Below are 56,259 nucleotides of genomic sequence, written 5' to 3'. Positions count from 1 at the left end.
TCCCAACGCGCTGAGCGCCAGCCCTCGCCCGTTCCAGGCCCACGCGTATTCCGGCGAGAGTTCCACGGCGCGGCTGTAGTTGGCGAGCGCTTCTTCATAGCGGCCCATGCGGCGCATGGCCTGCCCCTGCTTGGCCCAGGCGCGCACGTAGCGCGGATCGACTTCCAGGGCGCGGCGCAGCGCTTCGAGCGCCTCGTCGTGACGCTTGAGGAATACGAGCGTATCGCCCTTGTTGTACCAGTAGAGCGGATTTTGCGGCTCGGCCATCGCGCCGCGCGTATAGGCTTCGACGGCCTCGTTATAACGTCCCAACAGTTCCAGCGCGACGCCGCGCTCGTTCCACGCCCACGCATAACCGGGATCGAGCTTCACCGCCCGCGCCAGATACGAGAGCGCCTTTTGCGGCTCGTCCATGTGGCGGTAGGTGTTGCCCAGCCGCGCCCAACTGCGCGCGTGGTCCGGGTTGACCTGGATCGCGCGTTCCAGCAAGGGGATCGCCTCGGCGTAACGTTCTTGCAGGACCAGGAGGTTGCCCTGGTTGTACCAGTGCCACACGTCGTCGGGGGCGATTTCGGCGGCGCGGTGGTACATCTCCAGCGCCTCCTCATAGCGGGCCAGCCGTTCCAGCACGATGCCGCGCCCGTTGACCGCCCAGGCGTAATCGGGCTTGAGCGCCAGCGCGTGATCGTAGGCTTCGAGCGCAGGCTCGTAGCGTTCCAGGTAGCGGAAGACCTGCCCCAGCTTGGCCCACGAATAGGCGTGCTGCGGCGCGACGCGCGTCGCCTGCTGGGCGGGGGCGAGCGCCTGCCGGTAGCGGCTCAGCTCGACCAGCATCTCGGCCTGATTGTACCAGTGCCACACCTCGCCGGGCTGGTGGCGCGCGGCCTGCTCGAAGGCTTCCAGCGCTTCGTCCAGGCGCAGCATGGCTTTGAGCGTCAGGCCCTTGCCGTTCCACGCCCAGGCATAGGGCGGGTTGAGTTCCAAGGCGCGGTTATAGGCGTTGAGCGCTTCGGGGAAGCGCTCCGTGGCGCGCAGGACCTGCCCGCGCTTGGCCCAGCTTTCGGCGTGATTCGGGTCGATTTCCAGTGCGCGATCGAGCGCAGCCATCGCCGCGTCGTACTCGCGTAGGGCGTGCAGCGCTTCGGCCTGGTTGTACCACGCCCACACGTTGCCGGGCTGAAGTTCGGTCGCGGTTTGATGCGCGGCCAGCGCCCGCTCGATCTGGTTCAGCCGTTCGAGCACCTGCCCCTTGCCGGTCCACGCCCACGCGAAGCGCGGATTGAGTTCCAGCGCGCGGTCGTAGCTGCCCAATGCCTCGTCGTAGCGCCCCAGCAGGCGCAGCGTGCGGCCTTTGCGCGCCCACGCCCATGCGGACTTCGGCTCCAGGTCGAGCACGCGGTCATAGGCGACCAGTGCTTCTTCGGCGTAGCCCAGTTCGGTCAAGCTGTAGCCCTTGTCCATCAATTCGCGCAGTTCCAGCGCGGGGCCGCTGAGTTCCATATCGGGCGGCGCGCCGGTAATGGCTTCGTACTGCGCGGCGAGCACATCCACCAGCTCGCCCCAGGTCTGCGGGCGGTCGGCGGGATCTTTTTCCAGGCACTTGAGCGTCAGCGCGCGCACGTCGTCGGGAATGTCGAGGCGCGTGTCGGGGAAGTCCGGCTGCTGGTTCAGGTGCGCATCGACCCAATCGGGGAAGCGCTTCACGTCGAAGATCGTCTGGCGCGTGAGCATCTCGAACAGCACGCAGCCGAACGCGTAAATGTCCGAGCGCAGATCGACCACTTCGGAGCGGCACTGTTCCGGCGAGAGATAGGGGGCCGTGCCCACGATCGCGCCGTCGCGCGTCAGGCGGCTCGAATCGCCGTTGAATTCCTCGGCAGGCGGGATGTCTTCCAGATCCAGCGAGCGCACCAGCCCGAAGTCGGTGACTTTGGCGATGCCGTCGTGTCGCACCAGGATATTGGCGGGCTTCAGGTCGCGGTGGACCAGTCCCGGCACCAGCCGGACGGCGTGCTGCATGCCCAGCGCGATATGCAGCCCGAATTCCAGCGCGGTGGGCAGGTCGATGCGGTTGTGCCGGATCCAGCTTCGCAGATCGGGCCCCAGCCCTTCCGGGCCGGAGATGTGCTCCAGAATGATATGCGGGCGCCCGGCGAACTTCTGCACGCGCCGCGCCTGCACGATGTGGCGGTGCTTTTCGAGCCGGATCCACGTCAGCGCTTCCTGCGTGAAGCGCGCGACGGCGTTTTCGTTGGTCAGGAAGCGGCCCTGGAACGTCTTGATGGCGACCGCTTTGCGATCGTCGTGGTCATAGCACAGGTACACGATGCCCATGCCGCCGCGCAGCACCTGCGCGACTTCGTAGCGGTCATCGATCTTGTCCCCGTAATCGAAGTCGCCTTCGTCCGTGTGACGCATCGGCAGCGGCGCGGCAACCGGCATTGGCCCGCGCGCGCCCTGCGTTTCTTCCACCTCGACGTGGAACACCTCGGAACGGTCGGAGCGGGTTTCGCTGAGCGCGGCGTGATCGCCGGTCGAGAGCACTTCCGAGTCGATCTCGCGCGGCTCTTCGCTGCGGGTGGCGATCATGTCCGGGTACATCTCGGTCGCCATTTCGGGATCGGGGGCGGGCGTGCGATCGGGCGTGGGCGTCACCTCGTCGGTTTGCGGCGGCGCGACGTACCATAGCGCCAGAAGCTGCGCCTCGTCGCTCAGGTTCTCGACCGGGCTGCCCTGTTCCATTTCGGCCACGGCCCACAGCGCCACGGAGATGTTGCGGCGCGAAGGTGCGGCGCGCGCCATGCGGACCGTCCACTGCACGTAGGCTTCAAACGCCTTTTGCGCGCGCTCACGGTCCGTCGATCCGTTTGCCAGCTCCGCCGCGCGCCGGTAGGCCTGGATCGCCTTGCCCACGTAATATACGCGCATGCGCCGGTCCGCTTCGGCCAGCGACAACTGCGCGCACAGATCCCCGATCGCCAGATAGTCGTAGGCGTGCAGCACGTCCCGGCGCAGCGCCAGCCGCCCCAGGCGGCGCACGTCGTCGTTCGGATCGCTGGCGAAAGGATCGGTCTGGTCGGCTTTACGCCGCCGCGACAGCAGTTTATGTTCCTGCTCGACGGGCAGGGCCAGAGGCGGAATACCGGACTGTGGAACGGGTGGAAGGTTGTTCGTAGACATAAATGAGTGTGTGTGCTGTCACTGTTGCGGTCGCCCCAGTGCAAGGTCCAGCCTGTGCAGGGGACAGGACCGCCGAATTGTAAAGGTACAGCCTGGTAGGGCGGGTTTGCAGCCCGTCCTCTGCCTTTTTACGGTTCCGAAGTCAAACGTTAAAGGGCGATCAATCCACCCTACGATCTCGTTCTTATTCCGCCCGCGCAGGCTCGCTGCCGTCCACGTCCTCGCGGACCGGGTGGCTTTCGGGCGTGCTGTAGTGGGCGGTGGCTTCCTCGCGTTCCAGCACCAGCCGGTCGCTGATCGACACCGCGCGGATCGTATCGCCCGGCACAAACGTTTCGCTCAGGATCGCCGTGCTCAGCGGGCGGGTCAGCAGCCGCTCGATCGCGCGGCGCAGCGGACGCGCCCCGTTGGCCGGGTCGTAGCCTTCGTGCAGCAGCAGCGTGCGGGCGCTGTCGTCCAGTATCAGCGTCAGGTTTTGCGCCTGGAGCCGCTCCACCACCTCAAGCATTTGCAGATCGAGGATCTGGTTCAGCGCCGCTTCGGTCAGCGGGTGGAAGACGACCACTTCGTCCAGCCGGTTTAAAAATTCGGGCCGGAAGTGCTTCTTCAGGTGGAAATCGTAGTCGGGCAGGTCTTCCGGCGAGGCCATGAAGCCCAGCCCCTTGCCGACGTCGCCCGTGCCGATGTTGCTGGTCATGATCCAGACTGCGTGCCGGGCGTCCATTGTCGCGCCCTGCGAATCGGTCAGGCGGCCCTCGTCGAACACCTGCAAGAAGATGTCGAACACTTCCGGCGCGGCCTTTTCGACCTCGTCCAGCAGCACGACGCTGTACGGCTTGCGCCGCAGCGCTTCGGTAAGCTGGCCGCCCTGTTCCATGCCCTTATAGCCGGGCGGCGCGCCGATCAGCCGCGCGACGGTGTGCTCGCCGTGAAACTCGGACATGTCCAGCCGGATCATGGCGTTTTCGTCGTTGAACAGGAACTCGGCCAGGGCTTTCGCCAGCTCCGTTTTGCCCACGCCGCTGGGTCCCAGGAACAGGAACACGCCCACCGGACGGTGCGGATCGCCCAGCCCGGCGCGGTTGGTCTTCACGGCGTCGGAAATGACCTCGATCGCGTGGTCCTGGCCCACGACGCGCAGCCGCAGGGCATCGTTCATCGTGGCGAAGCGCTGGCGCTCGTTGGCGGTCAGCTCGCTGACCGGGATGCCGGTCCACTCGCTGAGCACTTCGGTGATCGTCTGGGCCGTGATCTCCGGCTTGATGTCGAGCATCGTCTGGTCGGGGCTGTTGGACTGGATCACCAGCCGCGCGCAGGCCTCGTCGAGCAGGTCGAGCGCTTTATCGGGCAGACGCCGGTCGCGCATGTAGCGGTCGGAAAGCCGCACCGCCGCGCTGCGCGCCTCCGGCGTGATGGTCACGCCGTGGTGCTGCTCGTAGCGCTGGTAGACGTGCTCGATCACTTCCAGCGCCTCGCTGGCGTTTTGTTCCCCGATGTCGATCGTGCGGAAGCGCCGGTCCAGGGCCGGGTCTTTGGCGATGGCCTTGCGGTATTCCTCGAACGTCGTCGCGCCGATGCAGGTGATCTCGCCGCGCGCCAGGGCCGGTTTGAGGATGTTGGCCGCGTCCAGGTTGCTGTCGATGGTGTCGCCCGCACCGACGATGGTATGGATCTCGTCGATGAACAGGATCACTTCCGGCGCGTTTTTGACCTCGTCCACGATGCCGACGATGCGCTCCTCGAACTGTCCGCGGAGGCTCGTCCCGGCGACCAGCGTGCCGATCTCAAGCTGCACGATGCGCTTGCCATGCAGGAAGCGCGGCGCGGTGCCGTCCGAGATGTTGAACGCCAGCCCTTCGATGACGGCGGTTTTGCCCACGCCCGAATCGCCCAGCAGCAGCGGGTTGTTCTTTTTGCTGCGGGTCAGCGTGCGCGCCACCATGCGGATCTCGCGCTCGCGCCCGATGGCCGGGCCGATCTTGCCCGCACGGGCCTGCGCCGTCAGGTCGCGCCCGTACTTGTCGAGCAGCGGCGTCGGCATGCGGTGCCCGCTGATGGCGGGATCATCGGCGGCCTGTTCGAGCGCGGAATCCAGCTCTTCGAACAGGAACTCGTCAAACTCACCGTCGTTGTCTTCGATCTTATCCAGCAGGCGCTCGATCCAGTCGGTCAGATCGACGTTGAGCTTGTGCAGCTCGCGCGCGGGCAGGCTTTCGCCTTCCTGCAGCAGCGCCAGCAAAAGCTGCTCCTCCGTCACGAACCGGTCCCCGGAATCGTCGGCCAGATAGACGGCCATAGCCAGAACCCGGTGCGCGCGTGGCGTGAGGGGCGGCGTCTCGGAGACGACATCATCCCCGGCCCCTACTTCGCGGCGGATCAGGTTGCGGATCTCGCGCGGTTCCAGTCCCATTTCGAGCAGAAGGCGGGCCACGGTGCTGCCGGGAATACGGGTCAGGGCGTTGAACAGGTGCTCGACCCCAATATAGTTGTGCCGCAGCCGGGTCGCTTCTTCAATCGCGCCTTCCAGCAAGGGACCGCAGCGCTTGCGTATCTCTTGTTCGCTGATGTCGAGTGGCGACGATGGCATAACGTTCTCTTTTCCCCGCTTCTTTGGCGATTGGCTTCCAAGTATACCAGGAGCGCCAGAGCGCGCATGTTTTCTTAATACGGGACGTTAATCCCTGTGATCCTGTGCCGCACTGTTCGGGGTGCGCCAGACACCTCGTGCGCGCGCCGCTCACAGGACGATTTTTACAACATCACCTTGCCGCCGTCCACGTTGATGGCCTGCCCGGTCAGGTAGGCTGCGCCGTCCGAGCACAGGAACAGGACCAGCCCCGCGACGTCGTCCGGCGTGCCGAGCCGCTTCTGCGGGATGTCTTCCAGCCACTTCGCCATTTGCGCGGTGTTGCTGCGCAGCTCGGCGGTCATCTCGGTTTCGATCACGCCGGGACAGACGGCATTCACCCGGATGTTATACGCGGCAAACTCGCGCGCGCATTCGCGCGTCAGGCCGATCAGCCCGGCCTTGCTGGCGACGTAGGGCGCGCGGTTGGCGATCGGGATGTTGTGCCCGGCGATGGACGCGATGTTGACGATCACGCCGCCACCCGCGTCGCGCATGATGGGCCCAGCGCTCTGCGCGGTGTAAAACGCGGCGCTCAGGTTGACGTCGAGTGTGTGCTGCCACTGCGCGACGGTCATCTCGAAGAACGGCGCTTTGTATTCGATCCCGGCGTTGTTGACGATGATGTCCAGCCGTCCCATGTCGCGCACGATGGCCGCGATCATGTCCTGCACCGCCTGCGGATCGCCCACGTCCGCAACGTAGGCCCGCGCGCCGTCCAGCGATCCCGCGACGGCTCCGGCGCGCTCCGCATCGATGTCGTTGATCGCCACTGCCGCACCCGACCGGGCCAGCGTGCCCGCGATGACCTTGCCGATGCCGCGCCCCGCGCCGGTCACCAGCGCGACCTTGCCTGTGAGATCAACCGTAAATGCGCTCATGTCATGACCTTCTTCGTGATAAGGAATCAGGGAACAGGGAATGGGGAACAGCGGTGTTTCCAGCTTGGCTCCGTATGCCTTCCCAGGCAAACGCTGCTGCTTTTCGTAGGGGTAGGGCTTGCCCTACCCGGTTCTGCGTTCACTCCCCGTTTCCTAACGTTGCCCCTTGCTCGATACGGTACAACGCCATCGTTTGCAGGCCACCGGGCCGCTCGACCGACAATACCACCGACTTCGGCTCCGGGAGCTGCGACGGGTCGATGTACGACAGATCGTCCGCCGCGACGTAGAGCGGTCCCTCTGCCGCGCGCGCCTCGATCATCTGCATCAGCGCGTCGGCGTTCGTGCCGTCCCAATAGACTGCCGGGCATTCCACCACGCGCGGATCGGCGGCAAGGCGCAGGGTCTGGCAGTTGCCCACCAGCCCGATCGCAGGCAGCGGGTCATCCGTCGTGCTCAGCCAATGCCCGATTTCCGTCCCGCCGTACCCGGACGTTTCAGCCTGCACGTATTCCAGCAGATCGTTGCCGTGCAGCGGCAGCGCGGGCGGATCGTTCCAGGCGTCGAGCATAAACGGCGCGGCGAAGACGGCGATCCAGGCCGCGACGCCCGCATAAATGAGCCACTGCGCGCGCGGCCAGCGCCGCATGACCAGTCCCAGCCCGACCGCCAGCGGCAGCAGCACCCAGGGTACTTGATTCAAGGCATAGCGCGAATTGATGTTATAGCCAAACAGGATCGCGCCGCCGCCACTCATGCCGAGCGCCATCAGCGCCAGCAGCGCCGGACGCGGTTTGCGCGCCAGCCAATACAGGCCGCCCGCGGCTGCTCCGGCGAGCACCGGCCAGCCCAGGTACGCCGCGTCGATTGCCAGCACGTCGCTTAGATTCGTGCGCGTGCGCTTGAACAGGCTTTGATCCACGCCGCCGGTGAAGGTGCTCGCCAGCCCGAAATAGTTGTAGTCCTTGAGCCACAGCAGCAGTTCCAACGGCGCCCAGATCACGGCAAAGGCCGCGAGCACCACCGCGCCCAACACGATCCGGCGGCGGGGCGTCAGGCCCGGCGCGAGGATCAGCGCGACGACCGGCAGCGGCATCCAGACCACGCCCGGCGCTTTCGCCAGCAGCACCAGCGCCAGCGCAATACCAAGCGCCGCCGCGATCCAGATCGATCCGGTGCGCATCAAGCGCCACGCCAGCCATACGGCGGCGGCGCTGAACGCGATCAGCACCGGATCGGCCAGGGCCATGCGATCGTAAAACAGCAGGTAGGGGGCCGCGATCCACAGTGTCAGCCCGACCATGCCCGCACGGTGCGACGACGTGAAGGCACGCACCAGGGCGTAAAATGCCGCCGCGCCCAGCAGCCCGACGACGACCGTGCCTGCGCGCGTGGTCCACGCCGCGACCGGGGCATCCACGCCGACGAAGGCATTGAACCATACGCGGAAGAAGCGCCCGTGCGCCGCAGAGCCGAGCACCTGACCTTCCAGCGCGCGCTGGGCCGTTTCGATGTGGAAGCTCTCGTCTACGAACAGCGGCAGGGCGGTCAGGTTGTGGAGCCGCGTGAAGGCATACACCAGCAGCCCGATGCACACCTGGAGCAGACGAGCGGCAGAAGGAGCAGGGGATGAAGAGAACAGGCGCCGTATCATCACAGCCTCAGTTACGGCGTGCCGCCTGGGCGGGGTTAATCTTCGGGAAGCGCGACAAAGCACTCTCCTGCGGCGATGTCACAGGTCGCTAACGGCGTGTCGTCGCCCGCGTAGTGGACAATAAAGGAGGCATTCGGCTGTTCCGCGATCCAGAAATACCGCAATTCCATGCCGGGCTGGTACCATCCCAGAAAACGCGGGCAGAGCGACGAATCAGGCTCGGCGCGCGTGACTTCGGCGCGCACCACCTGATAGCACGACCCGTTAGGCATCGAAATGAGGTTCGCGCTGCTGGCCCGCCACAGGTTCGCCTGGAAATTGTAGACGGTCCCGTCGTTCACCGTTTGCGTAAACACGAGCTGGCTGATGTCCTGCGGCTGGCCGGAGATGTTGACCAGCAGCAACTCGTCTTCGTCGTAGACCAGTTGCAACGCCGGATCGGATACCGTGCCTGCGGGCAGGGCGCGCGTCGGGGTGAGCGACGGCGACGCGGTATCGCTGGGCGCTGTCGTGGGCGTGGATGATTTTGTCGGCTCCGTCGTATCGGACGGCGCGGGGGACGTCGTGGCGCGCGGCTGTGTTTCGGTCTGCGTCGGGACCGGCGACTCCGACGGCTCGACGGTGACGACCGCTGCCCCGGTGGTCGTGCTGGTTGCCGCGACCGTCCCGGTGGACTGCGCGCTCGTACGGGTCACGCTGGGCCGCATGGTCGGTTCGGCTTCATCCGTGAGATCCGCCGTGGACAGGATGGCGACCGCCGCCGGGCTTCCGCCCTCGACGGTATCATCTTTGCCCGGCCCGCCCATGTACCACGCGGTGATCAAGGCCCCTGCCAGCAGCAGGATCGACAGCAGCAGCACGCCGATCCGCAGCCGCCGCCGGGCGCGGGGAGCCGTCGCAATGCTGGCGCGCAGATCGTCTTCTTCGGCGTGTGCCGGGTGGAACGGTTCTGCGCCGGGGCCCACAAGCCCCAGCTCGCGCGGGTCGGCATAGCTGTCCAGGATCGAGTTCAACGTGCCGTCATCGAGCGCAAGCTGATCCTCGCTCAGATTTCCGACCGTCTCTTCTTCTTTGCGCGCTTTGTACCGCGCGAAGCGCTGCGCCAGCGCACCGGGTTCCGGCGTGGGATTCGTCTCGGACGGATCGGGCGTCAGGTTCGGACGCTGGCCGAACCACGGGGTCGGCTCCGTATCGGTGGACGGCATGAACGGCGGCACGGCGCTGAGCGGCGCGTTGTTGCCGTAGCCGGACCGGTGGAGCGCCCGTTCCAGCGCATCGACCAGCTCGCGCCCGGTCGGGTAGCGGTGCTCGGGCTTCTTTTCCAGCGCCCGCATGATCACCGCTTCGACTTCGGGCGGGAGCTTCGGGTTATAGAGCGACATGGGCGGCGGCGCTTCGTTGAGGTGTTTCAGCGCCACGCTCATCGCGGACGGATCGTCAAAGGGCACTTTGCCCGCCAGCATCTCGTACAGCACGATGCCCAACGAGTACAGGTCACTCTGCGCGACCGCCTGCGCGGACGACACGGCCTGTTCCGGCGCGATGTAATGGGCGCTGCCGAACGTGTCGCCGGTCGTACCTTCGTGCACGCTCAAGGCGAGGCCGAAATCCATCAGGATCGCGCGCCCGGTGTGCTTTTCGAGCATGATATTCGACGGCTTGATGTCGCGGTGAATGACACCCTGCTCGTGCGCATAGTCCAACGCGCCCGCGATGTCGCGGGCGATGCGTAGAATCTCGGGTACCGGGAGCAGTACCCGGCGTTCGACGAAACCATTGAGGTAGCTGCGCAGATCCTGGCCTTCGAGGAAGACCATCGCCATGTAATAAATGCCCTCGCTGCGCCCGAACTGGTACACACCTACGATATTCGGGTGGCGCAGGCGAGCGATGGCGCGCGCTTCGATCTGAAAGCGCCGCGTATATTCTTCTTCGGTCGTGGTGGCGAAATCGCTGCTAATAACTTTTACGGCGGCGTAACGATCAAGGTTTTCATCGTAGCCCTGGTATACGCGCGACATCCCACCCCGCCCTAACAGGCCCAGAATGGTATAGTCGCCAAGCTGTTTCCCGACCAGGGGATCCGCAGACATAGAAATTTCTCACGGTTGGGCGACAAGCGGAGATCAAAGTATTCACACACGCCCGCGTATGCCCTTCTTAGTATAGCGTAGGTGTGCGCCGCCGACGAAATGCCCTCGGTACTAAATCTGCTATTGAGGGCATATTTCCTACTTTGCGTCACATTATACGCTGTGCTCCGCACCGGTACACATTGCGCGGAGCACAGCGAAACAGCGTCGGGTTAACTTTTAGCGCTCGTTTGCCTGAACCATGCGGATCAGACCGCGCAGCGCCCCGGTGGTGGCGTCCGGTTGTTCGACCATCGGCATGTGGCCCGCATTTTCGACTTCGACCAACTGCACGCCGGGGATCAGCGCCGCCATTGCGCGGGCTTTGTCCAGCCCGATGATCTTGTCGTCCACGCCCGCGACGATCACCGCCGGGACGGACAGCTCGCGGAGCGTATTGGACGAATCGGGGCGCAGGGCCATGCCGCGCTGCGCGCCTGCGATGCCCGCAGGCGCTGTGTTGACCATGATATCGTACATCGACTGTGCCAGCGGCGACGTGCCGTCTACATCGGGCGCGAAGATCTGGCTCATCATGCTGAAGGCGGTATCCCCGCTGCCGTTTTCCATCGCCAGATCGGCGCTTTCGCGGCGCTGGAAGCGCTTTTCTTCGGCATCCGCCAGCGGATGCGTGGCGACCAGCCCCACCCCCGCGATACGATCCGGGGCCTGCCGCAGCGCCGCCATGAGGATGTAGCCGCCCATGCTGTGCCCCACCCACACCGCGCGCGATACGTTCAGCCGGTCCAGCAGGGCCAGCACGTCGCTCGCCAATAGGTCCATGGTGTAGTCGCCTTCCGGCGCGGGGCTTTTGCCGTGCCCGCGCAGATCCGGCGTGATGATGCGCGCGGCATCGCTCAGCGCGGCCTGCTGCGCCTGCCAGATGGCGTGACTGAAGGGAAAGCCGTGCAGCAGCACGACGGGCAACCCCTGCCCGCGTTCTTCGTAGTACAGCTCAACCATATTGACTTGCTCGCTCATATTTCATCGCTCCTTCACGTTGCCAGTTGTGTCCGGTCGGTGGCATCCAATAAACCTCGTGCCCGGAAATCATAGAGAGATCATACTAAAAACGGCTCGTCACTGAGGCGCGATCGCACAAATGTACGGTTTAGTCCGGTTATGAGGTAAAATAACAGACGCTCCGCCCGCTGCCAAACGGGCCGAGCCACCGTTCACCCGTCAACCAGACTCCTATGACCAGCACCGATACTCTCAAAGGCTCCGTCGAGCGCATCACCTACTACAGCGAAGAAACCGGCTACTGCGTGCTGCGCCTGCTGCCCGAACAGTCGCGCCACGCCAGCGATCTGGTGACGGTCGTTGGCTCGATGCCGGAACTCCAGCCGGGTGAAACCGTGCGCCTGGAAGGGGAATGGACCACGCACCCGCGCCACGGGCGGCAGTTCCGCGCGGAAATGGTGGTGCAGATTCGCCCGGCGAGCGTGGACGCGATCAGCCGCTACCTGGGCAGTGGGCTGATCAAGGGCGTGGGTCCGGTGACGGCCAAACGTATCGTGGACTATTTCGGTCCGGCGACGCTAGACGTCCTCGACAGCGATCCCGGCCAGTTGATCAACGTGCCCGGCGTGGGCAAACACCGCGCGGCGCTGATCGCGCAGGCGTGGATCGAGCAGCAGCAGATCAAGGAAGTGATGCTGTTTTTGCAAGGGCACGGCGTTTCGTCGGGGCTGGCGGTCAAAATTTATAAGACGTACGGCGACCAGTCGATCGGCATCGTGCAGCGCGACCCGTACCGCCTCGCGCGCGACATCTTTGGCATCGGCTTCCGCACCGCCGACAAGATCGCGCAGAATCTCGGCCTGCCCGCCGATTCGCCGGGACGGATCGGCGCGGGCATCGTCTTCAGCCTGCAAGAAGCGACCAACGACGGCCACGTTTACATGCCGCGCGATGCCCTGGTCGAAGCGGCGGCGGTTATGCTGGAAGTCCAGCCGGAGCTGGTGGAAAACGCGATCCAGGGGTTGATCCAGCGGGGCGAAATTTATACCGAGACGATCCCCGATGGCCTGTCGCGCATCGAGGGGCTGTATCTGCCGCCGATGTTCTACAGCGAGAAGGGCGCGACGGCCCGGCTGAAGCTCATGGTCGAAACGCCGCAGTCCCGGCTGGCGGATCTGGCCGCGCTCGATCTGCCTTCGCTGATCGCGTCGCTTTCGGCCCGGCGCGAGATCTCGCTGACCGCGCAGCAGCGCGAAGCGGTCCGGCTGGCGCTGACGAATAAGATCAGCGTGCTGACGGGCGGCCCCGGCACAGGCAAGACCACCACGCTGCACGCGGTGATCGCCGTGTTGGAGCGTACCAACCACCGCTTTTTGCTCGCCTCGCCGACCGGGCGCGCTGCCAAGCGCCTGGGCGAAGCGACGGGACATTCCGCGCGCACCATTCACCGTATGCTCGGTTTTTCGCCCGCCGATATGTCATTCCTGCACAACGAAGACAACCCGCTCGACGCGGACGTGCTGGTGGTGGACGAGGCCAGCATGATCGACCTTGTGCTGTTCTATAACCTGTTGAAGGCGATCAAGCCCGATACGCACCTGCTGCTGGTGGGCGACGTGGACCAACTTCCCAGCGTGGGCGCGGGCGACGTGCTGCGCGATGTGATCCGCAGCGGGATCGGCCCGGTGACGCACCTGGACGTGATTTTCCGGCAGGCGGGCAACAGCCAGATCATCCCCAACGCGCACCGTATCAACCGGGGCGAGATGCCGGATCTGTCCAACCAGAGCGACGACTTTTTCGTGTTCACCGAGGACGATCCCGAAGCGGCATCGTCGCTGCTGGTGGATGTGGTGCGCAACCGCATCCCGGCGCGTTTCGGCCTCGATCCGCTGCGCGATATCCAGGTGCTCGCGCCGATGTATCGCGGGGCGGTGGGCGTGTCGGCGCTGAACAACGTGCTGCAAGATACGCTCAATGCCTCGAACGGGCGCACCGCCGAGCGGCGGCTGGCCGGGCGGCTGTTCCGCGTGGGTGACAAGATCATCCAGACGCGCAACAACTACGAAAAAGACGTGTTCAACGGCGACATCGGGCGCGTGCACAGCTTCGACATGACCAACCAGATCATGGTCATCGCGTTCGAGGATCGCTTCGTGAAGTACGACTGGTACGACGCCGACGAGCTGACGCACGCCTACTGCATCAGCGTGCACCGCTCGCAGGGCAGCGAATACCCGTGCGTGGTGATGCCCATCGTCACGCAGCATTACATGATGCTGCAACGCAATCTGCTGTACACTGCCGTGACGCGCGCCAAAAAGCTGGTCGTGCTGGTCGGCACGCGCAAGGCGGTTGGCATTGCGGTCAACAACGATCAGGTGGCGCGGCGGTGGAGCGCGCTCGATTGGCGGCTGAAACAATAACCGCTCGTGTACGATTTTGTCCCCCGAGCGCGTATAACCGGATACACCGTTCGATGACGTGATGAAGGGGGCGGCGCTGCCCCGGCGAGGTGCGCCATGCGACGATTGTTCGGGTTTTCCCTCCTCGTAACCGTTTTCCTTTTGAGCGCCCTCCTACCTGTTTCCGCGCAGGAAACCCAGAACAGCCTCACCGTGAACGGCGTCGAGCGCACCTATGCGCTTTACGTGCCGCCCGCGTATGACGGGTCGGAGCCGTGGCCGTTGGTCGTGGCGCTGCATGGCCGGGGCGGCGACGGCAGCACGTTTGCCGACCAGCTCGATCTCAACCGCGTCGCGCAGGAAAACGACTTCATCGCCGCGTATCCCGACGGCATCAACCACGAGTGGAATTACGCCCAGGGCACGCCCGAATGGATCGGGCCGGAGACGGACGACATGGAGTTTCTGTCGGCGCTGGTCGATGCGGTGGCGGACGAGTACGCCATCGACCGGGGGCGCGTGTATGCCGCCGGATTCTCGAACGGCGGCTTCATGACACAGCGGCTAGCGTGCGAGGTCCCGGACGAGTATGCGGCCTTCGCGGTGGTCAGCGCCGGTTTTTATCCCAGCCTGCACCAGTGGTGCGAGACGTCTGCGCCCACGCCGATCCTGTTCATTCACGGCACGGCGGATGTAGTGGTCCCGTGGACGGGCACGGTGCAGGGGCAGGTCGTGCTGTCGATGCCGGTCGAGGATACGGTCGCGTATTGGGCCGAGCATGACGGCTGCTCGCCGGACGAGGTGACGCACGAAACGCTGCCCAGCGCCGAGGAGGGGGAAGAAGCGGCCACATCGGTCATTTATTTCCACATCGGCGGCTGCGACGACGACACCGAGGTAGTCCTCTATGCAGTAGAGGGCGGCGGGCACAACCTGCCGGGCGTGCCGGGGCGTCTAAACGCGACCGTGGCGGGGAACGTGACGATGGATCTGCACGCAGGCGAGGCGATCTGGGCCTTTTTTGAACCGCACACACTGCCCACACCCTGACCCGATCTGGCACATCGACCCTGAAAAATGAGGCGTCGTTGTGCAATCGGCCTGTTGCATCGAGCCGTGTTGGCGAGTATGATGTTTAAGCAGGCTTTTCCAGGTGATAACCTGTTCTTTACCTGTATTTACCGGGCGTTTCACCCTGGTGCAGTAGCTTCTTGTTGCAACCCGAGCATCGCTTCTCAAACAGTCCCTTAAGGAGGAACTCACATGCGTAAACTCGGTGTGTTCGTAGCATTGGTACTGGTCGTTGCTTTGGCCGTACCGGTTCTGGGCGTCAGCGCTCAGGGCGATGAAGGCTTCGTCCACACGTTTGATCTTCCGACTGAGCCGGCAGCCGATGGCCCTCTGGCTGGGGTTGACCCGTCTGGCCAGACGATCACGTGGTGGCACCAGCACAGCGGCCAGCGCGAAGAATTTATCAACAGCATGATTGAAGAGTTTAATGCCGGTAATCCGTGGGGCATTACGGTTGAAGGCTCGCTCCAGGGCAGCTACGGCGATATCTACCAGAAAATGATCGCGGCGATCCCGACCGGCGACGTCCCCAACCTCGTTGTGGCCTACCAGAACAACGCCCAGGCCTACTATCAGGCGGGCGGCCTCGTGGACAACATGGATGTCTACGTGACCGATTCCCAGTGGGGCTTCAATGACGCCGAAGTCGCGGACTTCATCCCCGGCTTCTACACGCAGGACTACACCGCCGACGGTTCAGCGCGCATCGGCTTCCCGCCCAACCGCTCGACCGAATCGCTGTACTTCAACGCGACCGCCCTGGCCGAGCTGGGTTACGATGCCCCGCCCGCGAGCTGGCAAGAATTCCACGATATGGCCTGCACGTTCACCGAGCAGGGGTGGAGCGGCTACGAAGGCGATGACACCATCGGCTACACCATCCGCACCGACGCGTCGTTCATCGCGGCGGCGACCTTTGCCGCTGGCGGCAAAATCTACAACGACGGTGAATTCGACTTCTCCAGCCCCGCGACCGTGGACTTCATCCAGTTCATGGTTGACCTGTACAACGACGGCTGCGCCGAACTGGTAGCCGAGCAGTACGGTGACCAGAACAACTTCATCGCCGGTCGCGCCCTGTTCTACACCGGCTCGTCCTCCGGCCTGCCCTACATCAAGTCGGGCATCGAAGACGCGTTCGCCGAGCCGTTCGAATGGCACGTGGCCTACATCCCCTACGCCGATATGCCCGTCCAGAACATCTACGGCGCGAGCGTGAGCATCCCCAAGACCACGCCCGAAGGCGAACTGGCCGCGTGGCTGTTCGTGCGTTGGTTCACCGAGCCCGAACAGCAGGCGCGTTGGGCCGAGATCAGCAACTACTTCCCGGTCCGCTACTCGACCGCCGCAGATATGGGTTCGCTGTTCGAAGACTTCCCGCAGTACGAAGATGCGTGGAATCTGATCCAGGGCGAAACCGCGGTTGAGCCGCAGGTTGCCAGCTACGACGTGGTGCGCGACGAAATGGCCGCCACGTTTGACGAGCTGCTGTCCGGTGGTGGCGACGTTCAGACGGCGCTGGCCGACCTGACCGCCCAGGCCAACGACATCCAGGCGTCTTTCAGCGCCGAGTAGTACGCGCTGCTGGTTAACGAGCACCAAAAAGGCCGTCCTTCGGGGCGGCCTTTTTTTGTCGTGTAATTGCCTCGTGTGATGTGCGGCGCGGCGTTTAGTGCGCGGCGTGTTTCTCGGCCTGTTGTTCTTCCTGGCAGGCGGCATCAGCGCACGCGGGCAGCATGACGGAAAATGTCGTGCCTGTGCCCACCCGGCTTTCGACCCAGATCCGGCCTCCGTGCTGCTCGACGATGCTTTTGACGATGGACAGCCCCAGCCCGGTCCCGGCGAAGTTATCGATGGCCTGATCGGTGCGGTAGAACTTGTCGAAGATGTACGGCTGGTCTTTCTTGGGGATGCCAATGCCGGTATCTTCCACGCGCAGGACCAGGAAATTGTCGTTGGTCTCGACCTGGATGTGAATCTCGCCTTCATCGGGCGTGTATTTTACGGCGTTCTCAACCAGATTGTTGGTGAGCTGCTTGAGGCGCTGGGGATAGCCGAGGACCGGGGGCAGGCCGTCAGGCAGCCTGACATCGACCTTGTGGCGCTTGGTTTCCCATTGGTGGCGCTGGCCTTCGACCGCGCCGCGCACGATCTCGTCGATGTGGACCGGCTCGCGGTCTTTGTCGAAGCCCGCCTCGATCTTGCCCAGCTCCAGCAGGTCCGAGATCAGCGCGGTGATCGACTGCACGCTTTCGTTGATGCGCCGCACGAATTCCAGCTGGTTGTCGTTCAGCGGTCCCATGCGCGACAGCAGCTCGACATACCCCAGGATCGCCGTCAGCGGCGAGCGCAGGTCGTGCGACACTGCCGTGACGAAATCGCTCTTGATGCGGTCCAGTTCCTTCAGATGCGTGATGTCCTGCATCACGGCGACCTTGCCGACCAGTTCCACCGTGCTGAGCTGGGCGTTCAGATAGCGCCCGTCTTCTTCCAGGTGGATCTCGCTGCTGGGGTTGCGCCGCGACGAGGCGTCCTTCGTGAACAGGGTCTGCACTTCGCTGTTGCGGATCACGTCGTCGAGCGGTTTGCCGATGAAGTCGTCGCGCTCGATGTTGAAGGCGCGTTGGGCTGCCGGGTTGCAGAACAGGATGTTGTCTTGCGTATCGGCCACCACGATCACGTCTTCCGTGTCGCGCAGGATGGCGTCGAGCGTGTCGCGCTCGTTCTGCATGGCGGCGTAAAGCTGCGCGTTGCCGATTGCGATCGCGGAAAAGTCGGCCAGCACGCGCAGCAGCGGCAGTGCGTGCGGCTCGAATTCGCGGCTGATGTCGTGGTTGGAGACTTCCAGCACGCCGATCACCTGCCCTTGCAGGGCCAGCGGGATGTACATCACGTCGCGCACGAGGTAGTGCGTCTTGATCTTGTGCAGCGCGTCCCCGGTGATCACCACCGGCTCGCCGGTTTTGACCACCTGGCCCGCGAGGCTGTCTGACACGGGCAGGCGGAACGAGTCACCGTCGCTGCGCATCTTTTCGGACGAGGCGTACAGGTACAGCTCGCCCGAGTCCTCGTCCACCAGCAGCAGATTACCGCGCTCGGCTTTTGCCAGCCGCACGGCAGCCTGCACGATCTGGTTCAGCACTTCGTGAAGTTCCAGCAGCGAGGTCACGCGCTTGCCGATCTGCACCAGCGTGTCCAGCTCGTGCAGACGCTGCTCTAACTGCAGGTTGGCCTCCATGAGCTGCGCCGGGATCTGCTGGGTGATTTGCCGCGTCCAGTGCTCTTTGAGCACGCGCTGCATCGCGCTGAGCAGATCGTCGGGATCGAACGGCTTGATCAGATAGTCGTTCACGCCCAGCCGCAGCGCCTGCACGGCCATCTCTTCGGAGCCTTCCGCCGTAATAAGGATGAACGGCAGATCGATTTTGTCCTTGTGCAGAGCGGCCAGCATTTCCAACCCGGTCCATTGGGGCATCAGGTAGTCCGCGATGATCAGGTCGGGTCGCAGATCGCGCGCCAGGGTATACCCCTCGACGCCGTTCGCCGCCGTCAGTACGTCGTAGCCTGCCGTTCGCAGCACTGAGTCTGCCAGAAACAGACGGACCTCGGCTGCATCGTCTACCAGGAGTATGCGCTCACCTGCCAAAGTCAGTAGATCTCCATCATCCTAAATGTCGCCGTGAAGCCGCGTAACTCAACTGTCCGTTTTTTGGGGAGGCCGTGACGTTCGCGCTATCAGAGCGAGCATCTGTCTGGCCTGCTTGTTGAGTTCGAGCAGGCGTTCTCCTACGCGGGGCGGGACATGTCCCTCTTTACCGTGAGCCAGCCGCAACAACTCGGCCTCGATTACCGTCAGGGAAGAATTAACCGCCTGGATCTGGCGCTCACGTTCGGCAAAACGTGTCTGCCAATCCCGATTGACCGATTCCAGGGTACGGGCGCGCTGTTTGACCATGTCGAACAGGCGCACGTTGATTACGCCCACCGCCGCGTAATCGCTCAGGAGGCGCAGCAGGCGGACGCGGTGCTCGTTGAAGGTCGATTCGCTGCTGCGGCTGCCCATGGCCAGCACGCCGATGCTCGTGGTCTGCACGACCAGGGGCAGGTACGCCACGGCGCTAACGTCTTTGGGGATCTGGAAGCGGCGCAGGCTGTCGCCCGTCATCGTCAGAATTTCACGCGAGGTCATCACGAGGTCGGCCAGCGCATCCTGCGCCGGTTCACCGACACGATCGGCCAGTGACATCGGCATGTTGTGCCCGGTGCGCAGCACCAGCTTGCCCGACGTGTCGTCGCGCAGCAGCAACAGCGCATAATCCGCCCCGCTAAGCTGGACGGCGGCATGTAGAATCAGGTTGAACAGCTCGCGCTGGTCGCGCAGGGCGGTGATCGCGTGGCCGATCTGGTACAGGCGATCGAGTTCGTGCTCGCGCGCTTCGAGCTGGACTTCCGCATTGCCCACGCGCGCAGTGAGCGACTCGTGCTGGCGGCGGAGATGCGTATCGGCCAGCCCGCGCTCGACCATCGCCAGAACTTCGGCTTCGCGCAGGGGGCGGTTCAGGTAATCGGTCGCGCCCATGCGGAATGCTTCGATGATTCCCTTTTCGCTGCCCTTGTCCGACATGACGATCAGCGGGCCGCGAAAGCCCTGTGACTTCAGCCCGATCAACATGTCGCGCCCGGACAGCCCCGCAAGCTGTAGATCGAGCATGATCAGATCGGGATGGTGCTGGCGCAGCTTCAATAGGCCGTCTGGCCCGTCGGCTGCCTCGACCACCTCGTACAGATCGGGATCGAAGACTTGCTCACGCAACAGGGAGCGGGCATCGGGATCATCATCAATGAGTAAAATGACGTCACGTTGAGGCGTCATAACCGCTAAATGCTCCTCTACGGGATCTCAAAATGGCTTGCTCCCCGCCCAGCGTTTCTATTATATCTTAATCCTTGAACAAGGATGAATGTGGCGCAGGTACTACGCGGCACGCAAGTCCTTAACGGTTATTTGGCCGTTTTCCATGCATTGAGCAGCGCCGTTTTGAGCGCAGATAGGGCGTCGAACGGTCCCTCGCTGCTTAAGAGCTGGCCTATTTTTACCTGGAGGCGATCCTCGACTGGGAGATCCCCGTTTTCATCGGCAAGCTGGAACGGGTAAAAGAGCTGGATGGATTGGGTCAGCCGCTCTTCAACACGCTGGCGCAGGGCGGTCAGATGATCCGGGTCTGTGAGGGCGAAAAAGTCGTAGGCGCTGAGCTGCCCGGCAGCTTCTTCGCTGCCGCCGGTTTCGCGTTGGGCGTTGTGCAGAATCAATCCCGCGCTGCGCAGCACATCGTCGGCAGCCAGGAAACCGAACTGCTCGCGGAAGCGCTCGATGCCGGTCAGCGAGACGACTAGCGCGCCCCACGGCTTGCTGCCGCGAACCGCGCCGTTCAACATCTCATCGACGAGCGCGCCATCGGCCAGCCCGGTGACCAGATTGGTGTTTCCCGGCTGGTGCGTGCGGCGGAGCGCGTTGCGGACGCGCAGGCGCAGCTCGTGGATATCGAACGGCTTCGTGATGTAGTCGATCCCGCCATATTCCAGCCCGGTGAGCTTGTCGATGCGGTCGCGGCGCTCGGTGAGGAAGATGATCGGGATGAACTTGGTCCGGTGACCAAGCCGCAGGCGGCGGCATACTTCGTAGCCGTCGATATCGGGTAGGCGCACATCGAGCAGGATCAGATCGGGGGGATCTTCGCTCGTCAGGGCGACGGCGTCCTCACCCCAGGCTGCCGTAAACGACTCGTACCCCAGCGCCCGAAAGTATGCATTCAGCATCTCAGACAGGTCGAGATCATCCTCAACAATGAGGATGTACGGGTGCTCGCGTTCGGCTGTGTCGTCGTCGCTCATTACGGAGCGCCTCACGCTGATTCTTAAAACCGGAGTTGTGATCCGGGCCGGGAAATAGTCCCGGCGCAGAAATAAACCGAGGGTCCCTCAGAAGTGGCCTGAAGCCCATAGGGAATGAATCGATATTCCCCCCGGTATGGCTCTCATCCCCAGGTCTGTTCTTCAACAGAAACGGGGAAACCGGCGATCAAGGCCGATCCCCGCCCCAGGGTGAGATCGGGTATCGCAAACGGGGCGGGTCGTGCCCCCAGGTCGCGCGCGGCGCGGCTGGAGCACTGCTTTACAGCAGCTTTTCCAGTTCTTTGACGGCCCGCGACATGTCCAAAAAGATCAGGCCCAACTTGGCCTGCTCGCGGGCCAGCACGGTCAGCACCGCGTCTTCCCCAATGGAGCTGAGGATCACATAGCCGTGCTCGCCTTTGACGTAGACCTGTTCCAGGCCGCCGCGCCGCAGCTCGGTTGAAATGCGCTCACCCAGGGAGAGCATCGCCGCCGACATGGCAGAGACACGATCTTCTTCGATGTTGCCCGGTAGGGACGATGCGATGCTCAAGCCATCAACACTGACGATTGCCGCGGCTTCGACATCGGGCGAACTTACCTGCAAATCCCGCAGTCGCTCGACTAACTGCTCATTACGTGATTTCGCCACGCCACTTCTCCTGACGCATTGAAAGAGGTCTAACAATACTCCCGCACCTGCCGGGGAGTGAAGAGGTTTCCTATCCACGAGGGCGGTTGTAGGCTCACTTATGTCGCGTACTGTAGCACAGGCGATATTTTGCGTCAAGCGAGGCAAAAGGACTATTGTCGCGTAGGCAAAGGGGAAAAAAACAAAAAATCCGCTTTGACGCGGATGATAGGCTGGGGAGGCAGGATTCGAACCTGCGAATGGCGGCTCCAAAGGCCGCTGCCTTAAACCCCTTGGCGACTCCCCAATGATGGGGGCCATTATAGCATAGCGGCACGAACACGGGCAAGACTCCGTTCGGCGCTCCCAAATGCCGCCCGGGGCCTCGCCGTTAATGGCGAAATTTAAGGTGTGGGGCTAGCAGACTTGCTTTGCGTAGAGTACACTCAACGCATACCACAAATCCCACTTGAGCTGATACAGAGGATACGACGCATGGGCGAAAAAGGCCGCGACAAGGCGTTGGAAGCGGCATTGGCCGATCTCACCAAGCGGTTCGGAGACGGCGCAATTGTCCGCCTGGGAGATGCCGTGCATATGCACGTCGAGGCGATCCCCACCGGCTCCCTGGCGGTGGATATCGCGCTGGGCGTCGGCGGCTTCCCGCGCGGACGTGTAATCGAGATTTACGGGCCGGAAAGCGCCGGTAAGACGACCTTGTGCTTGCATACCGTCGCCGAAGCGCAGAAGCGCGGCGGCATTTGCGCCTTCATCGACATGGAGCACGCGCTCGATCCGCGTTATGCGGGCCGTATCGGCGTGGACATCGACAACCTGTACATTTCCCAGCCTGATACGGCGGAGCAGGCGCTCGAAATTGCCGAGGCGCTGGTGCGCAGTGGCGCGATCGACGTGATCGTGCTGGACAGCGTGGCCGCGCTGGTGCCGCGCGCCGAACTCGAAGGCGAGATGGGCGACAGCCACGTCGGGCTGCAGGCGCGCCTGATGAGCCAGGCGCTGCGCAAGCTCTCCGGCGTGATCAAGCAGTCGAACACGGTCATGATCTTCACCAACCAGCTGCGCGAGAAGATCGGCGTGATGTTCGGGAACCCCGAAACCACGACGGGCGGGCGGGCGCTCAAGTTCTACGCCAGCATCCGCGTGGACATTCGCCGTATCCAGGCGATCAAGGCGGGCGGCGACACGGTCGGTAACCGCACCCGCGTGCGCGTGACCAAGAACAAGGTCGCGCCCCCCTTCCGCGAGGCCGAGTTTGACATCATGTTCGATGAGGGCATCAGCCGCGTGGGCGATATTCTCGATATCGGGGCGGAACTGGGCGTGGTCGAAAAGCGCGGCGCGTTTTACCGCTACCGTGACGAGCTGATCGGTCAGGGGCGCGAAAACGCCAAACAATTCCTGCGCGAAAATCCGGCCCTGGCGCTGGAAGTGGAGAACGTCATCCGCGAGGAATATGGACTGCCGCCGCTGGTGACCGCCGAAGCGGAAGAATAGACTCCGCAAACTGCCGTTTGAATACTTCGACCGGGACGCACAAACGTCCCGGTTTTTTGTTTTGCGGAGCACGTCGTGCAGGATAAAAACCCTCAATTATTAAGGTGTCGGATACTGTATTTGTGCAATCCCACACTCGCTGGCATAATATGCTATAATGCGGGGAATAATATACCACGGTTACGCTGTGGAACTCGGAAAAATCAAGCCATAACTGCACCCATCTACCGGATGGATGACCGCTGCGAGCAAACATCCACATTCAACGAATGTGGGTTAACCCAGAGAAGCCTGGGCTTACGGTAGAGAAAGGGACCGACTACAACCTGCCCCTACTGAGTGAGCGGCAGACTGCCCGGGTATAAGTGCCGATGCTATAAATCAGTCTCTGCCTGTGAGGCAGGGTGTTGAAAAGGTTGGCCGGTAGGGAAGCAGATAGTCACCGCAAGACGGGACCTGTGAAGCGTTTCATGGAGATCGCCTTTCAGCCGCGAACGCGGCCCACAAGCAAGTACCGATCTCGAATGATGTTCGCTTTTTCAGATAGCTAGGTGTGGCTCGAACCATCCATAGTCGGTCCACAGTGACGACGAGTTCCAATGACAACAGCAAACAGCCGTGGCTGTCCTTGCCAACGGCTGTTTGTTTTTTGGGGACATAGGGTGAGCCGAACCATCACCGCGCTTGAACCTCAGAAGCGCGATCAGGAGCGGGTGAACGTCTACCTGGACGGTGAGTTTGTTTTTGGGCTTCCGCTGATAGACGCCACAAAACTGCGTGTCGGGCAAACACTGTCCGATGACGAGATCGCTGCTCTGCGCGATATCGACGCAGTCGCACGCGCAGTAGACCGCGCCGTGCACCTCCTGGCCCGCCGCCCCTATAGTACAGCCGAGCTTCGACGCTACCTGTTATCCAAAGAAATCGCTCCCCCGGTCGTTGACGAAACGCTCGACCGGCTCGAGCATCTGGGTTATGTGGACGATCAGGCCTTCACGCGGTTCTGGATCGAAGACCGCATGCGCTTCAGGCCGCGAGGCTTGCGCGCGCTGCGCTACGAACTCCGCCAGAAAGGCATCGCCCCTGCCATCATCGAAGCGGCGCTGGCCGAGGTTGACCCCGGCGAGGCCGCCCATCAGGCAGCACAGGAGCGAATTACCCGGCTGCGCGGCCAGTCCCGGCGCGATGTGCGCACGGCGTTGGGCGCGTTCCTGGTGCGACGCGGGTTCAGCTATGACGTGGCCCGCGACGCGGTAGAGCGGACATTGACTGAACTTGAAGAACATGAACCTGAGTATTTTTTGAACGACCAGAACACCGATAACGGACTAGAAGACCCATACGAGGAGTAGCGCCATGGAGATCGTGTATGCCCTGATCGGGCTAGCGATTGGCGTTGCGCTGGGCGCGGGGGGCCTGTATGTATACGAAACAACACAGGGCAAAAACCGTAAGCGCCTGGCCGAAGAAGAAGCCGAACGTCTGGTGCAGGAGGCGCAAAATCAGGCCAAACAGGTCATCGTTGAGGCCAAAGACGAAGCGCACAACACCCAGCGCGAAGCCGAAGATAACGCCAAGAAACGTCGTGCAGAACTAGATCGAGAAAGTGATCGGCTCACCAAGCGCCGCGACGATCTGGACGCTCGATACGAGCGGCTGGATCTACGTGAGCAAAACCTGAACAAGCGGCAGAGCAAGCTCGACAAGCGGCAAAACGAGCTGACTGCCATGTATGACGAGCAGAAGGCCGAGCTGGAGCGCGTCGCGGAAATGACACGCGAAGAAGCCCGACAAGAGCTACTCTCGATCGTCGAGGAAGAAACGCGCAACGACATGGCGCGCCGCATCCGCGAGATCGAAGAGGAAACCAAGATCGAGGCCGATCGCCGCGCCCGCGACATCATCGCGCTGGCGATTCAGCGTATCGCCTCGGAGCAGGTGAACGAGATCGCCGTGAGCGTCGTTCCTCTGCCGACCGACGAGATGAAGGGCCGCATCATTGGCCGCAACGGGCGCAACATCCGCTCGTTCGAGCAGGCGACCGGCGTGGACGTGGTGGTGGACGATACGCCTGAGGCGGTCACCATCTCCAGTTTCGACCCCATCCGGCGTGAAGTCGCGCGCCGCACGATGGAAAAGCTGGTGCTCGACGGGCGCATTCACCCGGCGCGCATCGAAAAGCTGGTGTCGGACTCGCGCAAGGAAGTCGAGCGCATCGTCCGCGAAGAGGGCGAGCGCGCCGCCTACGAGGCGGGCGTGCCCGGCCTGCACAGCGAAATCATCAAGCTGCTGGGCCGCCTGAAGTTCCGCACCAGCTACGGCCAGAACCAGCATGCGCATGCGATCGAAACGGCGCACATCGCCGGGATGATCGCGGCGGAACTGGGTGCAGACGTGTCGATCGCCAAGGCCGGCGGCCTGCTGCACGACATCGGTAAGGCTGTGGACCACGAGATCGAAGGCACGCACGCGCAGATCGGCGCGGACATCGCCAAGCGCTTTGGCGTCGGCCCGCGCATCGTGAATGCCATCGCCAGCCACCATCACGAGGTGGAGCAGGAATACGTCGAGTCGATCATCGTCGAGGCGGCAGATGCCATCTCCGGCGCACGGCCCGGCGCACGCCGCGAAAGCCTGGACACGTACATCCGGCGCGTCAAGGCGCTGGAAGACATCGCCAGGGAGTTCGAGGGCGTGGATCAGAGCTTTGCGCTGCAAGCCGGGCGCGAGGTGCGCATCATGGTCAAGCCGGACGAGATCGACGATCTGGCCGCGATGCGGCTGGCCCGCGACATCTCGCGCCGCATCGAAGAGACGATGCAGTATCCCGGCCAGATCAAGGTGACCATCATCCGCGAAACGCGCGCGGTCGATTACGCCAAGTAGCGGACGCTTTAAACTGGAAACCAAGCGGCGGACCCACCCTGAGTCCGCCGTTTTTGTTTCCCTCTTGTGCGTGTAAACGTGAAATGATGAACCCCGGCGTCAGGGCCGGGCGAAGGCGGGGACGCGCTGGGCAACGGGGTGTCCCAGCGCCAGCGCCAGCTGATGCGGGCTGCGAATGATCATCGGCGGCTCCGGCAGCCAGGGGAAGCGGAGCAGATGTTCCGGCGTGGTGATCATGACGCGCGTGGCGCTGAGGCCGTCCATCAGCCCGAAGCCACCCGCGCGCATCACGTTCATCACCAGATGCAGCACGTCTTCCGTCCACGAGGCGGTGTTGAAGATCAGCTCTGCCCGGCGGAACATTCGCGTTCCCTCCAGACCCGGTGCAACCAGCTCGACGGACCCACCGTCGGCGCATGTGATGGCGTACCACCCGCGACGGATGGCGCGCACGTCGATGTCGGCGCGCATCAGCAAACGGCGCACCGCGTCCCGGTTACCGCTGGCGATACGGCCATCGGCGGCATGGCAGACGAGTAGCATACTGCGCTGCACGGCGTTCAACCTCCTTCAGTCGGGCCACGCGGCTCGACAAGCTGTCCGGTTGATACACACAGGATAGCTCAGGTGTTCTATTCGCCCAAGTTTTAGATCGCGAAAAACAGCCCGGTTGTAGAGAGACGATCAGGTCCTATATCTGGGGATCGCAAGGTGCGCAGAGACCCCATATATACGGTTTTTGACGTAGATTTCAGATGTGCAAAAAACGGACTCGGCAAGGGATTCGGCAGCCGAAAAACTGGCCACGATGAGGGGGTGTTGGTTGGGTAAAAACAGATGTATCGAGTCGTGATAGCGCTCCTTTTTTCCGCCAACAGCATCCTATAGGCTATCACAAGTTTGGAAAATGTAAAGCATGATCGACCTGCGCGGGCCTGACGGACCATGCGGCTCCTACACACGCAGAGGGACGTGGAAAATAGGCGCGGGCTGACCTTTTCGGCGGGGGCGGCTATACTTAAACATGACACCCGCAGATGTCTGACCCGGAAGGGAGCGCCGATGCAAGCCGAGATCCTGTACCGTCCCGCTTATTCGATGTGTGTGATTACGCTCGCACCGGAAGAAGAAATCCGCGTGGAAGCCGGATCGATGGTGAGCATGACGGATGGCGTCGCCGTCGATACGCGCATGGAAGGCGGATTGTTCAGCAGCTTGAAACGGTCCCTGCTGGGCGGCGAGAGCTTCTTCCTCAACGTGTTCAGAGCGCCTGCCTTTGGCGGGCAAATCAACCTGGCGCCCGTGCTGCCCGGCGACATGATGATCCTGAAGATGGAAGATGACGCGCTGATGGTACAGAGCGGCGCGTACGTTGCATCGTCGATGGGCATCGAGGTAGACGCGACCTGGGGCGGCGCGCGGACCTTCTTCGCCAGCGAGGGCCTGATCATGCTGCGCGCGCGGGGCTATGGCCTGCTGGTGCTGTCCAGCTACGGCGCGATCCACCCTATCGAGCTGGCCGCCGGGCAGCGTTATACCGTGGACACCGGCCACCTCGTCGCGTTCACGCAGGGCATGGGTTTCAACGTGCGCGCGATCGGCGGGCTGCGCCCGACCGTGCTCAGCGGCGAGGGGCTGGTGGTGGACCTCACCGGGCCGGGCCGCGTGTACATGCAGACGCGCTCCGAAGACGCGTTCATGAGCTGGCTGCGGCCCTACATGGACAAGCACGATCAGGAAAAGAAGTAGCCTGCGCGGGGCGTCAGGCGAGCGGCGCGCTGCCGTCTTGGGGGCGGGACCGTTCGCCCGGTATAATGACGATCAAGACACACTGCCTTGTATTAAAGGATGACCGCATGATCCACGCATTGATCACTGGCGGGGCCGGGTTCATCGGCAGCCACCTTGCCGAAAAGCTGCTGGCGCAGGGCCAACAGGTCACGATTATCGATAACCTGACCACCGGGCGCTTTGAAAATATTGAGCCGCTCACGCAAGATCCCAATTTTCGTTACGCGATTGAAGACATCCGCCACGCGGCGGTGATGGACCGGCTGGTCAGCGAGTGCGACGTGATCTATCACCTCGCGGCGGCGGTGGGCGTGTTCGCCATCGTGCACAGCCCGATCGATACGCTGGAGATCAACGTGGGTGGGACGGAAGTCGTGCTGCAAACGGCGCGGCGCTACCGCAAGCGCGTGCTGATCGCGTCCACGTCGGAGGTGTACGGCAAGGGCGTGCGCGTGCCATTCAACGAGGACGACGACCGCATTTTGGGGCCGACGACCAAAAGCCGCTGGAGCTACGCCGCGTCCAAAGAGCTGGACGAGTTCCTGGGGCTGGCTTATCACAAGGCGGTCGGGCTGCCAGTAACGATCTTCCGGTTGTTCAACACGGTCGGACCGCGTCAGGTGGGCAATTACGGCATGGTCGTGCCGCGCTTCGTGCGCTGGGCGATGGCCGGGGAGCCGATCCAGATCTACGGCGACGGGCAGCAGAGCCGCTGCTTCGCCAATGTGCACGACGTTGTGAACGCGATCGTCGCGCTGGGGTCCAGCCGCAAGGTGGACGGGCAGGTCTATAACATCGGCAACAACCAGGAAGTCACCATCGAGGGACTGGCGGAGATCGTCAAGCAGCGCACGGGCAGCCGCTCGGATGTGGTGTACATCCCCTACGAGGAAGCCTATGAGGCCGGGTTCGAGGATATGCGCCGCCGCGTGCCGGATGTGAGCAAGATCAAGGCGGCGGTCGGTTGGGAGCCATCCACGCGGCTGGAAACGACGATCGACCAGATCATCGACTATTTCCAGCAGCATCCGGTGCAGCCCGATAAGCTGAAGACGGGCACGATCCCGCCGGTCAAGGCGAGCGGCGACTAGTATTTGCGGGGCGCTGCCCCGACCACTCTCTCCAGTCTGGGCTGGAGAGGGGAGACAAGTAGTCTCATGAGGTTTTGTAGGGGCGGGTTTCTAACCCGCCCTGGTTTTGTCCAAATTCAAAGTTTAAGAGCATAAAAGGCGGACGAAAACGCTGCCGGGTAAAGCGTGTACTAGATCTGCGCGGGGATGCGCGCAAAGACGCGCATGCTGTCTTCTTCGTCGCGGATCAGCGCGGAGGGGTCGAAGCGCAGCGCGGCGGCGGCCATCCACAGATCCCCGACCGCGCCCGCCGCGTTGAACATCACAGCCAGCGTGGGCCACTGGGCCAGACCGATCGGGAGAAACAGCGCGATAGCCATGCCCACCAGCGACAGCGCGATCAGCGGGGCGAGCGCGATGGCGATGAACTCGTTGCGGCGAAACAGCCCCCCATCGGAGGTGGCGTAGAGCACTAGCAGCTTGACGCCGTAGCGCGGGCGGTGGCCGGTGTAGCGGATCATCAGGCCGTGCACCCACTCGTGCAGCGGCAGCACCAACAGCGCCAGCGCGATCCCGATGCCCATCGGGATGTCGTCAGGCAGGGCGCCGATCACCAGTGGCGCGCCGAGGTGGTGATAGGCGCGCAGCACACTCAATGTGATCGCCCCACTCAGCACGAGCGGAATCAGCGACAGGAGATTGAGCCACAGCAGGCGTCCGCGCTCGTTGAGGCTGAGGTAGCTCACTTCGCGGTACTGTGCGGGTAGGCTGGTCACCGGGTTCGCGGCGCGGCTGAGCATGGCGCACTCCAACATTCACACGAGAAAACCGGGACGTTCCCATGATGGAGCGTCCCGGTTTCATTGTAGTCGGAAGCGGGAAGTGGGGGCAAACGGGAGTAGGCGCTAGCTGTTTTTCGCTTTTAGCCCCTTGCGGATCTCCGTGCGCGCCCAGCGGTAATGGCTGCTGGTGGCCGACACGAAGTAGGTCAGCAGGGTGTTGTCGCGCGTCCACGGGTAGCGGCGCGGCGTGGTCAGATCCTCGTCGGACAGGCTGAGCAGCAGATCGAGGATCTGGCGGTGTGAGGTGTGGAACTGGTCGAGCACCTCTTGCAGCGGGCGGTCACGGTGTTTTTCGTAGATGTGCTGGTTCAACGCCGGGGTTTCGCTCCACTTGTAGCCCGGCGCGGGCACGGCAGGCGTTTCGCCGCGCTGCCCCGCCGTCACCCAACCGATCACCATTTGCTCCCACTCGATCAGGTGCGCCAGCACGTCTTTCACCGACCATTCGCCGACCGTGCCGGGATCGGTGATCTGGCCGGGCGCAAGGGACGCGATCTGCTTTTCGAGCGCGGGGCGTTCTTTGTCGATCTCGGCCAATAACTGGGATCTGGTGATCGGGCGCGGCATAGTGACTCCTCCTGATTGCGCATAAATTCACGATCAATTTTAGTACATGCGTTCTGTTTTTTCAAGCGACCGTACGCTCCTGTTCGCTGCCGCCTGCCGTTCAATAGTACACTGAACGGCAGACTCGATATCCATAGGAGCCTGAATCCCGATGAACGTCTTCTTTTTGATTGCCGCGCTGCTACTTTTCCTGTTAGTGGTTGCTCACACGATCTGGGGCGAGAAAATGTTGTTTGGGCCACTGAAGGCACAGGCTGCGTTGGATGGCGAGCAGTTTGTTAGCCTCTATGTGCCCTGGCACCAGGGGACTTACCTGCTGCTGTTGTGCGGCGTGGCGATGGTTTGGGCTGCGATCGACGACAGCATCACCGAGCTGCCGTGGGCCGTGCTGGCGGTGGCGGCTGGCAATCTGATGGTGTTTCTCGCGCTCAGCGTGATGCAGGGGCAGATGGATCTGATCAAAAACTCCGTACCGCAGACCGTGCTCTTCCTCGTCTTGATCGCGCTGCTGCTGGCCGGGATCGCCGCCTGATCTTCCCTCAAACAAAAACGCCCCGGCACAGGCCGGGGCATTCGTTACTGTATATCCTGCATTACTCTCAGGCGGGCACCGCGATCGGGGTGGAAACCGCCCGCGTCGGGAGATCGAAGTGCACGCCCGTGAGATCTTCGGAGACGCTCCACAGGCGCGCCGCCGCGTTGAGGTTCCGCCCCTGCCCGACCACGTTGGTGAGTTCAACATCCCCTAGCAGGATCTGCGCGGGGCCGTAGAAGTCGCCGCCGTGCACGTCCGGCGCCGCTGCCGCGTAGACCTGATAGCGCGCGCCCTCGTAGGCGGACTGGGACGCGACCGATGCGAAGGCAGTAGACCACCAGTGGCCGAGTCCATGCTGCGGCGGGTGCTGCAGCCCGGTGCGCGCGTAGCCGGGGTGGCTGGCGACGCTGATCGTGTCCGCGTCGATGGTTTCCAACCGGCGCTGAAGCTCCAACGCAAACAGTAGGTTTGCCAGCTTGCTCTGACTGTAAGCCGCCCAGGGACGGTAGCGCTTCTCACTTTGCAGATCGTCGAAGCGGATGCCCCGGCTGAGCAGGTAGGCGTCGTCACCGTCAGCAGGTAGGCGGCGCTGCTGACGGTGACGACGCGACTGTGCGGCGTCTTCAGCAGGACGGGCAGCAGCAGGCCGGTCAGGGCGAAGTGCCCCAGGTGATTCGTGCCAAACTGTGTTTCGAAACCGTCCTCCGTCTTGCCGTGCGGCGGGGTCATGATGCCCGCGTTGTTCATCAGCACGTCCAGGCGTCGGTACGCGGTTCGGAAATTGGACGCAAACCGGTGTACCGAATCCAGGCTGCTCAGGTCCAGGGCCAGCACGTCGACCGACGCGCCCGGCGCACGGGCGAGCAGATCGCGCCGGGCGCGCTCCGCCTTGGTCATGTTGCGGCAGGCCATGACGATATGCGCTCCCTTGCGGGCGAGCGCGACTGCGCTTTCGTAACCGATGCCGCTGTTGGCTCCGGTGATAAGGACGACTTTGCCGGTCTGGTGCGGAATGTCGTGTACTGTCCAGCTCATGAGGTGCTCTCCGTTTTGAAGACTCGTGGCGGCCTCTCGCGCTCGCCGATGATGTCCAGATAGTTCGAGTGCGCTCGAATGAATGTTCATTCGAGTCCCGGCAAAAAAAGAGCAATTATTTCATGACCATCTCGTAGCACAGGTTCGCGATGGCTTCCAACTGGGTATCGTCGAGGCGCTTCAGTCCGGCGCGTTGGTTCTTGGCGATGTGGATCGCGACGCCAAACGTCAGGGCATACAGGACGTCGAACGGAAAGTCTTTCGGCTGGCGCTGGCCGTTGCGGTTCAGCAGCAGACGAAACAGGACCGGCACGCTCTCGGCTTCGGCAGATTCGGCCCGGCGCAGGACTTCATCGGGCACGCCCGGATGAAAGTAGGGCGAGTTTTCGTAGTGTTCCAGAAACCGCGCCTCGATCTCGTGCGAGATGTAGAAACGGTACGCGTTCAGCCACGCCCGGCGGAACGCCTCGTTGTGCGGCAGATCGGATGTGACGCCTTCGGCCACGGCCTGCTTATAGTCGTGCTTGACGGCCATGTAAACGGCGTGGATCAGGTCGTCCTTGTCCGCGAAGTAGTGGTAGATGGTCCCCGCGCTGGCTCCCGACTGTTTTGCGATAAGCGATACGGGGGCGTCGTACAGCCCGCGCTCCGCAAAGAGCTGCAGTGCTGCCTGAAGGATCGCGCCCCGTTTGTCGAGCGTCATGTGAAACCCCGTTTATGTCTTCGATTGAACGTTCATTCGATCATAGTCACAAATGCAGCTTATGTCAAGCCCTATTGACTATTTCTTCTGAACGTCGCCGGAACTACACACCCCACAAGGCGGGGATTTATACATCGTGGGGAAAATTATACGTTCCTTATGCGCAGCGTTGACCTTGTTCTTATAAATTGATCCTATGCTTAAGGGTGTGATGAAAGTTGGCTTATCGGTAGATATCAACAATCTGGCGCTGCTGTGGCACACGCGGCGCGGATGAACGGTGTAGGAGGAAATGGACGATGTTAGGGTTGATGACACGGAATTGGTGGGCTGTGGCGCTGCGCGGTGTCGTGGCGGTGGCGTTCGGGATCATGGCGATACTGTGGCCGGGGTTGACGCTGGCGACGCTGATCCTGCTGTTCGGCGCGTATATGCTGGTGGACGGTTTGTTCGCGGTGGTCGCTGGCGTGGCGTCGGTGGGTAAGGATCGCTGGTGGCTGCAGCTGCTGGAAGGGCTGGCGGGCATCGTGATCGGCGTGCTGACGCTGATCTGGCCGGGTTTGACCGCGCTATCCCTGCTGTACTTCGTCGCGGCGTGGGCGCTGGTGACAGGCGTCATGGAAATCGTCGCCGCCGTGCAGATGCGCAAGCTGATCGACAACGAGTGGATGATGATCCTCAGCGGCGTGCTGTCGGTCCTGTTCGGCGCGATCGTGATGCTGTTCCCGGGCGACGGCGCGCTGGCCCTGACGTGGCTGATCGGCGTGTATGCGGTGATCTTCGGCGGCGCGCTGCTGGTCCTGGCCTTCCGGCTGCGCGGCCTCAAGGACGGGCGCGAGACCGGTACGCGGTTCACTCCCAGCGAGCATGGCATCTAACACCGCTGTTCCACATCCTGTAAATACAGCGTCTCCCGCGGCTCAACTATCGAGTTGCGGGAGACGCTTTTTGTATCTGCGACCCGGCCCGGCGATTTACCGCCGCAGGTGCAGGTCGGGCCGGCGCGTCCAGCGCGCCATGAGCGGGCAGACGTGCGTTTCCTCGTAGGCCAGATGCGCCCGCAGCGCGTCCGCCAGCCGCCGCATATCGTTGTTCAGCACGTCCGGCTCCACGGCGGCGAGATCCAGGATCGCCGCGTGAAAGCGGTCGATCAGCACCGACAGCTCGTCGTGCTCGGCGTTGAGCCGCGCGACGATGGCCGGGTCCAGCCCTTCGTCTTGCAGCAGCGGGAACACGCCATCCGTCTCGATGGAATGGTGCATGTGCAGATACTGCGTGTACTGCGTCCCGGCGTGGATCAGCGCGCGGGTATGCTGGGCCGTGTCCGGCCCGTCGAGCTGGCCGTCGCCGCGCAGCAGATCCTCGACGTAGGCCAGGATCTCGGCGAGCTGGTCGCGGAACATGTCGTGGATGGCGAGAAATTCCTGCACGAACGGGCTGCGGAGCTGGTCTTCGGTGGCGCCTTCATAAGGCAGGGTCATGGTGTTGCCCCATCGGTACGGTGAGATCGGGTACGCACGATCTTGCGGCGAAGGTGGGAACGGACAGCGAAAAGCGCATCAGGCTCCGGTGACGCATCGCCGGAGCCTGACAATGATGCTATTGTAGCATGTTTTCGGGCAGGTCAACTGCAATGACTTCCCTTTTATACCTTATTATTCCCTATAAATGGGAGTTTATTGACAGATTAGGGACTATTACGTACTATAAGAGCCATGAACGAACCCAAAGAGTACTATTCTACAGACGAGGTTGCGGCGTTGTTGGGCCTGCATGTCAGGACCATTCGACGCTTTATCCGCGAAGGCAAGCTTAGAGCCACGCGAGTTGGAAAGCAGTTCCGGATCGCGGAAAGCGACCTCAGTAAGCTGGTCGGTTCCGATGGAGAAACGAAACCCGCCAGATCACAAAATCGCCGCCGGCACATTGTGGCCTTAACAACGGTAGATATTGATGCGGTTGGACCTGCGGAGCGGGAACGCCTCGTAAATCTGCTCGGTGGCGCTTTTAAATCCCTGGATAACGAGCAAACCAGCCGACGGTTTGACGCAATTTATTATGAAGAGGAGTGGCGGCTGCGGCTCCTTATCAACGCTGACCTCGATGTCACAACTGCGGTGCTCGGCATGATCCGAGTTGTGCTAGAAGAGATGGAAAACGGCTGAGATACGACCATGCAAGAAATAACGCATACGGCGTCCCCCGTCTTTAAGTCGGCGCACGCTGAAAGTGAAGTCCTGAACCGCTATAAAGAGCACCTTCGCTTGTGGCCTGTCCCCAACGAGCAGTCGTATATCCCAACGCGTCAGGGCAATACGTTCGTTGTGGCGAGTGGGCCGAAGAGCGCTCCGCCCATCGTTCTGCTGCACGGCACGATGTCTAATGCGGCGTCATGGATGCGCGAAGTGGTCACGTGGGTAAAGGAATTCCGGGTTTATGCGGTCGATGTCATCGGTGATGCGGGGTTGAGCGCCCCTTCCCGCCCGTCATTCGCCTCGAACGCGCACGCGTTGTGGCTGAGTGATGTGCTGGACGGCCTGGACGTGCCCCGCGCGTCGGTTATCGGAACCTCGATGGGCGGCGCGATCGCCCTGGACTTTGCGATACGCCTGCCCGAGCGTGTGGACAGTCTGGTCCTCATATGCCCTGGGGGTGTCGCCGATAAAAGTATCATCCGGTGGGCACTCCCGCTCTTGCTGCTTGGCCCCTGGGGGGCGCGGAAAGTCAGAGAGAGAATCATCGGCAAGTTCCCCGAGCCGGAGTCGGATGAGGCGAAAAAGTTCGCTGAACTTACGGATTTAACCTTTAAAAGCATGGTCCCCCGGACGGAGAACCTGCCATCGTTCACGGACGAGCAGCTCGCCCGGCTGACGATGCCGGTATTCGTCCTGCTGGGTGGCCGAGACGTGACGATGGATTCTGACGTGATCAAGCGCCGGTTTGAACGGCATATCCCGCACGCCGAAATTCTGCTGGATCTGAGTGCACGTCATTATCTGGGCGATCGGTCGGCAGCGATTGCACAGTTCCTGCACCGTGCGTACGCGGCAGACGATGCCGTGGAATAAGGCCGCACCACAGCCATCACCTTGGCCGGAACCGGTCGTTATCGAATCCGCCAAACAAACCGAGGCCTGTCATGTCGATAGGCCTCGGTTTATCGTTTGGTGCTGTACCGTTGTTGCAGCGCGGATCCGGCGTCAGTTCAGCTTGATTCCGCGGAGGCGCAGCGAGTTGCCCACCACGAAGATGTCGCTGAAGGCCATCGCCGCCGCCGCCAGGATCGGGTGAAGCTGCTGGAGCATCTCCGGCGCGGCATCCACCGGGGCCAGCACGCCCGCCGCGACCGGGATCAGGATGACGTTGTAGGCGAAGGCCCAGAACAGGTTCTCCTTGATGCCGTGTACGGTGCGCTTGCTGAGCCGGATGGCGCGGGCCACGCCACGCACATCACCGCTGATCAGCGTTACGTCGGCGGCTTCCATCGCCACGTCCGTGCCGGTGCCGATCGCGATGCCAACATCCGCCTGGGCCAGCGCGGGCGCGTCGTTGATGCCGTCGCCCACCATACCTACCAGGAAGCCTTCGTCCTGAAGCTGCTTGACGTAAGCCGCCTTGTCGCCGGGCTTGACCTCGGCAAACACGCGGTCGATGCCCACTTCGTGCGCGATGGCGTCGGCGGTGGCCTGGTTGTCGCCGGTCATCATGACGACTGTCAGGCCCATCTCGTGCAGACGCTGCACCGCCTCTGCCGACCCATCCTTGATGGTGTCGGCCACGGCGATCACGGCGCTGGCCTGCCCATCGACGGCCAGCCACATCGCGGTTTTGGCTTCGGCTTGCAGGCGCTGCGCTTCGGCTTCCAGCCCGTTGAGGTGCACGTTTTCGGCGGTCATCAGCGCCATGTTGCCCATCAGCACTGCGCGCCCATCGACCTCGGCGCGCACGCCCTGCCCGGTCACGGATTGGAACTGCTGTGGCACGGCCAGCGCCAGCTTGCGCTCGTCCGCCGCCCGCACGATCGCTTCGCCCAGTGGGTGTTCGCTGCGGCGCTCGGCGGTCGCGGCCAGGGCCAGCAGCGCGGATTCGTCCAGCACGGCTTCATGGCTGACCACGATATCGGTGACGCTCGGCTCGCCGCGCGTCAGCGTGCCGGTCTTGTCGAGCACGACGGCGGTCAGCTTATGCGCGCGCTCCAGAGATTCGCTGTTCTTGAACAGGATGCCGTTCTCCGCGCCCTTGCCCATGCCAACGATGATCGCGGTCGGCGTGGCGAGGCCCATCGCGCAGGGGCAGGCGATCACCAGCACCGCGATCATGCGCACCAGTGACGCGGTGAAGTCGCCCGTGCCGATCATCCACACCGCGAACGTCAGGATCGCGATGGACACCACCGCCGGGACGAAGATCGCGGAGATCTGGTCGGCCAGCCGCTGAATGGGCGCTTTGCTGCCCTGGGCCTGCTCGACGAGGCGCACGATCTGCGCCAGGGCCGTTTCGCGCCCGACGCGCGTCGCCTCGAAGACGAGCGTGCCCTGTTTGTTGATCGTCGCGCCGATGACGGGCGCGCCCGCGCTCTTTTCGACGGGCAAACTCTCACCCGTGATCATGCTTTCGTCCACGGCGCTCGTGCCGTCCAGCACCGTGCCATCGACCGGGATCTTCTCGCCGGGGCGCACGATGACGTGATCGCCCACGCGCACCTGCTCGACCGGGATGTCGAGTTCCTCACCGTCGCGGATCACGCGTGCAGTCTTGGCGCGCAGGCCCATCAGCTCTTTGATCGCGCGGCTGGTGCGGCCCTTCGCGTAGGACTCGATCAGCGTGCCAAGGGTGATCAGCGTGACGATCGCGGCAGCGGATTCGAAATAGACGTGCCCGCCCATGATGCCGAGCGTGACGGCGATGCTGTAGAAATAGGCCACGCTGGACCCCATCGCCACCAGTACGTCCATGTTGGCCGAGCCGTTGCGCAGCGATTTATAGCCGCCGGTGTAATATTCGCGCCCGGTGTAGAACTGGACCGGCGTCGCCATCGCCCAGAACAGAACATTGACCCACGAATCGTGCGCCCAGTGCCCCAGCAGGCTGAAGTCGCGCGCCATGCTCATGATCAACAGCGGCAGCGTGAAGACGAGGCCGACCGTCAGGCGCGTGATGTTGTGCCGGATCTCGGCGCGGCGCGCGGTCTGTTCGGCGTCTTCCAATTCGGCTTCATCTTCGGCCTGGACCACGCCGTAACCCGCCTTTTCGACGGCGGCAACCAGCGTCTCGCGGCTGATGCCCGGCGCGGCCTTGACCAGTGCGTGCTCGCTGGCGAAGTTCACGTCCGCATTCAGCACGCCGTCCACTTTGCGCAGCGCGCGCTGCACGTTGGCGGCGCAGTTGGTGCACGTCATACCGGTGATCGCCAGATCGACCGTCTGCTCCGGCACGTCGTAGCCCGCTTTGCGCACGCGCGCGATGACGTCAACGGGTTTGAGCAGCGAATCATCGTAGGTGAGCGTCAGCTTTTCGCTGGCGAAGTTGACGTTGGCTTCCTGTACGCCGTCCAGCTTGCGCACGCTGCGCTCGACGGTCGCCACGCAGTTGGCGCAGGTCATGCCGGTGACGGGAAGATTAAGGGTTTTTTCTGCCATCGTGTGTTCCTTGGGGCGCGTGAGTCCGGCCCCGAATTGTCGGGTGATGAATGTAGGCGCGGAAAGTGAGTCGTAGGGGCGTATTGCGATACGCCCCTACTGTTTCCGCATCAAAGGGGAAACTAGTTCGACGCCGGGGGGTAATTGATCTCGACCAGCAGGTCGTTGATCTGTTCCCAGGTCGCCGGGGTGTCCCACTCGACGGTCACCTGACGGGTGTCCTTATCGGCCTCGACGCGCTGCACGCCCGCCAGATCGCTGACTTCGTTCTTGATGGTCATGACGCAGTGACCGCAGGAAATATTGGGGACTTCAAAGGTCTTGCTGGACATGTGTTGGCTCCTTGAACTGACGTTGTGAATACGATGAGAGATGGTGCGTAAAACCGGGTTGGTTCAGGGCTTGTTGGTCTGGCGGAACACCTCGGTGATTTCGCCCAGGACGCGCTCGCGCTCGTCGGGATCGTCGCCGCGCATGGCGGTGGTGACGCACGTGTGCAGGTGCGAATCGAGGATGCTTTCGCTCACACGCGACAGCGCCGTCTGCGCCGCCTGAATCTGCTTGATCACGTCGATACAGTAGCGCTCGTCTTCGAGCATGCGTACGATGCCGTTGATGTGCCCCGAAACGCTTTTGAGACGGTGAATCGCATCGACGCGTGTGGTGTCGTCCATACCCAGTGCTCCAATTCTTACCCCACCCCCAGGGGGGAGGGGGTATCTATGGGTGTATGTTACTTCTGGGGGCCAAATTTGTCAATGGGGATATGAGTAATTACATGCCAGATGTGGCAGATCGGCGGGGCAAAACAGGACGGATGGGATCACCCCGCCCTGTACCGATCCGGGTACAATTCCCGGCGTTTCCTGATGCAACGAGGCCCACTAAATGGAAAATCACGCTCGCTCCACGCCCGGCGCTTTGCGCGGTCCTGCTCGCAATACATTTATCTTCGTCATCTTGACGATGTTTCTCAATGCGGTGGGCTTTGGGCTGCTGAACCCGGTCGCGCCGTTTTTGGTGTCCGATTATGTCAAGAACCCTGCCGACCGGGGCGTGATGGTTGGCTGGATGATCTCGATCTACGCCATCTGCCAGTTTTTGGCCGCGCCGGGGCTGGGCGCGTTGAGCGACCGCGTGGGCCGCCGCGCGATCCTGTTGGTCTGTCTGGCGGGGTCGGCGGTGGGCTACCTGATCACGGGCATCGGCGGGGCGCTGTGGGTGCTGTTTTTGGGACGTGTCATCGACGGGCTGACGGGCGGCAACGTGGGCGTGGTGTATGCCACCGTCGCGGACGTCACGCCGCCGCACGACCGCAGTAAATATTTCGGCTGGCTGGGCGCGGCGGGCGGCATCGGCTTCATCATGGGCCCGGCCATCGGCGGCTTTGCATCCGGGTTGGGGCACGCCGCACCGCTGTACGTGGCGGCGGCGCTGACCCTCGTTAACCTGCTGCTGGGCGTGTTTTTTATGCCGGAGACGCTGCCGCCCGAAAAACGCGTGCAGCAGGTCCGTCTGGCGCAGCTCAACCCGTTCGGCGTGCTGAGCAAGGTGTTTGCGATTCCGCAGCTTCGCTGGCTGCTGGCGGCATGGTTCCTCTATAACCTGCCGTTCGCGGCGCTGCAAGCGAACCTGGGGTTGTACGCCATCGATACGCTGGGCTGGGACTCGACTGGGACAAGCTCGATCTACGTGCTGGTCGGCCTCGTGAACATCACGACGCAGGGGGTGCTGCTGGGGCGGCTGTACCGGCGCTTTGGGGACAAACGCCTGATGATGGGCGGCATGCTGCTGCAAGTCGTGGGTTATACGGTGATCGCGTCGGTGTTGGTGGCGAAAACCTCCGTCGTGCTCTACCTGGGCATCCTGTTCTTTTCGTCAGGCAACGGGCTGATCATCCCGTCGATGAACGGCCTGTTTTCAAGGGCGGCAACCGCACAATCGCAGGGACGGGTTCAGGGCGGCGGCCAGTCGGTGCAGTCGCTGGCGCGCATCGTCGGGCCGTTGATGGGCGGCGAATCGTATGACCGCTTCGGCCACGCCGCGCCGTACCTGTCGGGGGTGGGACTGGTGCTGGTATCGCTCGCCACGGTGGTGACCACGCTCCCCGCGATGGAACCGGAACGGGCTCCCGCCGCGGCGGATTGATGCGGCCCCGAACGAGACGTAAAAAGCCCCCGATTGGTCAGGGGCTTTTTTGTGTAACAGATCTGACCTTGCTTACACGGGTTACCCCATTTCGCCCTGGCCCTGGATCGCGTCCCCGGTCAGGACGACCATGCCCGGTGGGGAATGACGCCGCACATCCAACCGTTGTACAGGCCGGAGGCAAGCTGCGAAGCGGCACGGCGCCGTCCGCGCCACGTCTGCCTTCGCAACCGGGTCCGTTTCGCTGCCGATCAGCAACCTTGATGTCGCGATCTATGACAGCCCGCGTAAGATCGCGTGAGCATTTTGTCTTTCGGATTGAATCGGGGACTGCTAAACTGTATGAGTAGTCACTCAGGGAATGTCTAAGATCACGCGACAGCCTGAATATCGTCACTGAGAATAATTTCACAAACGCAGTATAGTTTGCTTACTTTGAAGCACCATAAGGAGATATCATGGCGAATCTTTCAACGACGTATATGGGGATTGAACTCAAGAATCCCTTGATTGTGGCCGCTAGCTCTATCTCAAACCAGGTCGATCGGGTAAAGCGCGCTGAGGAATATGGTGCGGGCGCGCTCGTGATTCGCTCGATCTTCGAAGAGCAGATTCATGCTGACGGCATGACGATGCAGGATTTCCTGGAGCGGATGGCGAACATCTCGCCGGAAATTAACGCCTCGTTTTACCCGCCCGTCGAGTACGGCGGTCCGCGCGAGCACATGATGTGGGTGGAGAAGACCCGCCGCGCCGTGAGCATGCCGATTTTCGCCAGCCTGAACGCCGTGAATCCGGGCGCGTGGGTGGAATATGCCAAGCAGCTCGAAGAAACGGGCATCGACGGCCTGGAAGTGAATTATTACACCGTGAATGCGGACATCAACCGTACCGGCAGCGATATGGAAAAGGCGCTGTACGACATCGTGTCGGGCGTGAAGGACGCGGTTAAGATCCCCGTGGCGGTCAAGCTCGGTTCGGCGTACACCTCGATTGCGAACGTGGTCAACGAGCTGGACAAGCGCGGCGCGAACGCGGTGGTACTGTTCAACCGCTTCCTGCAGCCGACGATCGACATCGATACGGAAGAACTGACCAACCAGATGACCTACAGCCATCCCGAAGAAATGCGGATGCCGCTGCGCTGGGTCGCCCTGCTCTATGGCCGCGTGAAGCTCGACATGGCGCTGAACACGGGCGTCCACACCGGGCGCGACATCGCGCGCGGGCTGCTGGGCGGCGCAACGGTCGTGCAGGTGGCGTCGGCGCTGCTGCAAAACGGCCTGCCGTACATCTCCACGATGCTGATGGACTTGCAGGGCTGGATGGGCGAGAAGGGCTACGAGTCGATCGACGAGTTCCGCGGCAACCTCAGCCAGCAGAACGTCGAGGATCCGTTCGGCTTCGAGCGCGCGCACTACATGAAACTGTTGATGTCGCAGGAATAAGCGGCACGCGGTTCAATACGAGTTTCCAGCAGGCCGGATCACCCGATCCGGTCTGTTTTTTATACGCCGCCAAACAGATCGTTGATGACGTCGGGCGAGGTGGGCGGGATCTGCGCCAGGGCGAGGTTCTCGTCTACGTGCGCGGGGGCGCGCATCCCGACCAGCGCTGTGGTGACGCCGGGCGTGGAGCGGACAAACTGGATCGCGCGCTGGGCGTCCGTGTCCGTGCCGGGGAAGTAGGGCGAGAGATCCGCCATAAACGGCGTGGCGAGCAGCCCTTGTTTGAGCGTCGCGCTGGCGATCACCGTCAGACCAAGCTCGTTGGCCGCCGCGATGGGGCTGAAGAACTCCCCGCCGACCTGCTGCGTGACGAACGCATATGCTTCGGTCATCATCAGGTTATAGGGGATCTGGACGTAACAGAAATGATTCCCTTCGCCCGCGACCTCGAACGCGAGGCCCATCAGCTCCGCCAGCGAGAGGAAGTCTGGTGCGTCGGGCGCGACGCGCAGCGCACTCCAGGTAGACACGCCGTACGCCGCAATCTCGCCGCGCTCGACGGCGGCTTCGAGCGTTTCAAACGCGTCGAGCAGACGGCGGCGGAAGGTCTCGTGCGTGTTGGTGAGCGCCTGCGTTTCGGGGTTGTGCAGCAGGTAGATGTCGAGCGTGTCCACGTCCAGATTACGGCGGCTGAGCGCGATCATCTCGTCCAGAAAGGCGGGCGCGAGGCAGTGCTGGTAACTCGCCGCGAAGTCGTTGGGATGCGCCAGTCCCGGCTCGATGAACGCCTCGTAGACCCATTTACGCGGGTCGGCGGGCGGCGCATCGTCGAAGGGCACGAAGCCGCCTTTGGTGGCGATCACCACCTCGTCGCGCCGGATGTCGCCGCGCTTGATCGCCGCGCGCAGCGCCCGCCCGATCGCACGCTCGCTGCGCTGGTAGCGGGCGTTGATGGCCGTGTCGATCACGTTGCAGCCCTGCACCAACGCGCGCTCGACCGCCGCCTGATAGGCGGCATCGGTCGCGTCGTCGGGCGGGCCCATAATCGTGCCGAGACCCACACTTGAGACGGTCAGACCGTCGCTGGTCAGCCGGAAGTGCCCATCCGCCACGCGACTGCCCATGCGCTGCGCATAGGTAACGGTCGCTTCAGGGGTGGCACATCCGCGTTGACTCATGCTGAATACCGCGTCTCCGCCAGCGGATCGCGCCCATAGGCCAGTACGTCCGCCGCTTCTGTTTGCAGCCATTCTTCGAGCAAGGGGGCCTTGGCGTCCTTTTCGGACAGGATGGGCTGGTCGGTGGGCCACTCGACGCCGATGGCCGGATCGTCCCAGCGGATGCCGCCCTCGCCCTTGGGGTTATAGAGCGCCGTGCACTTGTATTGCAGCTCGGCCACGTCGGACAGCACGCAGAATCCGCGCGCGAAGCCGGGTGGCGCCCAGATCATGCGCTTGTTCTCGTCGCTGACTTCGCAACCGTACCACTGACCGAGCGTGGGTGAGCCCTTGCGGATGTCCACGGCCACCAGGAACACACTGCCAACCGTGACGCGCATCAGCTTCGCCAGCGGTCGGTCCCATTGGAAATGCAAACCGCGCACCACGCCGCGCACCGAGCGCGAATGGTTGTCTTGCACGAACTCGTACGGAATACCCAGCGCCGCGAACGCGTCCTTGCGATAGGATTCCATGAAGAATCCGCGCTGATCGGGGAACGTGCGCGGCACAATTACTTTGATTTCGTCCAGGTGGACGCTTTCGATTTCGAACGGCACGATCTTCGTCCTTGCCTGTATTCAGAACAACCCTGCTATCACACGGTTCACGCACGCCGTGATCCGTACGCGCCCCATTCTATCCGGCCCTGTCCCGCTTGGCGAGTGGGTGGCCCGGAAAACAGCCAAAGCAAACGCGACCTCACCCCTTGGCCCGTGAAACGAAAAGTCGGGTCGGGCGGGGTCGATTGTAGGGGTGTATCGCAATGCACTCCTACAGATCGAACTGTAGGGGCAATTCATGAATTGCCCCTACACCCGAGTGCGTTTTACGTTCCAGCGAGCCGCTAACGGCTAACCGCTGCCTAGTGATATTCCTTGTATTCGCCCGGAACCGGCTCCGCGCCATCCCATACGATGCGGCGGAAGTGGTTCGGATCGGTGTTGCCCTCGGAATTGATCAGCAGCACCTGGGAGTGGTGATCGAGCTTGAGCTGTTCGCGCAGCTCGCGCAGTTCTTCCCGCTCCATGATGAACATCAGCGCGCCCAGCGACACCGCGCCCGATTCGCCGGAGATGATGAACGGATCGCCCGCCAGCGGCACGCCGTAGACGCGCATGCCCTTCGCCGCGACGTATTCCGGGCACTCCATGAACATGTCGGCGCAGTCCCACAGGATGTCCCACGCGATCGGGCTGGGATCGCCGCAGGCCAACCCGGCCATCATCGTATCCAGGTCGCCGGGGAAGCTGCGTGGCGTACCGTCGCCCGCCTCGGCGGAGCGGTAGCAGCACGCGGCGGTGCGCGGCTCGACCACGACCGAGATGGGCTTCTCCGCGCCGAACAACTGCGCGTAGTAGCCGATCACCGAGGCGGCCAGCGCGCCCACGCCCGCCTGCACGAAGATGTGCGTCGGCTTGATGATGCCCTGCGCGGCGAGCTGTTCCTGCGCCTCGACCAGCATGGTGGTGTAACCCTGCATCACCCAGCGCGGCACGTCCTGGTAGCCTTCCCAGGACGTATCCGAGATTACCTGCCAGCCGTTGGCGCGTGCGTCGCTCTCGACCTGGCGCACGGCGTCGTCGTAGGTGCCGTCCACCACGCGCACTTCCCCGCCGTTGGTTTCGATGGCCTTGATGCGCGCCTGGCTGGTGTACTTGTGCACGTAGATCACGGCGTTGTAGCCGAGCGCACGCGCCGCCCAGGCGACGCCGCGTCCGTGGTTGCCGTCGGTGGCGGCGGCAAAGGTGATGTCGCCCAGCCGCTCGCGCATGGCGGGGGACGTCAGATCGGCAAAAGACAGTTCCACATCTTCCATGCCCAGGCGCTGGCGCACGAAGTTATAGATCGCAAACGAGCCGCCGAGCACCTTAAACGAGTTGAGCGTCAGCCGCACCGACTCGTCTTTGACCCAGATCCCGCCCAGATTGAGCATGCGGGACAGGTTGGACAGACTCTTGAGGGGACTCATGCGGTAGCCGGGGATCTGGCGGTGAAAACTGCGCGCGGCCTGGCCGATGCCGGGCGGAACAACTCGATCGACCGCCGCGCTGGACGTGAATGCTTTGGCGCGCGGGTTGGCGATCCAATGGACGGGGAAAAGCGGGTCTTCGTTGTGTGGCATGTTGTGTGGTCTACCTTATCTCAAAACCGGATGGATGATGCCGCATTAGCGGCGGAAGAAATTGCTGAGTACGAACCAGACGTTCGCCGGCCGCTCGGCCAGCCGCCGCATGAAGTAGGGATACCACTGCGTGCCGTACGGGATGTACAGGCGGATGCGGTAGCCGTCGTCGTGAATCTGCTGCTGGAGCCGGGGCCGGATGCCGTAGAGCATCTGGAACTCGAAGCCGTCGAGCGGGATATCGTTCGCTTTGACGTGCTCCTGAACCGCGCGGATCATGGCTTCGTCGTGGGTTGCTACGCCCAGGTAAGCGCCGCGCGCGAGGTTTTCTTTGGTGAGGAACATCTGCGCTAGGTGCACGTAATTGGCGTCCACATCGGTCTTTTCGGCAAAGGCGCGATCCGGCGGTTCTTTATAGGCGCCCTTGCACAGCCGCACGAACGCGCCTTCTTCCGCCAGCGCGCGCAGATCGGATTCGCTGCGGTACAGGTAGGCCTGGATCACGATCCCGACGTTGTCGAAGCCTTCGGCGCGGAGGGCGCGAAACACGCCGATGGTGGCATCGGTGTAAGACGTGCCTTCCATGTCGATGGTGATGTGGTTGCCAAGCTCACGCGCGCGGGTGAGGATGCGCCGCATGTTCTCCATGCACAGGTCTTCGCGGATGTCCAGCCCAAGCTGCGTGAGCTTGAGCGATACTGTGGCGCTGACATCGCTGCTGGCGATGGTGTCCAGCACCTTGAGGTAGGAATCGGTGGTTGACAGGGCGCTGGCCTCGTCAAAGACGCTTTCGCCAAGCTCGTCCAGCGTGACGTCGATCCCTCTCTGGTTAAGGGCGCGGGTGACGGCAAGCGCGTCGTCAAGAGTGTCCCCTGCAACAAAACGATAGGCGGTACGCTGAGCGATGCTCAGGCGCATGATCCATGATTTGGCCCATGTGGCCTCGGACAGATAAAGAAATGACGAACGCAGCATGACACAAGTCCTTCGCGAGCCGATAGTGCGCCCTATTGTAAGCCCTCCGCCAAGCTGCCCACAATAGGGACTTCGGCAGTTCGAACGCCTCCAAATGGCACTCGCGCCCGGACGTGCGTGGGGCGCAGCGGCGAGATCCGGCAGTACAGCGCAGAGGGGCCACTTTACTTAACTAAAATAGAGATGATAAAATAATAGGTTAAGTTATAAAACCATTGAGAGTCGCTAGGGGGACCCATGCTCAAGGTTATGCGCTACCTGGTGATCGCCTGGGGAATCGCTGAACTCGTCCTGGCTATCGCGTTTTACGCGCAGGCGTCGTGGGTCCAAAACCTTTGGCCCTGGTCCGGTGGGTACTACAACACCGGCGACCTGTCGCGCCTCTCGACCTATTTCCTGTCCTCCATTTTCGCGGCTATGGCGGCCCCCACCCTCTGGATCGGCCTCACCGAGTCGTACGCGGCGATCGTTTCCGGCGCACTGAACCTGCTCGTCGTGTGGAGCGGGGCGGGCATCTACATGCTGCAAAGTTACCAGTCCGAGGACGACCGGCGGCTGTTGGTTGGCGCGCTGGTATGCGGCTCGCAAGTCCTGCTGAATCTGGGCGTGCTGTTGTGGGCGCTGCGCTTCAAGTACACGGACGCGCGCCGCACGCTGCTGCCCGTACGTGTTTCCTTCGCCTTTTTCACCATCGTGCTGATCGTCGTCGCGGCGGCGCTGATCTCCAAGCGGCCCAACATCTTCCCCTGGACGCTGCGCGCCGAGGTGTCGGTGGTGTATGGCTGGGTCTTCATGGGGGCCGCAGTGTACTTCGCCCACGGGGTCCTGGTGCCGCGCTGGCAGAACGCGTGCGGGCAGCTTCTGGGCTTTCTGGCCTACGATATCGTGCTGATTCTGCCCTTCCTCGACCACTTCAGCCACGTGCGCGACGAGAATCGTACCAGCCTGATCCTGTACACGCTGGTCGTGAGCTTCAGCGGCCTGCTCGCCATTTATTACCTGTTCGTGCACCCGGCCACGCGGGTCTGGCGCGCGGTGATCCCACAGCCGCCCGTACAGCCTGCAGAGAGCTAAACGGCGGCGCAGCTATCAGCCGTTCGTTTCGAGGGCGTGGGCAAGCAAAGCCAAACACAGATCCGCCCCTGTGGAAACACGCGCTACATGATTTCTGCGGTGGTGGGGGTAGCCTGCGGCGTCGGCGTGGGCAGGGGTTGATCTTCGCCGGGGGGCGGGGCAGCGGCATCGCGCGAGATGCCGGGTATGACCAGCGCGAGCTGGTACGCCTGCTCGTCCGGGCCGATCACCTGGGGCCGGTTGACCGTCTCGCGCAGCATGCTCCAGATCTCCGCAACCGCATCACCGCGCAGCCAGCGCGCTTCGCCGTTGGCGACCATCTGGGCGGGCGTGAAGTCGAGCGTTTCGGGCCAATACCAGTGCGGCAGACGGTCGTCGCGCGCGACCGGATAAGCGCTCACCCAGCCGCCCCACGGCAGCACCAGCACCGGCGTCGGGCTGAGCTGCTGGCACTTTTCCAGAATGAGGTCGAAACCGTTTTCGGGCCAGTTGGTCGCGCGCTGCACCGTGCGCACATCGTCGTACAGGTACACGGTCAGCGACTGCGTCACGCCTGCGTTGGGATCGGAGGAAACCAGTTCATCTTCCCAGGTGTAAAACCCACGGTTGATGATGTCTTCGAGGAAAGTGCGGATCGCGTCGTCCGTGGCGCGCGTTTCGAGGACTTCCTCTTCGCCGCTGTCACCGCGCGTCACCCAGACCACGCGACCATCGCCCCAGACAGTGCAGGGCGGGATGGCGTTCAGGTTGCTGGCGGACGTATTCCCGTTTTCGCGAATATCCAGCCGGACGATGATGGTAGCCGCGTCGTGTTCCCAATCGAGACGATCCAAGCCCGGGTCCGACGCAGTGTCGTCCGGGCGGGATGCACTGCCGCAGCCTGCCAGAATGGCGCTGAATGCGGCGACTGCGATCAGGAACAGGTAACGGCGCATGGTCCACTCCTGGTAATACGCCCCGGCGTTGATTCTATCTGCATTCTAGCCCGAGCCTTGATGCGCTACAAGCGCCCATTAGTCCCATCGCGCCGCCGCGCAGCTCAATTGCTGGCGCGGGTGCGGCGTGCTAAGGTTTGGATAGACGTATTATGCGTTACGGAAACCGAGGCGTGCTGGGACGATGAAACTGACCGGATGAAACGACAACATACGAAGTAAGGAGATCCTCCCCATGAAGACCATTTTTGCGATGTTCGACACGTACAAGGATGCGAAGTCGGCGGTCGAGGGACTGCTGGAGCGCGACTTTGCGTCCGACCAGATCAATGTACTGCTGCAAGAGTCGGTAGCCAAAAACGGCCAGGACGAAGGGGACGGCACCGCCACCCTGGACCAGGTGACCGCCGGGGAACAGCCCGTGCCGCTGACCGGTTCCGGCCCGGTGATCGCGGCGGGGACGTTGGCAACGATGCTGGCAAAATCCGCTGCTGCGCCGGGAACGGGCGGCGGACTGCGCGCGGCCCTGGTCGATCTGTCGATTCCCGATACGGTCGCCGAGGCGTTCGCCAGCGGCGTGCAAGAAGGCAAGATTCTGTTCTGCGTCAAGTGCGACGACGATCGCGCGGAGTATGCTCAGACCGCCCTGGTCACGCACTCGGCCCGCTATGCCGGCGACTACAACACACTCCCCACGGACGACCAGCTTTAGAATTCCCGGCGTTTTATGACTGGGCGGAGAAGGCTTCCGGCTGCGGCTGAACCGGGCCACGGGCCACCCGGCCTATACGCGAAGTGCCCGCTCCGGCTACCCCCAAATCCGCTGACTGCCTCATGCCGCAAACGCTGCATCTGTCTAGACTATGTATAGTTCGGTTTGTAAATTCGCAGCGGGGAAGAAGCGAATGAACGGATAAGCGAGTTGGTAGCTGGAGGGTAGACGGGATGGAACTGCGATTTCGTGATCGGGCAGAGGCGGGACGGCTGCTGGCATCCCACCTCGCTGCATATGTGGGGCGCAGCGATACGTTCGTGCTGGGGCTGCCGCGCGGCGGGGTGCCAGTGGCTTTTGAAGTAGCGCGGACGCTGCGTGCGCCGCTGGATGTGTTCGTGGTGCGCAAGCTCGGCGTGCCGGGCAATCCAGAGCTGGCGTTTGGCGCGATTGCCTCGGGAGACGTGAAGGTCTTCAACAGCGACATCATGTTCGGCGCCAGCCTGCCGGACGCGATCGTCAAGCGGGTCGCGACACACGAGCAGCGCGAATTGGAGCGCCGCGAAGAAGCGTACCGCGACCACCGTCCGTTTCCCGATCTGCGCGGCAAGACGGTGATCCTGGTCGATGACGGGCTGGCGACCGGGGCATCCATGCGTGCGGCGGCGCGGGCCGTGCGCCAGCACGATCCCGGGCGGATCGTTGTAGCCGTGCCGACGGCCTCGGAGCAAACGTGCCGCTTGCTGCGGGACGACGCCGATGAGGTGATCTGCGCGGTGACGCCAGAACCGTTTTCGGCGGTCGGCCTGTGGTATGAGGATTTTTCGCAGGTGAGCGACGGTGACGTTCGCCGCCTGCTGCGACAGGCCAACGAGGAGCAGGCGGGCGTTTGATGCGCCAGGGAAGAAGGCGTCGATGAGCGAGCATCTGGCAACTGGGCCGCACGAGATCGTGCTGACGAGCACCGACCGGATCTATTTCCCCGAATCAGGCATCACCAAAGGGGCGCTGCTCGACTACTACCGGCGTATCGCGGACACGATGCTGCCCTACGTGCACGATCGCCCGCTGACCCTGCACCGTTTTCCCGAAGGCATCGGGGAAGACGGATTTTTCCAGCAGAACGCTTCCGACTATTTCCCGGACTGGATCGCACGCGTCCAGGTAGACAAGGAAGGCGGCTACGTCGAACACGTCCTGGTGAACGACGCGGCGTCGCTGGTCTATCTGGCGAACCAGGGCGTGATCACGTTTCACGCGTGGCTCAGCCGCGCCGACCGGCTCCATACGCCCGACCGCCTCATTTTCGATCTCGATCCATCCGGCGCGGATCTCGCTGATGTGCGGCGCGCGGCGCGATCGGTGGGTGACTTGATGCGCGAGCTGGGATTGGTCCCGTTCGTGATGACGACCGGATCCAGCGGTTTCCACGTCACCGCGCCGCTGAAGCGCGAACAGCCTTTCGAGGCCGTGCGCGACTTTGCGCACGATATGGCCGATCTGCTGGCGCGGCACGATCCCGATCACCTCACGACCGAACAGCGCAAGGCCAAACGCCAGGGCCGCGTTTTTCTGGACACGCTGCGCAACTCGTACGCGCACACCGCCGTCGCGCCCTATTCCGTGCGCGCGAAGGAGGGTGCGCCTATTGCAGCCCCGCTCGACTGGGACGAGCTGAGCGGCGCGCAGCCCCAACAGGTCACGATCGCCAACGTATTCCGGCGGCTGGCGCAGAAGGCCGATCCGTGGCGGGATATGCCCGATCACGCCGTCTCGCTGGAGGGGCCGCGCCGCGCGCTCGACGCGCTGATCACTTGACGAACGGCTTCAGCGCCAGAACGTCCTCTTCCATTGCCGCGCGCAGGCTCCGGTTGTAAAAACCGGACGCCGGATGGTACAGCGGCACGACGGTCACTTTGCCGTATCCGGCAGCGCCTTCCAACTGCTGCCCGTGCAGATCCCCGATCTTCTGCCCTAGCTGCGGCATTTTGAGCAGATCGAGCACGAATTCCATCGAAAACCGCCCCAGTGTCGCAATGACTTCCGGCTGGATGATGGCGATCTGCCGTTCCAGAAACGGCGCGTACAGCTCGACCTCGACCGGGCGCGGATCGCGGTTTTTGGGCGGGCGATCTTTGACGATGTTGGTGATGTAGACGTTCTCGCGTTTCAGCCCAATGGACGCCAGCAGCTCGTCGAGCACGCGGCCCGCCGCACCGACGAACGGCTGCCCGCTTTCGGCTTCGTTTTCGCCGGGCGCTTCCCCGATGAACATGATAGCCGCGTTCGGGTCGCCGGAGCCGATGACCGGCAGATAGTCGTTTTCGATCCGGTATTCGTACAGCGGCGACTCCTTGAAGTCGCGCAGTTCGGCGGCGATTTTTCCTAACTCTTGAATACGTGATTCGGTCATGTGGTTTCCTCGTGGCGTTAGAACATCCGTACTGATTATAACCGGAGAGTGCTCTTTTTCGTATAGTATGCCCCAGTTAAAGATGTTCGAATCCTGTTATAATTTACTTTGTAAACGCAGCGCGACCCCGGACCTGTTAGCCCTGGCGGGGAGTGGACTACGGTCGGCAGGCGGACGGGTCGCAAGGCTAACTCCACGGCGACGCCTCGGTGTTGAGAGGCCTCGCCCTTATTGTTGGTCGGGGTTAGCTTAAGGAGGCGGCACGATGTCCGAAGAAGGCCCTACTCTCGACGAAATCGCCCAGGCGCTGACCTTCAGCCAGTTGACGCCGCAGCAGTGGAAGTTATGGAAAGCCGAAATGCGCCGCGCCCCGCAGTGGTTCGTGTTGGGACGCCCCGGATGGGGCAACGAGCGCTGGCGCGCGCTGGCCGGTCCGTTCAACAATCCACAAGAGGCGCAGCGGGCTGCCGATTCGTATGCCGATGACGGTATGCGTGACGGCCACCTTGACTTGCAGTGCGTCTACATAACTCAGGTAAAATCGCTGACCGAAACGGTGCGGATGTTCCGCAATAACTTGATGCAAATCGCTGAGGATCTCGACTCAATGGAAGCGGGCAGCGAGGTTGTACCCCTGCCCACGCCGTCCGGTGAGGAACAGACTCCGGCAAGCCTCGCGTCGTAATGGGATAACACGTCGTGTACGCAAGCCCGGCCCTCCCGCCGGGCTTTTTTGTGCCGGGGTGCATCTGGCCGGGCGGAACTCATGCTATAGTTTATAGTGTGTTTACACCCAAACCCGCAGCGCGAAAAAGAGTCTGATGGACCAACCCGTATTAAGCTTGCTTGAACGAATCCAGGCTGGGGACGAGGATGCGCTGCTGGCGCTGCATGCTCGTTACGCCAGCCTCGTGTACTCGGTGGCCTATCGCATCATGAACGATACGATGGCCGCGGAGGAAGTCACGCAGGATACGTTTATGCGGCTGTGGCATAAGGCCGCGCTGTACGACGCCCGGAAGGGATCGTTCGTGACATGGCTGTTGACCATCGCGCGGCGGATCGCGATCGATACGTTCCGCCAACAGCGCCGCGATCCGCTCCTGGAAACGCTGTGGATCGACAGCAGCACCGAGCACTGGGAAAATGCGCTGAGTGCCAATCGTGACGGGGATCTGCCGCGCTTGATGAAGGTGATCATTCAGGATCTGCCGGAGGAGCAGCGCCAGGTGATCGAGCTGGCCTATTTCTACGGCATGACGCACAGCCAGATCGCAGATTACATCGCGCTGCCGCTGGGCACGGTCAAAACGCGCATCCGGTTGGGCATGGAAAAACTGCGCGCTGCCTGGATTGACGACCCCTTCACAGATCCGGCATCTAATGATCAATCGTAGAGTCTTGTAACGGAGTATCGTGAAAGTTATCACGCCTGGACGATGGAACACGAAGACCTGTATGACCTTATCCCAGCGTACGCGCTGGATGCGCTAGATCCGGACGAAAAGGACCGGTTCGAAGCGTGGCTGCGCGCCCATCCGGACGCGCAATCCCTGTTGGACGATTACCGGCAGGTGGCGGATCACCTCGTGATGATGGCGCCGGTGCAGCCCGCCCCGGCGCACTTGCAAGCCGATCTGCGGGCGCGGCTGGCGGCTGAGCGATCGTCCGCCTCGCCTACTGCCGTTTCCGCGCCTGAGCCGCCCCCTACGCTCTCCAACGCGGGGCGCACGCTGCGGCTGCACCGGCGCTGGCGACGCACGGCCTTGCTGACTGCCGCCGCCGTGGTGCTGGTGATCGTGGCGGGGCTGGTGCTGATCCGGCCTGCTGCCGCGCCTGCGGAAAATGCGGCGGAGGCATACGCACGCATCGCCGCCGAAGACGGCGCGGGCTGGTTCGACGTGGTTCCCGGCGACGTCTCCGACGCCGTAACCGGCGATCTCGTCGTGACGCCCGACGGGGGCGAAGCCGTGATCCGCGTGGCGCAGCTTCCGCCAATCGAGCGGGACCAAACCTTCCAGTTGTGGCTGGTGGACCAGAGCGGCAGCCGGGTGAGCGGCGGATTGTTCCGCCCCGGCACAGACGATGCGACCTATATCCGCGTGCCGCTCGACAGGCCCGTGGCCGACTATCAGGCGTTCGGGGTTTCGTTGGAGCCGGATGGTGGCAGTCCGCTCAAAGACGCGCCCACCGGACCGCGCGTCTTCCTCGTGCCGCTCAGCTCCTGAGCGCAGAATCGCTGCCCCCTGTCTGCCAGAGGGCGTAAGCTGCGCCAAAAGGCTGCCGGTTTGCCCCCGAAAACATGATTGTGTGCCCTTCCCTAAGCGTTGTTGGTAGGCGTAAAGTAGAAGGATAAGGGGGAACACGATCATGACATCTTCGATCAGCTCGCATGCTTTACTGAGCGCACTGCTCCTGTACGGTGTCTGGACGGTCGCAACCTACCTGTTGGAAGGGCGGCTGCGAACACTTTTGCGTCCGGAAGCCATTCGCCTCCGGCTGACCTACAACGTGGTCGCCAATTTGCTCATCGGCCTGCTGCTCGCGGGGTGGGTTCTGCGGGCGCTGGTGGTGGAGAGCGACTTCGACGCCTCGAAGGCGGGGTTTGCCGATCTGCCCCATGCCCTGCTGGCCGTCGCTGCGGCTCTGGTGCTGGGTGTCGTGTTTTTGTTCGTGCAGAAGCTGCCGTCGCGCCATCCCATCGTGCTGCTAAACGGCTTCGCCCAGGTGTGGATCGTCTCTGCGGCGGAGGTCATGGTGTGTTGGGCGGTGGTCGGCACTGTGGCCGAAACGCGCCTCAACGATTCGGACGTGCCCGTGCCGGTTGTCCTGGCGGCGTTGATTGCTGCGCTGTTGTTCGGTCTGTACCACGCAGCCCACAGCCCGCCGTTTAATACGGTCCCGATGATCGCTAAGCTGACGGTGGTCGGGCTGGCGACGAGCATCTTCTTCTTCGTCTCGCGGGATATCTACGGTACGCTGGTTTTCCACAATTTTCTGGCGCTGTTCGGGGTGCTGACCTCACTGGGGCAGGCGGGGGTGCTCCAGCGGTACGAGAAGCCCATCCCGCCAGTGCTGATCACGGCGCTCGTTTCGCTGGCGCTGCTCGTCGTCGTGCACATCGCGTGGCTGGCCTGATCGGAATCCAGCGGCGAAAAGGTCGATCGTGCGCGCCCGCATGAGTCTTTTTGCACAGACCCTCATCTAAAGAAGTGAAGGTCGTTGGAAGTTTAAACTGAGGAGCAAAGGACCATGGCGCTCATTAATTTCTTGGCAAGCTCGGCAGGACGGATCGTGCGCATTGTTGCGGGCGCCGTACTGGTCGTGGTTGGGCTGGCGGTTGTCGGCGACACGGGCGGGATCATCCTGGCGATCGTAGGGCTGGTGCCGCTGCTGGCAGGCCTGTTCGATTTCTGCGTGTTCGCGCCGCTCTTTGGGATGCCGTTTGGCGGAAAAGATATTCGCAGCCGCTCCTGATTCCGACCGGAGTTTAAACCACAGCCGCCGGATCGTTACGCACGATCCGGCGGTTTTTTTGTGTCGGACGAAATGCTGTCGATCAGGCGTAGCGCCCTTCGGATTCGACCGAGAGCACCGCGTTGTGCGCGTCGAGCACGACGACCTGCGGCTGCCAGTCGGCAATGGGCGGGAACTCGACCAGCCCGAAGGCCATCACGATCAGGCGGTCGCCCAGGTTGACGAGGTGCGCCGCCGCGCCGTTGACCTGGATCACGCCGCTGCCCGCCTCGCCGGGGATGATGTACGTCTCGAAGCGCGCGCCGTTTTCGACGTCCACGACCAGCACTTGCTCGTAGGGGATCATCTTCACCTGCGCGAGCAGATCCGTGTCGATGGTGATGCTGCCCACATACTCGATGTTGGCGTCGGTGACCCGGGCATGATGCAGCTTGGCCCGGAGCATTGAAACTTGCATGAATCTCTCCGTTGGTTCTGCGCGACCGCTATTTTTGCAGGTCCGCTTCGCCGTATCCAATAACCAGATTATCGATGAGGCGCACGCTGCCGACGAATACGGCCATGCTCAGCAGCGCGTGAGTCGCCTCGCCGTCGATCTCACGCAGCGTGATCGGGTCGGCGGCGCTGATGTAGTCGATGCGCGCCAGCGGCTCGGCCTCGATGATCGCGCGCATGGTCGCGCGCAGGTGTTCCGCGTCGCGCTGGCCCGCCATCCACGTGTCGCGCGCGGCGTTCAATGCTCGCGAGAGCACCAGCCCGGCCCGCCGCTCGTCGGGCGAAAGCAGCAGATTGCGGCTGCTGAGCGCCAGCCCGTCCGGCTCGCGCACGATGGGGCAGACCACGATGCCGAGGTTGAAGCCCAGGTCGCGCACCATCTGCTTGATGACCGCCACCTGCTGCGCGTCCTTCTGCCCGAAGTAGGCGTACTTCGGTTCGATCACGCTGAACAGCTTGGCGACGACGGTCGTCACGCCCCGGAAGTGCCCCGGTCGCGCCGCGCCTTCGAGCGGCTGCGTGATCTCCTCCACGCTGACGTAGGTCTGGAAGCCGGGCGGGTACATCTGGTCTTCGTCGGGGGCCCAGACCAGATCCACGCCTTCCGCTTCGAGCAGCCCCAGATCGTGATCGAGCTGGCGCGGGTAGGCGTCGAGGTCCTCGCGCCGGTTGAACTGGATCGGGTTCACGAACACGCTGACCGCGACGCGATCGTTTTCGGCCCGCGCGCGCCGCACCAGCGACAGGTGCCCTTCGTGCAGCGTGCCCATCGTCGGCACGAGGCCCCAGGTGAGGTAGGGATCGGTCCAGCGGGCCGCGCGCACCTCTTCTACGGTTTTCACGACTTGCATGGTGTTCTTGTCCTTCGGTTCTGCGGCCCTGCCGCTACCTGATTCGTCTCTGCGCCGTGTCTTCCAGCGCCTTCACCAGCCGGTACAGGGTGCGCACGGCGGGCGTTTCGATCCCCGACGCCGCGCCCAGGCGCATCACCGCGCCGTTGATCATCTCGATTTCGGTTGCCGCGCCGCGCAGTACGTCTTGCAGCATCGACGAGCGGTTCAGCGCGGCCATCTCGGCGGCCCGCTCCGCGTAAGCGCCCGCGTCCGCGAACGGCAGCGCTACGCCCTGCGCCGCCGCGACCGCCGCCACTTCGCGCGCGGACTCGACCATCAGATCGTGCGCCCAGGCGGAGTCCAGCAGCACGCCGTTTTGTACGCGCAGC

Annotated in this window: 51 protein-coding genes, 1 tRNA gene and 1 pseudogene (1 of these 53 only partly in view); 23 read left to right on the top strand and 30 right to left on the bottom strand. The window is 62.9% G+C overall.

Translation table 11 applies throughout. From position 1 onward, the window contains the following. The 6 genes from V7116_RS08045 to V7116_RS08020 form a co-directional block, all read right to left on the bottom strand. On the bottom strand, nt 1-3,180 hold the 5' portion of the coding sequence (locus tag V7116_RS08045; protein WP_324391384.1) for a serine/threonine-protein kinase. The gene continues 831 nt to the left of window position 1, outside the view; only the first 3,180 of its 4,011 coding nucleotides appear in the window; the start codon lies at nt 3,178-3,180; its stop codon lies off the left edge, out of view. Nucleotides 3,181-3,364: 184 nt separating this feature from the next. Then, complete coding sequence (locus V7116_RS08040; protein ID WP_324391383.1) at nt 3,365-5,767, bottom strand: ATP-dependent Clp protease ATP-binding subunit; 2,403 nt, start codon at nt 5,765-5,767, stop codon at nt 3,365-3,367. Nucleotides 5,768-5,931: 164 nt separating this feature from the next. Next, the gene (locus V7116_RS08035; protein WP_324391382.1) at nt 5,932-6,687 is read right to left on the bottom strand and encodes an SDR family NAD(P)-dependent oxidoreductase; all 756 of its coding nucleotides are present in this window, start codon (nt 6,685-6,687) and stop codon (nt 5,932-5,934) included. Between the two features lie 139 nt (nt 6,688-6,826). Beyond that, on the bottom strand, nt 6,827-8,341 hold the full coding sequence (locus V7116_RS08030) for an ArnT family glycosyltransferase (RefSeq protein WP_324391381.1): 1,515 nt from the start codon (nt 8,339-8,341) through the stop codon (nt 6,827-6,829). A 35-nt stretch (nt 8,342-8,376) separates the two neighbouring features. After that, nucleotides 8,377-10,434, bottom strand: coding sequence for a protein kinase domain-containing protein (locus V7116_RS08025; protein ID WP_324391380.1), 2,058 nt, complete (start codon nt 10,432-10,434; stop codon nt 8,377-8,379). A gap of 219 nt (nt 10,435-10,653) precedes the next feature. Beyond that, nucleotides 10,654-11,454 (bottom strand): alpha/beta fold hydrolase, encoded by an 801-nt coding sequence (locus tag V7116_RS08020; RefSeq protein WP_324391379.1) that lies wholly within the window; start codon nt 11,452-11,454, stop codon nt 10,654-10,656. Between the two features lie 215 nt (nt 11,455-11,669). Here V7116_RS08020 and recD2 point away from each other — a divergent pair, with 215 nt between their 5' ends. The 3 genes from recD2 to V7116_RS08005 all read left to right on the top strand — a co-directional run bounded on the left by recD2 (nt 11,670) and on the right by V7116_RS08005 (nt 16,487). Next, nucleotides 11,670-13,862 carry an SF1B family DNA helicase RecD2 gene (gene recD2, locus V7116_RS08015; RefSeq protein ID WP_324391378.1) on the top strand — a complete coding sequence of 731 codons (2,193 nt, stop codon included), beginning with the start codon at nt 11,670-11,672 and terminating at the stop codon, nt 13,860-13,862. Nucleotides 13,863-13,958: 96 nt separating this feature from the next. Next, on the top strand, nt 13,959-14,891 hold the full coding sequence (locus V7116_RS08010; RefSeq protein ID WP_324391377.1) for an extracellular catalytic domain type 1 short-chain-length polyhydroxyalkanoate depolymerase: 933 nt from the start codon (nt 13,959-13,961) through the stop codon (nt 14,889-14,891). Between the two features lie 213 nt (nt 14,892-15,104). Further along, nucleotides 15,105-16,487 carry an extracellular solute-binding protein gene (locus tag V7116_RS08005; protein WP_324391376.1) on the top strand — a complete coding sequence of 461 codons (1,383 nt, stop codon included), beginning with the start codon at nt 15,105-15,107 and terminating at the stop codon, nt 16,485-16,487. 94 nt (nt 16,488-16,581) lie between these two features. Here V7116_RS08005 and V7116_RS08000 read toward each other — a convergent pair whose 3' ends face one another. The 5 genes from V7116_RS08000 to V7116_RS07980 all read right to left on the bottom strand — a co-directional run bounded on the left by V7116_RS08000 (nt 16,582) and on the right by V7116_RS07980 (nt 21,742). Then, on the bottom strand, nt 16,582-18,558 hold the full coding sequence (locus tag V7116_RS08000) for an ATP-binding protein (RefSeq protein ID WP_324391375.1): 1,977 nt from the start codon (nt 18,556-18,558) through the stop codon (nt 16,582-16,584). Nucleotides 18,559-18,606: 48 nt separating this feature from the next. After that, a complete protein-coding gene (locus V7116_RS07995) occupies nt 18,607-19,785 on the bottom strand; it encodes a response regulator (RefSeq protein ID WP_324391374.1) in 1,179 nt (392 codons plus the stop codon). Nucleotides 19,786-19,913: 128 nt separating this feature from the next. Next, the gene (locus V7116_RS07990; RefSeq protein ID WP_324391373.1) at nt 19,914-20,804 is read right to left on the bottom strand and encodes a response regulator transcription factor; all 891 of its coding nucleotides are present in this window, start codon (nt 20,802-20,804) and stop codon (nt 19,914-19,916) included. A gap of 280 nt (nt 20,805-21,084) precedes the next feature. Beyond that, a complete protein-coding gene (locus V7116_RS07985; RefSeq protein WP_324391372.1) occupies nt 21,085-21,456 on the bottom strand; it encodes a roadblock/LC7 domain-containing protein in 372 nt (123 codons plus the stop codon). 212 nt (nt 21,457-21,668) lie between these two features. Next, nucleotides 21,669-21,742 (bottom strand) — tRNA-Gln (locus tag V7116_RS07980). 188 nt (nt 21,743-21,930) lie between these two features. On the opposite strand from V7116_RS07980, the gene recA reads away from it, so the two are divergent. From recA to rny, 3 genes are all read left to right on the top strand, one after another. Then, nucleotides 21,931-22,950 carry a recombinase RecA gene (gene recA, locus V7116_RS07975; protein ID WP_324391371.1) on the top strand — a complete coding sequence of 340 codons (1,020 nt, stop codon included), beginning with the start codon at nt 21,931-21,933 and terminating at the stop codon, nt 22,948-22,950. 662 nt (nt 22,951-23,612) lie between these two features. Continuing rightward, nucleotides 23,613-24,302: a regulatory protein RecX gene (locus V7116_RS07970; RefSeq protein ID WP_324391370.1), complete on the top strand. Its 690-nt coding sequence runs from the start codon at nt 23,613-23,615 to the stop codon at nt 24,300-24,302. A gap of 4 nt (nt 24,303-24,306) precedes the next feature. Further along, nucleotides 24,307-25,836: a ribonuclease Y gene (gene rny, locus V7116_RS07965; RefSeq protein WP_324391369.1), complete on the top strand. Its 1,530-nt coding sequence runs from the start codon at nt 24,307-24,309 to the stop codon at nt 25,834-25,836. A gap of 99 nt (nt 25,837-25,935) precedes the next feature. On the opposite strand, the gene V7116_RS07960 is transcribed toward rny, so the two are convergent. Next, nucleotides 25,936-26,391, bottom strand: a complete 456-nt coding sequence (locus V7116_RS07960) for a hypothetical protein (RefSeq protein ID WP_324391368.1) — start codon at nt 26,389-26,391, stop codon at nt 25,936-25,938. Nucleotides 26,392-26,898: 507 nt separating this feature from the next. Here V7116_RS07960 and V7116_RS07955 point away from each other — a divergent pair. Beyond that, nucleotides 26,899-27,585 carry a TIGR00266 family protein gene (locus V7116_RS07955; protein WP_324391367.1) on the top strand — a complete coding sequence of 229 codons (687 nt, stop codon included), beginning with the start codon at nt 26,899-26,901 and terminating at the stop codon, nt 27,583-27,585. Nucleotides 27,586-27,695: 110 nt separating this feature from the next. Then, nucleotides 27,696-28,718 carry a GDP-mannose 4,6-dehydratase gene (locus V7116_RS07950; RefSeq protein ID WP_349258473.1) on the top strand — a complete coding sequence of 341 codons (1,023 nt, stop codon included), beginning with the start codon at nt 27,696-27,698 and terminating at the stop codon, nt 28,716-28,718. Between the two features lie 170 nt (nt 28,719-28,888). Here the strand turns inward: V7116_RS07950 and V7116_RS07945 are convergent, their stop codons facing one another. Together V7116_RS07945 and V7116_RS07940 are read right to left on the bottom strand one after the other, a co-directional pair. Next, nucleotides 28,889-29,497, bottom strand: coding sequence for a DUF3267 domain-containing protein (locus V7116_RS07945; protein ID WP_324391365.1), 609 nt, complete (start codon nt 29,495-29,497; stop codon nt 28,889-28,891). Between the two features lie 105 nt (nt 29,498-29,602). Continuing rightward, nucleotides 29,603-30,106: a ClbS/DfsB family four-helix bundle protein gene (locus V7116_RS07940; protein WP_324391364.1), complete on the bottom strand. Its 504-nt coding sequence runs from the start codon at nt 30,104-30,106 to the stop codon at nt 29,603-29,605. Between the two features lie 151 nt (nt 30,107-30,257). Here V7116_RS07940 and V7116_RS07935 point away from each other — a divergent pair, with 151 nt between their 5' ends. Further along, entirely contained in the window at nt 30,258-30,638 is a 381-nt protein-coding gene (locus tag V7116_RS07935) for a hypothetical protein (RefSeq protein ID WP_324391363.1), read from the top strand. 67 nt (nt 30,639-30,705) lie between these two features. Here the strand turns inward: V7116_RS07935 and V7116_RS07930 are convergent, their stop codons facing one another. The 3 genes and pseudogenes from V7116_RS07930 to V7116_RS07920 form a co-directional block, all read right to left on the bottom strand. Further along, nucleotides 30,706-31,077, bottom strand: a complete 372-nt coding sequence (locus tag V7116_RS07930; protein WP_324391362.1) for a hypothetical protein — start codon at nt 31,075-31,077, stop codon at nt 30,706-30,708. 137 nt (nt 31,078-31,214) lie between these two features. After that, nucleotides 31,215-31,676: pseudogene (locus V7116_RS25745) on the bottom strand (SDR family NAD(P)-dependent oxidoreductase); the annotation flags it as partial. 115 nt (nt 31,677-31,791) lie between these two features. Beyond that, nucleotides 31,792-32,379 carry a TetR/AcrR family transcriptional regulator gene (locus tag V7116_RS07920; RefSeq protein WP_324391360.1) on the bottom strand — a complete coding sequence of 196 codons (588 nt, stop codon included), beginning with the start codon at nt 32,377-32,379 and terminating at the stop codon, nt 31,792-31,794. 311 nt (nt 32,380-32,690) lie between these two features. Here V7116_RS07920 and V7116_RS07915 point away from each other — a divergent pair, with 311 nt between their 5' ends. Then, nucleotides 32,691-33,257 (top strand): HdeD family acid-resistance protein, encoded by a 567-nt coding sequence (locus tag V7116_RS07915; RefSeq protein ID WP_324391359.1) that lies wholly within the window; start codon nt 32,691-32,693, stop codon nt 33,255-33,257. A 96-nt stretch (nt 33,258-33,353) separates the two neighbouring features. On the opposite strand, the gene V7116_RS07910 is transcribed toward V7116_RS07915, so the two are convergent. Beyond that, nucleotides 33,354-33,860, bottom strand: coding sequence for a hemerythrin domain-containing protein (locus V7116_RS07910; RefSeq protein ID WP_324391358.1), 507 nt, complete (start codon nt 33,858-33,860; stop codon nt 33,354-33,356). A 234-nt stretch (nt 33,861-34,094) separates the two neighbouring features. On the opposite strand from V7116_RS07910, the gene V7116_RS07905 reads away from it, so the two are divergent. Together V7116_RS07905 and V7116_RS07900 are read left to right on the top strand one after the other, a co-directional pair. Further along, nucleotides 34,095-34,544 (top strand): helix-turn-helix domain-containing protein, encoded by a 450-nt coding sequence (locus tag V7116_RS07905; protein ID WP_324391357.1) that lies wholly within the window; start codon nt 34,095-34,097, stop codon nt 34,542-34,544. Nucleotides 34,545-34,553: 9 nt separating this feature from the next. Further along, the gene (locus V7116_RS07900; protein ID WP_324391356.1) at nt 34,554-35,447 is read left to right on the top strand and encodes an alpha/beta fold hydrolase; all 894 of its coding nucleotides are present in this window, start codon (nt 34,554-34,556) and stop codon (nt 35,445-35,447) included. A gap of 132 nt (nt 35,448-35,579) precedes the next feature. On the opposite strand, the gene V7116_RS07895 is transcribed toward V7116_RS07900, so the two are convergent. The 3 genes from V7116_RS07895 to V7116_RS07885 all read right to left on the bottom strand — a co-directional run bounded on the left by V7116_RS07895 (nt 35,580) and on the right by V7116_RS07885 (nt 38,692). Then, a complete protein-coding gene (locus V7116_RS07895) occupies nt 35,580-38,018 on the bottom strand; it encodes a heavy metal translocating P-type ATPase (protein WP_324391355.1) in 2,439 nt (812 codons plus the stop codon). A gap of 122 nt (nt 38,019-38,140) precedes the next feature. Then, nucleotides 38,141-38,350 carry a heavy-metal-associated domain-containing protein gene (locus V7116_RS07890; RefSeq protein ID WP_324391354.1) on the bottom strand — a complete coding sequence of 70 codons (210 nt, stop codon included), beginning with the start codon at nt 38,348-38,350 and terminating at the stop codon, nt 38,141-38,143. 63 nt (nt 38,351-38,413) lie between these two features. Beyond that, complete coding sequence (locus V7116_RS07885; protein ID WP_324391353.1) at nt 38,414-38,692, bottom strand: metal-sensitive transcriptional regulator; 279 nt, start codon at nt 38,690-38,692, stop codon at nt 38,414-38,416. A 214-nt stretch (nt 38,693-38,906) separates the two neighbouring features. Here V7116_RS07885 and V7116_RS07880 point away from each other — a divergent pair, with 214 nt between their 5' ends. Together V7116_RS07880 and V7116_RS07875 are read left to right on the top strand one after the other, a co-directional pair. Then, entirely contained in the window at nt 38,907-40,166 is a 1,260-nt protein-coding gene (locus V7116_RS07880; protein ID WP_324391352.1) for an MFS transporter, read from the top strand. Nucleotides 40,167-40,624: 458 nt separating this feature from the next. Beyond that, entirely contained in the window at nt 40,625-41,614 is a 990-nt protein-coding gene (locus tag V7116_RS07875; protein ID WP_324391351.1) for a dihydroorotate dehydrogenase-like protein, read from the top strand. Between the two features lie 59 nt (nt 41,615-41,673). Here the strand turns inward: V7116_RS07875 and V7116_RS07870 are convergent, their stop codons facing one another. From V7116_RS07870 to V7116_RS07855, 4 genes are all read right to left on the bottom strand, one after another. After that, entirely contained in the window at nt 41,674-42,792 is a 1,119-nt protein-coding gene (locus tag V7116_RS07870) for an aldo/keto reductase (protein ID WP_324391350.1), read from the bottom strand. Beyond that, nucleotides 42,789-43,391: a dTDP-4-dehydrorhamnose 3,5-epimerase gene (rfbC, locus tag V7116_RS07865; protein WP_324391349.1), complete on the bottom strand. Its 603-nt coding sequence runs from the start codon at nt 43,389-43,391 to the stop codon at nt 42,789-42,791. Before rfbC ends, V7116_RS07870 begins: the two co-directional genes overlap by 4 nt. 305 nt (nt 43,392-43,696) lie before the next feature. Continuing rightward, nucleotides 43,697-44,956 carry a diaminopropionate ammonia-lyase gene (locus tag V7116_RS07860; RefSeq protein WP_324391348.1) on the bottom strand — a complete coding sequence of 420 codons (1,260 nt, stop codon included), beginning with the start codon at nt 44,954-44,956 and terminating at the stop codon, nt 43,697-43,699. Between the two features lie 45 nt (nt 44,957-45,001). Beyond that, nucleotides 45,002-45,931: a proline dehydrogenase family protein gene (locus V7116_RS07855; RefSeq protein WP_324391347.1), complete on the bottom strand. Its 930-nt coding sequence runs from the start codon at nt 45,929-45,931 to the stop codon at nt 45,002-45,004. Between the two features lie 237 nt (nt 45,932-46,168). On the opposite strand from V7116_RS07855, the gene V7116_RS07850 reads away from it, so the two are divergent. Beyond that, a complete protein-coding gene (locus tag V7116_RS07850; RefSeq protein WP_324391346.1) occupies nt 46,169-47,005 on the top strand; it encodes a hypothetical protein in 837 nt (278 codons plus the stop codon). Nucleotides 47,006-47,088: 83 nt separating this feature from the next. Here V7116_RS07850 and V7116_RS07845 read toward each other — a convergent pair whose 3' ends face one another. After that, complete coding sequence (locus V7116_RS07845; protein ID WP_324391345.1) at nt 47,089-47,940, bottom strand: hypothetical protein; 852 nt, start codon at nt 47,938-47,940, stop codon at nt 47,089-47,091. 235 nt (nt 47,941-48,175) lie between these two features. Here V7116_RS07845 and V7116_RS07840 point away from each other — a divergent pair, with 235 nt between their 5' ends. The 3 genes from V7116_RS07840 (at nt 48,176) to ligD (ending at nt 50,470) form a co-directional block, all read left to right on the top strand. After that, a complete protein-coding gene (locus V7116_RS07840) occupies nt 48,176-48,652 on the top strand; it encodes a hypothetical protein (RefSeq protein ID WP_324391344.1) in 477 nt (158 codons plus the stop codon). 233 nt (nt 48,653-48,885) lie between these two features. Next, nucleotides 48,886-49,545 carry a phosphoribosyltransferase gene (locus V7116_RS07835; protein WP_324391343.1) on the top strand — a complete coding sequence of 220 codons (660 nt, stop codon included), beginning with the start codon at nt 48,886-48,888 and terminating at the stop codon, nt 49,543-49,545. Between the two features lie 22 nt (nt 49,546-49,567). Continuing rightward, nucleotides 49,568-50,470, top strand: a complete 903-nt coding sequence (gene ligD, locus V7116_RS07830; protein WP_324391342.1) for a non-homologous end-joining DNA ligase — start codon at nt 49,568-49,570, stop codon at nt 50,468-50,470. Here the strand turns inward: ligD and V7116_RS07825 are convergent. After that, entirely contained in the window at nt 50,463-51,065 is a 603-nt protein-coding gene (locus V7116_RS07825) for a uracil-DNA glycosylase (protein WP_324391341.1), read from the bottom strand. The genes ligD and V7116_RS07825 overlap by 8 nt on opposite strands. Before the next feature lie 265 nt (nt 51,066-51,330). On the opposite strand from V7116_RS07825, the gene V7116_RS07820 reads away from it, so the two are divergent. The 5 genes from V7116_RS07820 to V7116_RS07800 all read left to right on the top strand — a co-directional run bounded on the left by V7116_RS07820 (nt 51,331) and on the right by V7116_RS07800 (nt 54,542). Continuing rightward, entirely contained in the window at nt 51,331-51,750 is a 420-nt protein-coding gene (locus V7116_RS07820) for a hypothetical protein (RefSeq protein ID WP_324391340.1), read from the top strand. Nucleotides 51,751-51,886: 136 nt separating this feature from the next. Continuing rightward, a complete protein-coding gene (locus V7116_RS07815) occupies nt 51,887-52,462 on the top strand; it encodes a sigma-70 family RNA polymerase sigma factor (protein WP_324391339.1) in 576 nt (191 codons plus the stop codon). A gap of 42 nt (nt 52,463-52,504) precedes the next feature. Beyond that, the gene (locus tag V7116_RS07810) at nt 52,505-53,293 is read left to right on the top strand and encodes an anti-sigma factor (RefSeq protein WP_324391338.1); all 789 of its coding nucleotides are present in this window, start codon (nt 52,505-52,507) and stop codon (nt 53,291-53,293) included. 142 nt (nt 53,294-53,435) lie between these two features. Next, complete coding sequence (locus V7116_RS07805; RefSeq protein ID WP_324391337.1) at nt 53,436-54,203, top strand: hypothetical protein; 768 nt, start codon at nt 53,436-53,438, stop codon at nt 54,201-54,203. 114 nt (nt 54,204-54,317) lie between these two features. After that, on the top strand, nt 54,318-54,542 hold the full coding sequence (locus tag V7116_RS07800; protein ID WP_324391336.1) for a YgaP-like transmembrane domain: 225 nt from the start codon (nt 54,318-54,320) through the stop codon (nt 54,540-54,542). Between the two features lie 82 nt (nt 54,543-54,624). Here the strand turns inward: V7116_RS07800 and panD are convergent, their stop codons facing one another. From panD to V7116_RS07785, 3 genes are all read right to left on the bottom strand, one after another. Then, complete coding sequence (gene panD / locus V7116_RS07795; protein ID WP_324391335.1) at nt 54,625-54,999, bottom strand: aspartate 1-decarboxylase; 375 nt, start codon at nt 54,997-54,999, stop codon at nt 54,625-54,627. A 28-nt stretch (nt 55,000-55,027) separates the two neighbouring features. Next, nucleotides 55,028-55,888 carry a pantoate--beta-alanine ligase gene (gene panC, locus V7116_RS07790; RefSeq protein WP_324391334.1) on the bottom strand — a complete coding sequence of 287 codons (861 nt, stop codon included), beginning with the start codon at nt 55,886-55,888 and terminating at the stop codon, nt 55,028-55,030. Nucleotides 55,889-55,922: 34 nt separating this feature from the next. Then, nucleotides 55,923-56,259: ketopantoate reductase family protein (locus V7116_RS07785; RefSeq protein WP_324391333.1), on the bottom strand; the 337-nt coding region annotated here is incomplete at its 5' end.

Origin of the sequence: Aggregatilinea sp. (assembly GCF_036822615.1) — a bacterium.
Classification (GTDB): domain Bacteria; phylum Chloroflexota; class Anaerolineae; order Aggregatilineales; family Aggregatilineaceae; genus Aggregatilinea.
The sequence above is the reverse complement of the archived record's forward strand: the minus strand, read 5'-3'. Positions and strand labels throughout refer to the sequence as shown.

What these genes read in the sequence shown, in the direction of transcription:
- V7116_RS08040 (WP_324391383.1), bottom strand. Translation starts at nt 5,767, where the DNA reads ATGCCATCGTCGCCACTCGACATCAGCGAACAAGAGATACGCAAGCGC.
- V7116_RS08035 (WP_324391382.1), bottom strand. Translation starts at nt 6,687, where the DNA reads ATGAGCGCATTTACGGTTGATCTCACAGGCAAGGTCGCGCTGGTGACC.
- V7116_RS08030 (WP_324391381.1), bottom strand. Translation starts at nt 8,341, where the DNA reads ATGATACGGCGCCTGTTCTCTTCATCCCCTGCTCCTTCTGCCGCTCGT.
- V7116_RS08025 (WP_324391380.1), bottom strand. Translation starts at nt 10,434, where the DNA reads ATGTCTGCGGATCCCCTGGTCGGGAAACAGCTTGGCGACTATACCATT.
- V7116_RS08020 (WP_324391379.1), bottom strand. Translation starts at nt 11,454, where the DNA reads ATGAGCGAGCAAGTCAATATGGTTGAGCTGTACTACGAAGAACGCGGG.
- recD2 (WP_324391378.1), top strand. Translation starts at nt 11,670, where the DNA reads ATGACCAGCACCGATACTCTCAAAGGCTCCGTCGAGCGCATCACCTAC.
- V7116_RS08010 (WP_324391377.1), top strand. Translation starts at nt 13,959, where the DNA reads ATGCGACGATTGTTCGGGTTTTCCCTCCTCGTAACCGTTTTCCTTTTG.
- V7116_RS08005 (WP_324391376.1), top strand. Translation starts at nt 15,105, where the DNA reads ATGCGTAAACTCGGTGTGTTCGTAGCATTGGTACTGGTCGTTGCTTTG.
- V7116_RS07995 (WP_324391374.1), bottom strand. Translation starts at nt 19,785, where the DNA reads ATGACGCCTCAACGTGACGTCATTTTACTCATTGATGATGATCCCGAT.
- V7116_RS07990 (WP_324391373.1), bottom strand. Translation starts at nt 20,804, where the DNA reads ATGAGCGACGACGACACAGCCGAACGCGAGCACCCGTACATCCTCATT.
- recA (WP_324391371.1), top strand. Translation starts at nt 21,931, where the DNA reads ATGGGCGAAAAAGGCCGCGACAAGGCGTTGGAAGCGGCATTGGCCGAT.
- rny (WP_324391369.1), top strand. Translation starts at nt 24,307, where the DNA reads ATGGAGATCGTGTATGCCCTGATCGGGCTAGCGATTGGCGTTGCGCTG.
- V7116_RS07955 (WP_324391367.1), top strand. Translation starts at nt 26,899, where the DNA reads ATGCAAGCCGAGATCCTGTACCGTCCCGCTTATTCGATGTGTGTGATT.
- V7116_RS07945 (WP_324391365.1), bottom strand. Translation starts at nt 29,497, where the DNA reads ATGCTCAGCCGCGCCGCGAACCCGGTGACCAGCCTACCCGCACAGTAC.
- V7116_RS07940 (WP_324391364.1), bottom strand. Translation starts at nt 30,106, where the DNA reads ATGCCGCGCCCGATCACCAGATCCCAGTTATTGGCCGAGATCGACAAA.
- V7116_RS07935 (WP_324391363.1), top strand. Translation starts at nt 30,258, where the DNA reads ATGAACGTCTTCTTTTTGATTGCCGCGCTGCTACTTTTCCTGTTAGTG.
- V7116_RS07920 (WP_324391360.1), bottom strand. Translation starts at nt 32,379, where the DNA reads ATGACGCTCGACAAACGGGGCGCGATCCTTCAGGCAGCACTGCAGCTC.
- V7116_RS07915 (WP_324391359.1), top strand. Translation starts at nt 32,691, where the DNA reads ATGACACGGAATTGGTGGGCTGTGGCGCTGCGCGGTGTCGTGGCGGTG.
- V7116_RS07910 (WP_324391358.1), bottom strand. Translation starts at nt 33,860, where the DNA reads ATGACCCTGCCTTATGAAGGCGCCACCGAAGACCAGCTCCGCAGCCCG.
- V7116_RS07905 (WP_324391357.1), top strand. Translation starts at nt 34,095, where the DNA reads ATGAACGAACCCAAAGAGTACTATTCTACAGACGAGGTTGCGGCGTTG.
- V7116_RS07900 (WP_324391356.1), top strand. Translation starts at nt 34,554, where the DNA reads ATGCAAGAAATAACGCATACGGCGTCCCCCGTCTTTAAGTCGGCGCAC.
- V7116_RS07895 (WP_324391355.1), bottom strand. Translation starts at nt 38,018, where the DNA reads ATGGCAGAAAAAACCCTTAATCTTCCCGTCACCGGCATGACCTGCGCC.
- V7116_RS07890 (WP_324391354.1), bottom strand. Translation starts at nt 38,350, where the DNA reads ATGTCCAGCAAGACCTTTGAAGTCCCCAATATTTCCTGCGGTCACTGC.
- V7116_RS07885 (WP_324391353.1), bottom strand. Translation starts at nt 38,692, where the DNA reads ATGGACGACACCACACGCGTCGATGCGATTCACCGTCTCAAAAGCGTT.
- V7116_RS07880 (WP_324391352.1), top strand. Translation starts at nt 38,907, where the DNA reads ATGGAAAATCACGCTCGCTCCACGCCCGGCGCTTTGCGCGGTCCTGCT.
- V7116_RS07875 (WP_324391351.1), top strand. Translation starts at nt 40,625, where the DNA reads ATGGCGAATCTTTCAACGACGTATATGGGGATTGAACTCAAGAATCCC.
- V7116_RS07870 (WP_324391350.1), bottom strand. Translation starts at nt 42,792, where the DNA reads ATGAGTCAACGCGGATGTGCCACCCCTGAAGCGACCGTTACCTATGCG.
- V7116_RS07860 (WP_324391348.1), bottom strand. Translation starts at nt 44,956, where the DNA reads ATGCCACACAACGAAGACCCGCTTTTCCCCGTCCATTGGATCGCCAAC.
- V7116_RS07855 (WP_324391347.1), bottom strand. Translation starts at nt 45,931, where the DNA reads ATGCTGCGTTCGTCATTTCTTTATCTGTCCGAGGCCACATGGGCCAAA.
- V7116_RS07850 (WP_324391346.1), top strand. Translation starts at nt 46,169, where the DNA reads ATGCTCAAGGTTATGCGCTACCTGGTGATCGCCTGGGGAATCGCTGAA.
- V7116_RS07845 (WP_324391345.1), bottom strand. Translation starts at nt 47,940, where the DNA reads ATGCGCCGTTACCTGTTCCTGATCGCAGTCGCCGCATTCAGCGCCATT.
- V7116_RS07840 (WP_324391344.1), top strand. Translation starts at nt 48,176, where the DNA reads ATGAAGACCATTTTTGCGATGTTCGACACGTACAAGGATGCGAAGTCG.
- V7116_RS07835 (WP_324391343.1), top strand. Translation starts at nt 48,886, where the DNA reads ATGGAACTGCGATTTCGTGATCGGGCAGAGGCGGGACGGCTGCTGGCA.
- ligD (WP_324391342.1), top strand. Translation starts at nt 49,568, where the DNA reads ATGAGCGAGCATCTGGCAACTGGGCCGCACGAGATCGTGCTGACGAGC.
- V7116_RS07825 (WP_324391341.1), bottom strand. Translation starts at nt 51,065, where the DNA reads ATGACCGAATCACGTATTCAAGAGTTAGGAAAAATCGCCGCCGAACTG.
- V7116_RS07820 (WP_324391340.1), top strand. Translation starts at nt 51,331, where the DNA reads ATGTCCGAAGAAGGCCCTACTCTCGACGAAATCGCCCAGGCGCTGACC.
- V7116_RS07815 (WP_324391339.1), top strand. Translation starts at nt 51,887, where the DNA reads ATGGACCAACCCGTATTAAGCTTGCTTGAACGAATCCAGGCTGGGGAC.
- V7116_RS07810 (WP_324391338.1), top strand. Translation starts at nt 52,505, where the DNA reads ATGGAACACGAAGACCTGTATGACCTTATCCCAGCGTACGCGCTGGAT.
- V7116_RS07805 (WP_324391337.1), top strand. Translation starts at nt 53,436, where the DNA reads ATGACATCTTCGATCAGCTCGCATGCTTTACTGAGCGCACTGCTCCTG.
- V7116_RS07800 (WP_324391336.1), top strand. Translation starts at nt 54,318, where the DNA reads ATGGCGCTCATTAATTTCTTGGCAAGCTCGGCAGGACGGATCGTGCGC.
- panD (WP_324391335.1), bottom strand. Translation starts at nt 54,999, where the DNA reads ATGCAAGTTTCAATGCTCCGGGCCAAGCTGCATCATGCCCGGGTCACC.
- panC (WP_324391334.1), bottom strand. Translation starts at nt 55,888, where the DNA reads ATGCAAGTCGTGAAAACCGTAGAAGAGGTGCGCGCGGCCCGCTGGACC.